This is a genomic window from Paenibacillus sp. NPDC057967, from assembly GCF_042887015.1.
Classification (GTDB): domain Bacteria; phylum Bacillota; class Bacilli; order Paenibacillales; family Paenibacillaceae; genus Pristimantibacillus.
The window spans coordinates 426,120-482,558 of record NZ_JBHVQB010000006.1; the positions used below are offsets into that span (position 1 = coordinate 426,120).

Here is a 56,439-nt window from a genome sequence, read left to right on the forward strand (position 1 = left end):
AGATATGATTAAGATTATCCCGCCTTCTGATGAGCAAAGCGGCTTGTATCAGGAGCAGGTGTGGTAAGGAAAGGGTATGGGTCAGGTTATGAGAAGGACGAAGGAGGATGCGAACGAAACGCTGCAGAGGCTGATCGGAGTTGCGAAAAGACACTTTGCTGAGCATGGTTATGCAGGTGCGGCATTGGAGGCCATCGCAGCTGAAGCGGAAGTGACCCGCGGTGCGCTGTACCATCATTTTCGCAATAAACACGGATTGTTCCACTCTGTGCTGGAGTCGGTTCAGCATGAGGTAGGGGAGCGGGTAGAGCAAGAAGCTTCCCGCAGCAACGATCTGAGGGAGCAGCTGCTGCTTGGCTGCCGTGCCTTCCTGACTGCGGCGGTAGAGCCGGCGAACAAGAGGATAATGTTGATTGACGGCCCTTCCGTATTGGGCTGGGATACATGGCGAATGCTGGATGAGCAAAATTCGATGAGCCATTTGCGCGAACAGCTTACGCTGATGCAGGTGCAAGGCATGTTTGCAGAGGCATCCATAGACGCGCTTGCTTCTTTCATCTCCGGCGGATTGAACGAATCTGCACTCCGAATGGCGGAGCTGCCGGACACATCTGCTGCTATGGAGCAAACAATGAAGCTATTGTCCTATTTGGTGGGTGCTTGGGATCAACGGCAGTAACATAAGTGAGATTCGCAATCTATAAGAAACAAAAACCGATTTTTCAGGTTATAATAACCATAGTTTATTGGAAATGCAACTTATAGACGGCGGAGGGATTGCAAATGGCATTAGTGTCCAAGCAAATATTCGTAAATTTACCGGTGAAAGACCTGGAAGCGTCGAAAACGTTTTTTGGCAAGATCGGTTTCGAATTTAATCTTAATTTTACGGATGATAAGGCAGCTTGCATGATCGTTGGGGAGAACATCTTCGTGATGCTGCTTCAAGAGGAGTTTTTCAAAGGGTTCACTACTAAAGACATTGCGAATACGTCTGCTACGACTGAGGTTCTGGTTGGATTGTCGGCTGATAGCAAGGAAGAGGTGCAGGCTATCGTCGATCGGGCTTTTGCTGCGGGGGCAAAGCCTAGCATCGATCCGGTGGACCACGGCTTTATGTACCAAGCGGGCTTCCAAGACATAGACGGGCATATGTGGGAAATCATTTATATGGATCCGACCGTTTTGGAGGAGCCAGCTGAATAACGGATTGCGTATAATGGTATAAGAGCCGCTGCAGGAGATCAGGAAACTGACTCTTACAGCGGTTCTTTTAGGGTTTGGCGCTTTTAATTGTAGCTTTCAGTACGGTCTCTACTTTCGTCAAATGTTCGCCGATTAGTTGATTCGCCAAATGTGCATCGCCGGATTTAATGGCTTCATAGATTGACCTGTGCTCGTCAAGTAGTCGTTCAGCCGTTGATTTCTCCTGGTAAAACCAAAGCTCTCGTGTTTTGCCGATCGTCTCGCTCAGCCGCTGCGTCAGCGATTCCATAAGCTGAATAAGCAGGGAGTTGCGGGAAGCGGCTGCTATTGCGGTATGAAACTCTACATCGGCTCTTTCGCCCTCAACGGTGTCGCCTTGCAGAAGAGCATGCTCCATCTTGTCCAGAATGGCTTGCAGCTTGGCCAAGTCCTCTTCGGTACGGCGTTCGGCCGCGTAGGAGGAAGTGCCGGCCTCCAGCAGCTTGCGCACCTCGAGAATTTCCAGAATGGAGCTTGCTTCCTGGAATAGGGTACTGCCCTGCGTATTGTCACTGGGCAAAACTTTCTTCACGAACGTTCCGCCACCATGGCGAATGTCTAGCCAGCCTGTTGCTTTGAGCGCACTTAACGCCTCGCGAAGCGTGGAGCGTCCTACACCGAACTGCTGCGACAGCTCCACGACTGAAGGCAGTTTCGCCCCCGGCTCCCACTCACCGCTCGAAATTCTCTCTAGAATTAGACGGCCGACAATTTCATGCCCTTTCTCCGTTTCAATCTTCATATTGCGCATTCCCGAGTCCTCCATGAAATATTACGAATTGACTATATTTCTATCTAAGCATAAGCTATAATGAAAGAAAAGTCATCAGATGACCTGATCTATTATTTTATTGACCATGAATCAGGAGGTTCATATGCTAAAATTCGAAATTACAGCTAAGCTTCGCGCCATCGTAGGGGAGAAGCATTATCGCGATGATCAGGAGGCGTTGGTGGCCCATTCCTATGACGGAACACCAATGCTGCAATCGCTGCCGGACGGCGTTATTTACCCGGCTTCTACTGAAGAAGTGTCTCAAATTATGAAAGTGCTGAGCGAATACCGAATTCCGCTTGTGAGCAGAGGATCGGGCTCGAACCTCTGTGGAGGGACGGTTCCTTCTGAAGGCGGAATAGTTATGGTCATGCATAGAATGAACAGCATCCTTGAGGTAGATTTGGAGAATCTGACAGCTACCGTCCAGCCGGGACTTATTACAGCGGAGATGATCGCCCATATTGAAAGCTTGGGTTTATTCTATCCGCCGGACCCTAGCAGCATGAAGATCAGCACCATCGGCGGCAATATCGCCGAATGCTCCGGCGGCTTGCGTGGCCTTAAGTACGGCACGACCAAAGACTATGTGATTGGTCTGGAAGCCGTACTGGCGAATGGCAGCATTATTCGGACGGGCGGTAAGCTGATGAAGGACGTAGCGGGTTATGATTTGACCAAGCTGCTGGTCGGCTCGGAGGGAACGCTGGCGATTATTACGGAAGCCATCTTGAAGCTGATTCCGCCGCCGAAGGCGAAGAAAACAATGCTGGCGATGTATAAGGATATATATGGAGCTGCGCGCACGGTATCCAAAATTATTGAGTCGAAGATTATACCGGCTACGCTTGAATTTATGGACAATCCGACCATCAGGGTGGTGGACGACTTTGCGAAGCTGGGGCTTCCGCTCGATATGGAAGCGGTATTGCTGATTGAGCAGGATGGCGATCCCGAGACAGTAGAGCGCGATATTGCCCGCATCCGGGAAATTTGCGAGCTGGAGAAGGCCGACCGTCTGGAAGTGGCGGAGAGCCGGGAGGAAGCGGATCGGCTGCTTACTGCGCGCCGCAGCGCATTCACGGCGCTTGCGCGTCTGCGTCCTACTACGATGCTGGAGGACGCGACGGTGCCGCGTTCGAAGATTGCCGATATGGTGCTTCGCATTAACGAAATCGCCAAGAAGTACAACGTCACGATCGCAACATTCGGACATGCCGGAGACGGGAACTTGCATCCGACCGCAACGACGGATGCCCGGGACAAGGAAGAAGTGCATCGTGTCGAAGAGGCGTTCGCAGAAATTTTCGAGGCGTCAATCGAGCTTGGCGGCACCATTACGGGCGAACATGGCGTAGGCATGGTCAAGGCGCCATATTTGGAATGGAAGGTGGGCGCTCCGGGAATTGAAGTAATGCGCGGCATTAAGGCAGCCTTCGATCCGCATAACTTGCTCAATCCAGGCAAAGTATTCGCCAAAGAATCAAGAAAAAGGGTGGTTCTGCAGCATGGGTGAGACTAACGTGATGAAGAAACCAGACATCAAGCATACGAATCCGCTTGCGCAGACACTATTGAACAAGCTGGATTATGACCAGCTTACCAATTGCATGCGCTGCGGCTTCTGCCTGCCTGCTTGCCCTACATTTCGTGAGACAGGTGTAGAGCCGGAGTCGCCGCGCGGCCGAATCGCTCTTATGAAGGCGGTCGCTGACGGACTTATGGATCCGGATCAGATGTTTCAGGATCAAATGAATCATTGTCTGGGCTGCAGAGCATGCGAGCCGGTCTGTCCGGCGGACGTGAAGTACGGTCAATTAATCGAGCAGGCGCGAGATGCGATCGAGGATCATGCCTCGCACAGCGTTCCGGTCAAAGGATTACGGAAGCTGATGTTCAAGGGCGTCTTCCCAAACAGGGGCAGCTTGAAGCTGCTGGGCGGATCGCTCGCTTTCTATCAGAAGTCGGGCCTTCGCAAGCTGGCTAGAGGAACGGGGATTATGCGCATGTTCCCGGACCATCTCCGCGAGATGGAATCTATCCTGCCGGATTCGACTTCAAAAGGCGTCATTGAGCAGATTGGCACATTCTATCCCGCCAAGGGCACTCCGATTGCCCGCGTCGCCTTATTCCGCGGCTGTATTATGGATGTGATGTTCGCCGGGACTAACGTGAACACGGTTGAGCTTTTGTCGGAAGCCGGCTTCGAGGTCGTTATTCCGAAGGAACAGGTTTGCTGCGGCGCGCTGCATGCCCATAGCGGCGAGATGGATCAGGCGAGATCGCTGGCGAAAGTCAATATTGCCGTTTTCAAGGAAGCGGGAATCGACTACATCGTGTCCAATGCCGGTGGCTGCGGAGCGCTGCTTGTCGAGTACGATCACCTCATGCACGAGGATAGCAACCCTCAAGTTCGCGAGGACGCAAGGTGGTTTGCGGAGCGCGTTATTGACATCAGCCAGCTTGTTGTTGAGAAGGGGAGAATTCCTAAGTTTGCAGAGCATTTGGATGAACAGAATCAAGTAACCGTTACGTACCAGGATTCCTGCCATCTTCGCAACGTCATGAAGAGCTCCGGAGCGCCTCGTCAGCTGATGCGCAGCGTGGAAGGCGCGTGTTTCGTCGAGATGAAGGAATCGGACCGCTGCTGCGGATCAGCGGGCATCTACAATGTGACGCAGCCAGAGATGGCTGGTCAACTGCTTGAACATAAGATGGAGCATGCGGCAACTACGAATGCGCGCTATATGCTGACGAGCAACCCGGGCTGCTTGCTGCAGATGAAGCTGGGCATTGAGAAGCATAAGCCTCCATTCAAGATGGAAGCGATGCATATTGTAGATTACTTGCATGAAAGATTAGTTCCAGCTCAGGCTGGAGTGCACAACAAGTCATAATCATAATGTTCTTTCCTGAAGTCGCCTAATTACGGCGGCTTCTTTTTTATTGCCTAAATACCAGCTCTACAAATAGGATAATGCTGGTATGGATGGAGCTGAAATGGCGAATAGTATGATCATCCCTGATGAAGGAGCGAGAAGATCATGAAGCGCAATGAATCTGATGAGCAGCAACAGGATCAATTGGAGCCTTCCTCGCTCCCAACCCTGCAGCATGTTTTGGACAATTTTTCGGATTGCTGCGATCTAACCCATCGAACCATTCCAGAGATCGGTGTAGATTTGGTGTATTTCGGGTATTTGCTGGGCAGCGAGGAGTTTACCAGGGATGTCATTATTCCACTGAACAAAGTTAATTCTGATGAAGTGAAGACGCTATTTGAACGCTCCCAGTTTCATTTAACCACCGATTCCAAAACCGTAATAAAAGGGATATTGGAGGGGAAGGTTTCTCTTTTTCATGAAGACGATGTATATCTGATTAATATGTACAGGCCTGAATCAAGGTCGATTTCCCAGTCAGAGACGGAAACGGTGATCAATGGCCCGCATGATTCCTTCGTGGAATCGGCGAGTCAAAATTTATCGCTCATCCGAAGAAGAGTAAGAAGCTCGCACCTGAAAGTCATCAAGCTTCAGGTCGGTGAAGTGACCAAGTCCGATGTGTATATCTTGTATATTGACGGCATAGCGAATATGGAAAACGTCAATGAGCTAGTCCAACGCATAAAAAACATCGAGATCGATGCTGTACACGACGGCAATATGCTTATTCAATATATCGACGATTTTCCCAATTCGATCTTTCCTCTATTCCCAACAACGGAACGTACGGATGCCGCTGTATCCAAGCTGGTCGGTGGCAGAATACTGGGTGTACTGGACGGAAGTCCGTCTGTCTTCTCGGCGCCGGCGTCCTTCTTCGAATTTTTTTCGTCTCCCGACGACTATTATCAGCGCTGGGCGCTGGGCTCTGCTATTCGTATATTAAGGCTCATTGCCTTTCTGATCACGGTTACGTTTACCGCTATGTATGTATCAGTAACGACTTTTCATTATGAGATGATCCCTGAGGATTTGTTAATTACGATTACGGAATCCAGGGCGCGGGTGCCCTTCCCGCCACTGTACGAAGCATTGCTCATGGAAGTCACGATCGAGCTGCTTAGGGAAGCGGGAGCCAGGCTGCCGACGAAGATCGGGCAAACCATTGGTATCGTAGGCGGTATCGTGATCGGGCAAGCAGCAGTCCAGGCAGGCCTGACCAGCAATATTTTAATTATTGCGGTCGCTTCCTCCGCGATTGCATCATTCGTTATCCCGAGTTATGTGATGAGCGCATCGATTCGTCTCATCCGCTTTGGATTAATTATTTTAGCAGGAATGATGGGGAATTTAGGGCTTATGATGGGATTTGCCCTGATCATCATTCATTTATCGGGACTGACAAGCCTCAATACGTCGTATGTTACCCCGGTTGCTCCGTTTAAGCCGAAGGATTGGCGTGACGTGTTTATTCGCGCTCCATTCTGGGCGCTGAAGGAACGACCTTCGCAATCGGCTTCTCCAAACAAGGTGAAAAATAGAATCAGAAAGTAAGTGAGGGAAAAAAGTGAAGGAGAAACTGTTTCCTTTTCATGTCGCGCTCTTAATCTACATGATTCAATCCGGAGTTGTCATATTTAGCATTCCGCGCTTGCTGGCTCAGAGCTTCGGCTACAATGGCTGGGCCTCTGTCATCATTTTTTTAGGTATTTCCTCATTTGCGATCTATCTCATTTCACGAGTATATCGTTTGGGCCAAGGAAGATCCATATTTGAAATTCTCGAGCAAGCGATCCCCAAGTTTATACTGTATCCAATCTATACCTTCCTGGTAGCATTATGGTCGCTTCTAGGCTGTATGGTCGCCAAGCAATATGTCATTATTTTTCAAATGATTGCTTTTCCTTCGACCCATCCCATGTTTTTCAAAGCTTTGATTGATATTTTATCTTTCATATTAGTAGTTGGCGGCGTATATACGATTGCCAAAGCTTCAACAAGCTTTTTTTGGATGATCATATGGATGACGCTCCTGTTGTTCTTTTACTTCGAGGATTTTGAGTGGGCAAGGCTTACCACCTTTTTCTTTCGGGGCGATACGGACATGGTCATGGGGAGTCTTGACATTTACAATGCCTTTTTGGGATTCGAGCTTGCCCTGCTGTTATTTCCGTACGTGGAGAAAAAGGGGAAGTTCATGAAGGCCGTTTATGCAGGAAACATCATCACATCATTGACCTACCTTTTTTTCTCCTTCATTTGTTTCGGTTTCTACAGCTTCGGACAATTAACGAAAATGAAGTATCCGCTTCTGGAATTGCTTTCATTTATTCGGTTGCCATTCGTTGAACGAATTGAAAACTTGTTATTTGGATTCTTTTTATTCCCTGCTTTAATCACCATTGTGATGTACATGTGGGCAGCTGTGGAGGTTGCGAAACGAATGGTTCCAAAGGTAAACGTAAAATGGCATGCGGTCGTCATATTCGGACTTCTCTACGCTGTGTCCTGGATACCGGATGTTATTGGAGAAGTGGAGCAATGGCTGCAATATCTCGGCTATGTGGAAACATCGGTTACATTCGGTTTGCCGCTTTTGTTGATTGTCATTTTATGGGCGAAAAAAGGAGCGATGAACCGTGAGTAAGGTGCGGATTGTTTTCACAGCCATATTAATGGCTGTTTTGATTAGCGGCTGCGGCGATCAACGCATCATTGAGAGGCTTGGCTTTCTCCATACAGCGAGCTTTGATTTGATTCCGGCGGAGCATGAGCATGCGGAGGATCAATTACTGTTTTCGGTTACTTATCCCATTATTGATGCCCAATTAAGGAAGGTGAGATATGAAAGTTTTAGCGCGGTAGCCCAGACAGGCAAGGAAGCCAAAATGAAGATCGCCAGGAAAAGTGAATTGAGATTGGTTAGCGGACAGATGCGCAGTACATTATACGGATTAAGCTTGTCGAGGAAAGGGCTGTGGAGTTATATCGATACGTTGGTAAGAGATCCTGCGATCTCTCAGCGTATTAAGATTACCGTAGTGAACGGCAACGCCAGCGACCTATTAAAGAAAAAATATCCTTCGCATCCCTCAACGGGACAATATATCGATCGGATGCTGGATAAGGAAGCGCGCTCCAATAACGTCCCGGAAATTACTCTGTACGAATTTGCAAGGGACTACTTTGACGATGGAATTGATGCAATTGCTCCCATCATTAAGGATGTGGGAGAGGATGTTGCGATTGATGGCATTGCATTATTCGACGGAGATCAGTACAAGACCAAACTGGATGCCGATCAAGCGATTTATTTCGCCTTTCTAAGGGATTCCTTTAAGCGTGGAGAAATAAGCATTGATTTGGGGGAAGTCGGATTAGGGGGAGAGTATGTCTTCAGCACATTGAGCAATAAAAGGAAGGTGAGTGTATCTCAGAGCAGTTCGGGCACTTATGAAGTAGATATAGCTGTTCAAATTAGAGGTTCGGTTCTGGAATACAACGGGGATTTTAAACTCAGCGATCAGAATGAAAGAGGGAAGCTGGAAAAGCTGGTATCACAGCACATTAGCCGTAAGCTTGATGCGATCATCAAAAAAATGCAAAAAAACAATGTGGACAGCATCGGAATCGGCAAGCATGTACGAAATAGTATGAGTTTTTCCAAATGGTCAAAGCTGGATTGGGATCTTGTATATCCCCAAGTTATAATCAGGCCGTCCGTCCAGGTTACGATAAAAGACTACGGCAAGTTCGAGAGATAATCGGTTCAAGGCACTTTGAAAATGTTCATGAATTTGTGTCGAATTATTTATTATTTTGTCGAAATTCTCCGATGAATGAAGTATGAATGGCATCATTGGGGGGACTTGAATGAAGATTTCTAATTGGAAATGGATGAAGAGTTTGAAGGGTTCGGTTCGTTTCAAATTTATTGTCTTGTTGTTGTGCTTGACTGTTATTCCGGTTTTGATCGTCGCCTGGATATTAACAAGCTTGTTTACCGACATCGTAGAGAAGGATCTCAAGCAGCAGCAAATTACTGTAGCTACATCAAATGCGACAGCGCTTAACGATTTTCTAGAGAGCAATGTATCTGCGGTGGAAGGTATGTTGGATGCCTATAAGAAGCAGTTTCTACAAGGTGATGAGACAAGTGTGGTTCCCTTGCTCCAGTCCATGAAGGCGATGCATCCTGACGTTAGTTCCTATTCGTATGCTTCGGCATCGGGAATGTCTATCAGTGATAAGAGGGAAGCATTGGATTTATCGAAGTTTGACAACTTTATTCGGATAAAGGAAGAGAAGAATGTAGGCATTTCGGACATTATTCATGACGGGATTACCGACGAAAACATCATTATTATCGACGTGCCGATCATTGACGATCAGCAGCAATTCCGCGGTCTTGTTCAAATGATCGTCAATCCGAGCCACATCCTGAACAACCTTAGCCGCAATAAAATGAGCGAATCCAGCTATGCGTATGTGCTGGCTAAGGACGGCACTTATTTGGCCCATCCTACCGAAGAGAAAATTGGCAGGGATTTCAGGGAATATGCTGACGAGGCCAAAATCAAAACTTACACAGAGCAAGTTCTCACTCGGGCTACCGGTACTGTCTCCTATACAGAGCTTGACGGATTGAATAAGCTGGCTTCATATGCTGCGATTGAGATGACGGGGTGGCGAGTCATCGTATCGGGAGATGAGGAGGAGCTTCTGACCAGCGTAAATGAGGCGATGAATATAGGGGTTATTGTCATTATTATTTGCTCGCTGGTTGTAGCGGTCATCTCTTATATCGTAGCTGGCTTCATTCTGCGTCCGATATTTGCGATGTCCAAGCTGATGACGAAAGTAGCAGCGGGTGATCTAACCGAAAGGCTGCAGGTTAATGGTGAAGACGAGCTCGCTCAGCTAAGGGCGAATATGAACGAAATGTTGAATTCCTTCAAGATGACGCTGGTGAAGCTGACGGAAGCTATAGAACATACTGCGGTTTCGACTGAGCAATTGACAGCCATATCGGTTGATTCGGCTACAGCAGCCGAGCAGATGGCAGTAGCAGTCGAACGGGTTGCCACAGGGGCCAAATCACAGCATCATGGGTCGGAGCAATCCGCCGTAGCGATGGAAGAGATGGCAATCGGCATTCAGAAGATTGCCGAGTCTTCCGGGGTCGTAAGCGAGCATGCCATGATGATGCATGACGATGTGATGAAAGGCGATCGCGTTGTACAGCTTGCTGTCGGCCAAATTAAGCAGGCGAGCGGCGCTGTTGGCCGATCGGCTGAGATGGTGCGGGAGCTGGAAGCGAAGACGGCGGAGATTAATGGAATTGTAGGCTACATTTCGGAGATTGCGAGTCAGACGAATTTGCTCGCGCTTAATGCTTCAATCGAAGCTGCGCGCGCAGGCGAGCATGGCAGAGGATTTGCTGTCGTTGCCGGGGAAGTGAAGAAGCTGGCTGTACAGACGACCGAGGCGACAGTATCCATCGGCTCAATCTTGCATGAGATTCAGAGGTCGACGGCATCCACGTCAACCGCCATTGCAGAAGGCATCGGCGAGGTTCATAAGAGCGTGGACCAGTTTGATCAGGTTGGGCAGGCCTTCGAAAGTATTATGACCACAGTGAATGGCGTTTCCGCTCAAATCCAGGAGGTATCCGCGGCGACGGAGGAGTTATCCGCCAGCACGGAGGAAGTGTCCGCATCCATGCAGGAGATTGTTGGCATTTCTGAACATGCTCTACAAGAGCTGGACGGGATCTCGGAGGATACGAACCGGCAGCGTGATTCTATGAAGGAAATATCCGCGTCATCGGAATCTCTTAGCCGAATGGCTACTGAGCTCCAAGAGCTTGTTGCTTTATTCAAATTGAAGTAATATCATCAGGCTGGTATAGTTTCGACAGATATCTCAGTTGTGCTTATGAAAAAAAGGACCTCAAGCCCGCCGACATGCGGGCTTTGAGGTTCTTTTGCACTTATACGAGGATGTTTCTGCTCGGAGCGTGCACGGAATGGTTATGGTCCCTAATAGGTTTAGGAGTGCAGCTTTACGGGCTGGCCTTCTTGAATCGATTGGTAGCCGGCAAGAGCAACAGCAGCGGAACGCATGCCGTCTACTCCTGTTATCGGAACCTGTTGACCGCTGCGGATGGCTTGAACGAAGGAACGAATCAGATATAGATCCATATTGTCCCCCCAATAATTCCATTGGCCAAGTCCGTCTTGCTGGCTGTATACTTCATTCACTTGAGCCAAGGAATCAACGGATAATACGCCTTTAGTACCGATAATCTCCATGGTGACGTCTCCCCATGTCGGGAATGGAGGCTTGCGGGACCAGCTTGTATCGACAACTCCGAATGCGCCGTTCTCGAATTTCACATGGATCATCCCGGCATCGTCTACCTCAAGCTGCTCATTGAACAAAGTGGCGGCATATGCGTACACTTCAGTTGGTTCGGAGCCGGTGAACCAGCGCATGAGATCCATTACATGGACCGTATGGTCGAGCAGGGCGCCGCCTCCGGACAAGCTGCGATCAACGAACCAGCCGGATGGAGCTGTGCCGCGATTCGTTCCTTTGATCGCTACGATCTCTCCGATCTCGCCACGTTCTACCGCCTGCTTGGCTTCCACGACCGCTGCAAGATAGCGACAAGGAAATGCTGTCATGAGCTGGACATGGTTGTCCTTGCAGGCTTCAAGCATTTGACTCATCTCATCGATTGATATGCCGAGCGGCTTCTCGCACAGCACATGGACGCCTTTGCCCGCGGCAGCGATTACAATCTCGGCATGCAGCGCGTTTTCAGAGCAGACGACAACGGCATCCAGCGGCTGCTCCAGCAGCGCAAGGTAGTCATTATAGTAAGTTATGTTATGCTTGGCTGTTGCCTCCGCCACTCTTTCGGCTACGGGATCCGCAATGCCAACGATATCAACTTCTTGGATGGACAGCAAAGCATCCAGATAAGAAAAGGCATGCTCATGGGCAAAACTGATCATACCAACCTTTAGGTTGCTCATTTCGCGTGGCCTCCTTTCAAATAAACGGCTTTGCCAGTAACCGCGCTCTCTCTGGCGTATAGGGCCAACTCAAGCGCTTTGTAGGCATCTGCTGCCGTAACGATCGACTCGCTCCCATCTTCAATACAGCGAATAAAGTGCTCTAATTGCAGCTCATACGGGCTTCTGTGTCCTGGGCTGCCCGGTATGACGACGGCTCCAGTCGTATCGCTGCTTGTCCCCTGCTTGACGATTTGGATGGAGCTGCTTTTCAGGCTATTGGCCCGAACGATACCGGTGCTGCCGGCGATTTCAGCTTTGGTATGGAACGGCCCTGGGTAACCCCAATTGGCTTCCACATTTGCAATCGTGCCGTTTTCGAAGCGCAAAGTGACCAGAGCATAATCGAGTCCCTCTTGTTTCGCGTTCAGGGCATATATGCTTTCGACCTCACCGAAGCAGGAGCGCAGGAAGTCCAGATCATGGATCATCAGATCAACGATGACGCCCCCGCTTAAGCCTTCATCCGCAAACCAGTTGCCCGGATGCCCGCCGATCCGGCTGGCATGAGCGACCGCAGGACGCCCCAGCTTTCCGCTGTCCAACGTTTGCTTGAGATGGTTGTAATCAGGGAAGAAGCGAACAACATGTCCAATAAACAGACGGACGCCGTTCTCTTCACTGACCGTCATCATCTCCCGTGCATCTTCCAGTGAAAGGGCGATAGGCTTTTCGCAAATAATATGCTTTCTTGCTTTCACAGCTTTAAGCGTATATTCTTTGTGTAAATAGGTAGGCAGCGCGATGCTTACCGCATCAAAATCCGCATTTGCCAGCATGTCGTCGAACGAGTAATATGCGGTTGCTCCTGTCTGCCCAGCCAATGTATCGGCCAATTGACGATTTGCATCGCAAACACCTGTTAATTGAACGTTTGCGAGACTGGCGTATATAACGGCATGAATAGCACCCATGCCTCCGCAACCTAGGACTGCCACTTTCATAGAGGGTCACCTTCCTTTATTTGTGGTTAGCTTTGTCTTAATCATACAAGGGAGTAGCTGCAGCCGTATATGCAATAATTTAATGGTTTTATATCCATTTTCAACATTTTAACATTCGGGAGAGAGATAGCCTTGGATATTATAAAAGAGCCTATACATTACCAGAATCAGCAGCTATGCCTGAAAGTATGGACATTTTTTCTTGAAGGCTTCGCTGGCGCAGAGCTGCCTAGCTGGCACTATCATAAGGAAGTAGAGTTTATTCTCGTATTAGACGGAATTCATGAGATGCATACCTTAGACCGAACCTATCGCCTGGAGCAGGGCGATGTGATGGTGATTGGCTCCAATCAGCTTCATCGAGCAGTAGGTCATGCAGGGCACGAAGTAGAATATATTGTACTTCACGTCGATCTGGAGCCGTACTTCGATCCGGCGACGATTAACTATTTAAGCTGTTTCATGGAGGTGCTTCAGCCGCTTGACGGACTGAATGATCTGTTCGCGTCCAACCCAAATGCAAGGGAGGAGGTGGGCCGTGCGATCTTCAGCATTCATGAGGAAGTCATGGCCAGACGTCATGGCTACGAGGTAGCGGTCAGCATGCATATCAAAGCGCTGATGCTTGCCATGCTAAGGCATGACGCAAACGACATATTATCACCGGGCGGAAAGCTGGACGCTCACGTACTGAAGCCTGTCATTGCCTTTATAGATGAGCGACTGGGCGAAAAGATACATATGTCTGAACTGAGCGCTTTAGCCGGAATGAGCTATGTCTATTTTTCTAAGTATTTCAAAACGCATATGGGACTGCCGTTTACCGAGTATGTCAATCGGCGACGTATTGCTAAGGCTACGCGCCTGCTTGCCCTTACCGATCGAAAAATAACGGACATCGCACATTCCGTAGGACTGGAGAATATGGCGCATTTTTATGAATTGTTCAAACGCTTCAACGGCTGTACGCCAAAGCAGTTTAAACTGAAAATGACGTTGTCAGCAGAACCGGAATAGATTCCTCCCCTTATTTCCAACTAGCGCAGGAGGAGATGGTCTAGTTGAGAAAAGCATCAATAAACGCATATAATTCGCGATCGGCTGATAGCGCAATGCATGTAAGCGCTTCTATCGGGATTTTTAAGCTTTTTCCGCCGAAACATGTCTGGAATGCGCTTTTACAAAACATTCGGAAAGGAGTAGCATTAGGCTCATAAATGAATATGCGTAACGCTCAATGGTCCGTTAAGACCAGCGGGGGAACCAAAGCGATCGTAATGGGTCGCAGGGGTGAATCCATGTTATGGTAGGGAGCTCTCGACTTCCGAATCCGTCAGCTAACCTCGTAAGCGTTGTTCGGGAGATAAGTGCGCGCGCTTGTGTTCGTCATGACCACAGAGAGCTTGTTTCTCTGTGGTCTTTGCTGTGTCCAATCAACAATGAATAGTAGAAGAGAGGCTCGTCAGATGGGAAAACAATTTGTAGTCATTGGGTTAGGGAGATTCGGGGGAAGTGTGACGCGAACATTGCTATCGCTTGGCTACGAAGTTATGGGAATCGACAAGGATGAGAAGAGAGTACAGGAATACGCGCCTATCTTGTCCCATGTCTATCAAGCCGATTCGACTGATGATCAGGTCATGCGGGAGCTCGGTGTGCGCAATCTGGATCATGCGATTGTAGCCATAGGCGAAAACCTTCAGTCCAGTATATTAACTACATTGATTCTGAAGGATATTGGCGTCAAATTCGTAACAGCCAAGGCAACAAGCGATTATCATCAGCGGGTGCTTGAAGGCGTCGGTGCGGACCATATCGTTCACCCGGAGCGCGATACAGGAGTACGGGTAGCCCATCAGGTCACCTCCAAAAACATGATTGAATACTTGGAGTTATCCCCCCAACATAGTCTCGTCGAAATGATTGCCCCGCCAATCTTCTGCGGCAAAACATTAAAAACATTGGACTTCAGAGCCAAATTCGGCTGCAGCGTCATGGCCATACGCAGAAAAGACAATGACTTGGTTGTATCTCCGCACGCGGACGATCGTATATTTGAAGGCGACATGTTAGTTATCATCGGCAAAAACAGCGATATTACAAGGTTCGAGCGGACATTCGCAGACTAAGTGTGAAGTCTGGATGCTTGCAGAAGGACAGTATACTTTTTGCCCGATAACATGTACGTATACAGAAATCATTCAGTACCCCCTTTCTGAGGGTGTTCTTTTTTGGAAAAGGGCTCACTCTCCCATCTGCTCAGGAACAGGTATATAAGATAAAACCATCTATCCAACTCTTGTAAAAGGTTGGGTATTTTGTTATACTAAAAACAGAACATATGTTCTCTTTTTTTGGGGGGGGTGAGGGATGTGGGAATATTATTAGCTTGGCAAGAGTTTAATGCACAATATCGGAGGGATGAGGATTTGCTTCCTCTTCTTGAACGTTTGAAGTGGCCATCAGGCTTTAAGTGCTATTGTTGTGGACATCGCTCTGCATATAAGATCGTTACGAGAAGTCTGCCTCTTTATGAATGCACGAAGTGCAAATATCAGCAGTCGCTAACCTCCCATACCATTTTACATAAAAGTCGCACTTCTATACGGAAGTGGTTGTTTGTTATGTATTTAGTTGGAAAGTTCGAGCATAGCGTTAATGCCGTGCAATTATCTGCGCTTCTGGACATTACCTATAAGACGGCTTGGCGCATGTTGAATAAAATTCGTTCCGTATTGTCCATGGAGTCGCAGCAAATATGGGGCGAATATATAGAAGTTAAACATGAGATTTTTAATCAGCAGGCTCTTTTATCCGATGACAGGTTACAGAAGGAGAGGTCTGTCGCAATCATTAAGTCGGTAAAACGAGACGAGAATAATTGCAGTAGCAGTTTTTTTGCATTTCAATTATTGAGCAGGCGCAAGCAGGCTAGGGAAGTCCTCGAGCATTCCGAACAAGCCGAAATATTGATACGATTGAACCTAGGCGGGCATAGCAGCGTGGATATGAATCCAAGGTTTCAGCAGTTTCAAAAACGAAATACTGCAGGAGATTTAGTCAACTCTGGCAAGCGCACGTGCCACCCGTTATCTGTGATCGCCAGTAATGCGTTTAGTTGGATGAAGGACAAGTTTCACGGAATCGGGGATAAGTATGCCCAGCAGTACATGGACGAATATTGCTTAAGGCTGAACGCCTCCACTGGTGCTATTACATGCGCATTTGAACACACTGCAAGCCTATCACTGCAAATGAAGCATTGATTGTACTGCAATGTAGACGCATTAGCTTTCAAACCTATGAGTTATTTGAGTATGTATCAAAATCTGCTTGACTTTGCCGTGTACCCCCATAATGCGTAACCCGTATCGTATTACTCATCACGCGAACCCTATAACACGTACCCATCACGTGTAACTCATAACGTGAACCCCATCTCACGAACCAAAAATGCGTAACCCATCATGCGAGCCCCTTAATGCGTAACCCGTAATGTATGTCTCATAACGCGTACCTCATCCCGTGAATCAATAACCCATAACACGTAGCCCATCAACGAATCCCATCATGCGAGCCCTATCGCGCATAACTTTTAACGCGAATCCCATCATACGAGCCCCTTAACGCTTAACACGTAGTGTATGACCCATCACGCATCACGTGAATCAATAACCCATAACACGTACGTAGCCTATAACGTATAACCTATCACGTGTAACCTATCACGCGAATCCCATCATACGAGCTCCTTAACGGTTAAGACGTAGTGCATGACTCATATTACGAATCCAATCCCGTGAATCGATAACCAAAAACACGTTACCCATAACGTGTAATCCATCGCGCGAATCAATAACCCATAACCGATAACCCATAACTGATAACCCATAACTGATAACCCATAACTGATAACCCATAACTGATAACCCATAACCGATAATCCATAACCGTTAACCCGTAGCCCTTATAAGTCTTACAATGTTACTCTCTAAATTATGTTTTTGCCCTGAGTTGATGGGATAGTGAGCAGGTTTGGGAAAGTGAAGGGTCTTGGAGAGATCTTTATTTTGTTGAGAGGTCGGTCTTTGGTTTGAATTTCGTTTAGATGGAACTTGAAATATAGTTTGTTGCGATTGATAGGAAAAGGAAATAAAAAAGCCCGGGCCATTATGGCCGGGCTTGTAGTGCGTTATTGATGACTTCGTTGACAGCGGAGACGTCTATATCAGGAGTTGACTCGTCGGAGAGCTTGTACTTTTGCTTCAGGCTAAGCACACGATAGACGCTTTCGTCCAGCCGTTCCTTACTTATCTCACCGGAGTGAACAGCTTGTCTAAGGGCATCCAAAGCTTCGATTCGCAGCTTCTCTTCATGGCTTACGAGCACGATGTCTGCACCCGCCTGGACGGCGGTTACGGATGCGTCCCCGATTTTGTTGCCGTTCAGCAAGCCGCCCATTGTCATATCATCCGTTATCACGACGCCCTCATATCCCAGCTTCTCACGCAGCAAGTCGTTGATTACAGCCTCGGATATCGAAGCAGGGTGTTTAGTGTCCAGATCCATCATGAGCAGATGCGCGACCATGATGGCGTCAACCTCCTGTTCAATGGCCTCTTTGAAAGGAATGAGCTCGAATTTCTCCAGCTCCTCGAGCGACTTATGAACGAGAGGCAAATCATAATGCGAGTCTACGGATGTATCGCCATGTCCCGGAAAATGCTTGACGACCGCAGCTACGCCTTCCGATGTGATGCCGTCCAGTGCTTCCAGGCCATGTGCTGTTACTTTGTCTGGTGTCGAGCCGTAGGAGCGGTCGCCGATGACTGGGTTTTTAGGGTTGCTGTTAATGTCCAGGACAGGAGCAAAATCTAGATTGAAGCCCAGCGCCTTTAGCTCGGTGCCCAGCGCCTTTCCGATTCCGTTCGTATACGGCAAGTTGTTGGCTGCCGCTACATGGCCCGCTGCCGGGATTTTTACGAATTCGGAGGACATACGGCTCACTCTGCCGCCTTCCTGATCTACGCTTAACCATAAAGGAATGTCGTTGCTGGTATTGGTTTGTTTCAGATCGTTCAAAAGCGCAAGCGTCTGCTGTGCGTTTTTGATGTTGTCTTTGAATAAGATGAATCCGCCGACTTTATAGTCCTGGATCATCTTTTGGGTGAAGCCGTTCATTTCGGTTCCATCTAAGCCGACGATGACGAGCTGTCCGATTTTTTCATCCAAGCTCATGTTCTTCATCTGCTCCTGAATCATATCCAGTTGCGGATCAGGAGTTGGTGTTGCTGACGTCTCGTTAGAAGGATCAGGTTTTGGGCTTTCTGTATGGATAGGCGGGCTTGAGTTTGTCTGCTCCGGAGCAGGATCTATGCTGTTCGAACCCTGGTTGGATGAACCGCAGCCAGCTAGCAGCAAGGCTGGAAGTAACATAAGAACAAACCATTTGTAAGCTGATTTTTGCATTTGTAACACACCTCATTTTGCAGGAATACCCCTTATTGTACGTGCTGGAGAGGGTGAAGGTCAAACGGCATACACTCTACGGCATGTTTGCTGTATAGAATATGTATATGGCTTTGCTTGCGTAGTATATACAATCGTATAGACCATTGAAGCTTCATTGAAACCGTATGTATGAATAGGGAATGCCTCATTCTGGATGAAGTTTTGTCATGGTAATGCTGTGTTTTTATGATCCCCGATGCAGCTTGTTTTAGCGTTGTATATATTCATTTATGGACATGGATGCAGCTTGTTCTTAAGCATGTTTCCAAAAGTTTTGTAAATCAGCCCTGTTAAACGCCGTTTCACTTGAACTCTCTGATGCACATGATACTGTACAGTTAAGGTTGCGAAGAGAGGATGCAGCTTCATGAACATTGGAATTATCGGCGCCGGTTATGTCGGGCTGACGACGGCAGCCGTGTTGGCGGAGCTTGGGCATGTGGTCTATTGCGTGGATCGCGACAAAGAGAAGGTTGAACGACTGAATAACGGCATCATTCCGATTTACGAGCCAGGGCTGGAGGAATTGGTGGATCGTCACCGAGCCGGCAATCGGTTGTTCTTCCGCGATGATGTGGAGGAAACGGTGAGGCGTAATGAAGTCATTATGATTGCAGTAGGGACGCCATCCGCGACGGATGGCTCAGCCGATCTCGTCTTCGTCAGAAGCGTGTTGAACGATATTGCAGGCGCGCTCAGCGATCCTAAAATTATTATTATGAAAAGCACAGTTCCACCTGGAACGGGAGAGTGGGCGGAGTCATTCCTGATCGAAAAAGGCGTATCTAGAGAGCAATTTGAAGTGGTCTCGAATCCGGAGTTTTTGCGCGAGGGGACGGCTATCTACGATACGTTCCATCCCGATCGGATTGTAATCGGAACGCAAAATGAAGCGGCAGCGGGAATTGTTCAGTCGCTATATAGCGGAATTGAAGCAAAGACGATCATTACAGGCAGAACGGAAGCCGAGTTGATTAAGTACGGCTCCAATGCATTTCTGGCCACAAAATTGTCCTTTATTAATGAGCTGGCACGAGTGTGCGACGCATTTGGCGCGGATATTATGGACGTTGCAAAGGGTATCGGCAAGGATAGCCGAATCGGGGAAAAGTTCCTGCAGGCAGGCATTGGCTACGGCGGCTCATGCCTGCCCAAGGATGTGCAAGCGCTGATGGCGGCAGCAGCTTCCCAAAACGAACCGCTTAAGCTGCTGCAGGCTGTCGCGGAAGTGAATGACACGCAGCTGGACGTGTATATACGCAAGCTTGAGAAGATTCTAGGCGGATTAGACGGGACAAAGCATATTGCAGTATGGGGCGCGACTTTTAAAGAAAACACAGATGATTTGCGTTACTCTCGGGCGGTAGCTTTGATGGAAGGTTTGGCGAAGAAGGACTGCGTGCTGACAGCCTATGATCCGCTTGCTGCACCGCCTATAACCGGCGTCGAGTGGAAGGAGAGCGCTTTGGCGGCGGTTGAAGGCGCTGATGCGGTTATTATTGCTACTGGCTGGGAGGAATTCATTCGAGCGGACTGGGAGCAAGTCGCGAAGCGAATGAGGGGATCTGTGGTGCTGGATGGGCGCAATGTACTAAACAGAAAAGCAGTTGAAGAAGCCGGACTTCGCTATGTGGGGGTTGGACGGCTATGAAAATTGTAGTTACGGGTGCGGCGGGCTTCGTCGGGTCTCATTTATGCGAGAAGCTGCTGGAGCGGGAAGAGCATGAGGTTATCGGCATTGATGCATTGCTGCGCGATGAGCTGAAGGTGATTGGGAGCCGGAATTTGGATGAGATTATAGATCATTCGAGGTTTACCTTCCGAGGGGAAAATCTTCTTGATATCGATTGGGATGAAGTATTGAAAGATGTGGACATTGTCTACCATCTGGCAGGGATACCTGGCGTGCGCAATAGCTGGGGAGCGGATTTCGGTCATTATGTGACGAACAATATTAATGTGACGCAGCGGCTGCTGGAAGCTTGCAAAGGAAAGCCGCTGAAAAAGTTTGTCTATATCTCTACCTCTTCGGTCTATGGGGAGGTAACGGGCAAGGTATCCGAAGATGCCATGCCTTCGCCGCTATCTCCTTACGGTGTATCCAAGCTGACAGGCGAGCACCTATGCCGGGTTTACTGGCGAAATGAAGGCGTTCCGGTTGTAATTTTGCGTTATTTTACGGTATATGGGCCTCGCCAGCGGTCTGATATGGCCTTTCATCGCTTTATCCGTCAGATCTTGAACAACCAGCCGATCACTTTATACGGAGACGGGACGCAAACGCGTGATTTCACGTATGTGGGTGATTGTGCAGAAGCGACTGCCGCCGTTGCGGAAGCAGGCGGTGTGATCGGCGAGACGATTAATATCGGGGGCAAAGAGCGGGCATCTATCAATGAAATTATCGAGATGCTGGAGTGGATGACAGGCAAGCCGACGCAGATCATTCATGCGGGCGGGCTTGTCGGGGAGCCACTGCATACATGGGCGGATATATCGAAAGCAGAGCGGCTGCTTGGCTATTCACCGAAGATCGGGCTAGCGGAAGGACTGCGCCGGGAAGTCGCATTTGCGAAAAAGCATCTTCAGTCAAATTAGGAGGGAAGTTGGGCGCAGCTCATAAAAAGAACCTTCGTACCGCCACTTTCGTTCGGCGCGAAGGTTCTTTGGGTTATTCGGACTTGAACAGTGTGGCGATGGAGCCGCCCTCTGTAATGATTCGAATGGCGGTGCCGAGCAATGGAGCCATCGGCAGGATGATAAAGTTGTCCGGACGCTCTCGCTCCAGCGCGATCGTATCGGTAATGACGACTTCCTGAATGTTCGGGTGACTGAGCTTATCGACCGCATTTTCGGAGAACAGGCCATGCGTTGCGCAGATGAACGCGTCTTCGGCGCCGCGTTTTTTGAGCGCCTCGACAACGTTGACGATCGTGCTGCCGGTATCGATCAAATCCTCGATAATGATCGGCGTCATGCCTTCAACTTCACCGATAATATGGGTAATTTCGGATTGGTTGTGCGCAGGTCGGTTTTTGATCATGATCGCAAATGGGCAATCGAGCAAGCCCGCCAGCTTCTCAGCTGTTGTCGCGCGTCCGGCATCCGGGGAGACGACAACGGGATTTTTGATCGATTTCTCACGCAAGTAATCGATGATCATATCCAGAGCGGTCAGATGGTCGACCGTAATCTTGAAGAAGCCTTGGATCGGATCGGCATGCAAATCTACGGTAATGATGCGGTCAGCGCCAACGGTTGTCAGTACATCGGCAACCATTTTGGCCGAGATTGGTTCACGCGGAGCGGATTTCCGTTCCTGACGCGCATAGCCGTAGTACGGCATCACGATATTGATTGATTTCGCCGACGCGCGTTTGGCTGCGTCAATCATAACAAGCAGTTCAACGAGATTCTCGTTGACCGGATGCGAAAGCGATTGAATCAGGAATACATGATGGTTGCGCAGCGACTCTTCATAGGATACATGAATCTCTCCGCTTTGCAGCCGGGAGATGGCGGATTTGCCAAGTGGCAGGTCTAGTTGTTCGCATACTTTGCGTGCAAGCTCAGGGTTCGATGAACCTGAGAAAATTTTGATGTTTTTCAACGTTCTGTCCTCCAATTAATCAGTCATATCAAAGCGCTGAGCGCGGACCACAAGGTTCCGCTCTCAGCGCCTTCGCTGTCTATGTGTCTTATTTCAAGTTCTTAATGGCTACATCAGGATTGGCGTCCGCTTCGTAGTTGATGCCGTCCGTCTCGAAGCCGAACAACTGGAAGAATTCGCGGCGGTAACCTTTAAGATCAGACAGATCATATACATTCTCAGTAGTCAGATCGGTCCATAGTCTAGCCACTTCCTGTTGAATTTCCGGGCGCATCTCCCAGTCGTCAACACGGATTAGCCCTTTATCGTCGACAAGCGTCTTGCCTTCGCCGTACAACCGCTCGGAGAATAGACGGTACATTTGCTCGATACAGCCTTCATGCAGTCCCTTTTCTTTCATGACTTTGTACAATGCGGAGATGTACAACGGCACGACAGGGATCGCGGAGCTGGACTGCGTGACAAGCGCTTTGTTCACGGATACGAATGCGCGTCCGCCGGATTCGCCAAGCTGCTTGTTCAGGTTGTGTGCTGTTGCTTCCAGGTCGTTTTTCGCTGCGCCAATGGTTCCTTCGCGATAGACGGCATGCGTTATTTCAGGTCCGATATAGGAATATGCGACCGTTGTAGCGTCTTCTGCCAGCACGCCAGCAGCCTGAAGCTCGTCGATCCACATCTGCCAGTCCTCGCCGCCCATAACGGCAATCGTCTGGCGAAGCTCATCTTCTGTAGCCGGCTCAATCGTCGCCTGTGACACTTCGCCGCTGTGGAAGTTGACGGTTTTGTTCGTATACGTCTCGCCTAGCGGCTTGATGACGGAGGAGAATACTTCTCCTGTCTTGGGATGCGTGCGGCGCGGAGATGCAACGCTGTACACAACCAGATCGATCTGGCCTAGCTCTGTGCGGATCAGGTCGATGGTTTTGGCTTTAATCTCGTCGGAGAATGCGTCGCCTACGATGCTGTATGATTTCGTTCCTTGCTCGCTTGCGGCTTCCTCGAAAGCTGCGGAATTGTACCAACCTGCGCTAGCGGTGCGCGCGCCTTCCGCCGCTTTGTCAAAGTATACGCCAACGGTGTTCGCGCCGGAGCCGAATGCTGCAACGATACGGGAAGCCAGTCCATAGCCAGTGGATGCGCCCACGACTAGAACGTTGCGTGGGCCTTGAATAGTTGGTTTACCCTTTACGTAATCGATTTGACGCTGAACTTGGGCAGCACAGCCTTGCGGATGCGCTGTTGTGCAAATAAAGCCGCGCGTTTTCGGTTGAATGATCATATTGGGATATTCCTTTCTCTTATAAAATAACAAGGTTCGTATGTAGCAAGGACAACTCTATCCCATTTTACCGATTTTTGCACACAAAGGAAAGGAGAAATGAAAAAAGAGAGCGCAGCGGCGCTCTCTGATCCAGGCAACTATAAGCAAGTATACGGTTGATCGGATACTGGTCTTATATGTAGACGCTCTGCCGGATATGTCCGCCAGTGAGCGGTTCGTGCCGATTGCATCGAGCTGCCGGTCTAGCGGCGGCCTGCGAGCTGTTGCTCGGCAATTTGCACGAGACGTCGTGTGATGTAACCGCCGATGGAGCCCATGTCGCGGGTCGTCATATTGCCATAGTAGCCGTCTTGCGGAAGCTGGATACCCAGCTCTTGCGCTACTTCATATTTCATTTGCTCCAGCGCGGCACGCGCTTGGGGAACGACCAGGTTGTTGCTGCTGCTTTGGTTTGCCATCTTAATTCAGCCTCCTTCAATCGTGTGGCGAAGACTAAGCTTCTTTGCTAGCATTCGCTCTGAAGCTATTATGCGCATCCAAAAAAGGATTATTCGCTAATCCCACCTGTATTTACCGACGAATTCACGTATAGATTCATGATAAGATGGGGAATACGGGAGGAAGAGGCTATGTTCATACAACCGATGTTGATGACGGAGAAAATGGAGCCGTTTGAGGATCGCCATTACTGGTTCGAGCCAATCGTTGACGGCCAGCGGCTGCAGCTTCATATGACGGCAGGAAAAGTAACGCTGTTGACCCGGCACGGCAACGATACAACAGCTCAATATCCGGAGCTACATAATGTGCCGCTCAACAGGCCTGCGGACGTCGTGCTGGACGGAGAAGTCGCCTGTCTGGACCCGGAGACAGGGCGCACAGATTTTGCCCGGCTGCAAGAGAGATTTCGCATGAAGGGCATTCCCCGGATCAGGGAAGCCCGTAAGACGCTGCCGGTTATTTATTTCGTATTTGATATCCTCATGTACAATGGCGTCGATCTGCGCAACTTGCCGCTTATAAGCCGCAGGAATCTGCTGGAATCGCTGCTTGAGGACAATCATTATTATGTCAAAATGAGGCATTGGGAGCGGGACGGCTTTGCCGTATACGAAGCTGCCGGGAAGCTGGGACTGGAAGGGATCGCGGGCAAGCATAAGTACAGCCGCTACGTCGAGGGAAGAAGCGACAGCTGGCTGCGCATCAGCCTGTAATCGACAGTGATAATTCGTCATTAGTGTAATTATAGAAAGAGCCTTCATCCCGCTGGCGCTAGCGGGATGAAGGCTTTTTTAGGTGATGGGTCTATTAAAGCACGCGTCTTGCTGTTACATATTTGCCTTTCCAGTAGCTGGAGTTCATGCTGGTGATCGTCACACCTTGGCTGCTGGAGCTATGAATGATTTTGTTGTTGCCCGCATAGATGGCGACATGGCTGATGGATTTGCCGTTTGTCTTGTAGAAGATAAGGTCGCCCATGCTCAGGGAGGCTTTGTCTACTTTGGTGCCCATGCTTGCTTGTGCGGCGGATGTGCGCGGCAGCCACACTTTAAAGGACTTGAATATGTATTGCGTAAAGGAGGAGCAGTCGAAGGAAGCGGTGCTTCCGGCTTTTGCCCCGAATTTGTAAGGGGTACCTATGAATTCCTTGCTCGATGCGATGAGTTCGGTCGAAGTCGGTGTAGCTGCATGAGCTTTGTCGCCAGCTGTTCCAAAGGTGAGAGCAGACCAGGCGATGGCTCCGCATGTTCCGATTTTTACGATGGTTTTAAGCAGATTGCTGTTTCTCATGTTGTTCAGTTAATCCCTTCTTGTTTCGTGATGTATCCACACTATAGCATAGTGAAACAGGGCCTATTTTCCTGTATGAGAATGATAATCCAGCGTCATTCTGCGATTATGAGCGTTTATGAGAAAAACATGAAAATTTATTAATCTTATGCTACATTACGATTAGCTCCATTGATAACACTTTCGAGGGGGATACAAATGGCTCTTCTTACTTGTCGATTTTATTCGGAAACGCTAGGCATGAGCACGTCTATGACTGTTATTCTGCCCCAGGCTACAAGGTCGCAGATCGGAATGGACAATACCGCTGCTGCCGGGAAGCACAAGACATTGTTTCTGTTGCATGGCTTATCAGATGATGATTCCATCTGGGTCAGACGGACTTCGATCGAACGGTATGTGGCTGAGCATGGACTAGCGGTTGTGATGCCTAATGTGCATCGCAGCTTTTATACGGATATGGAATATGGGGAGGCTTACTGGACATTCTTGACGGAAGAACTGCCGGCTGTGGCGCGCTCCTTCTTTCCGCTCTCTGAAGCAAGGGAAGATAACTTTGTGGCGGGTCTGTCGATGGGCGGCTACGGCGCATTCAAGTGGGCGCTGCGCCATCCTGACCGGTTTGCTGCGGCGGGAAGCTTCTCCGGAGCGCTTGATATTGCGGCGCATGTGAGGGAAGTTGGGGACTTTGACCGCATCTTCAAGCTGATCTTCGGTGACAAGGAGGTTCAGGGGACGGATGATGACTTGCTTGCGCTGCTGGGGCGGTCTGCTTCTGGACAGAATGGGCCAAATCCGCTTCTATACCAATGCTGCGGCACCGAGGATTTCTTATACAACGGCAACAAGGCCTTCCGCGATGCATGCGAGAAGACCGATTACCAGCTGACTTACAAGGATGGGCCGGGCGGACATAGTTGGGCCTATTGGGACGAGCATATTCAGCAGTTTCTGAAATGGCTTCCGCTAGGCATGTAGCCTCTTGGAAGCGGCTACATGCCTAGCGGTTGGCTTTGCTGATCATCTCGCGATGGTCCCATAGCAAGGACCGCAGATTGGACTTGGAGCCCTGTATGACAAAGTGGGGAATGCCATACATCTTCGCAATGTCGATACCGTCCCACGTCGCCCGATGCGATGTGGAGGTGATGAGCAGGAATAGCGCTTGCGAGCGGCGCAATTCTGCCGCGACACGCTCCGGATGGTCGCCGGTATCATGCGCCAGCTCGGCGCCGCTTTCGTGAACGACATGCTCGAACCACTTGCGGACGCCTCCGACGATGGTAATGAGGCAGTCTTGCAGGAAAGGCGTCGGCTGCTCCTTGGACATAAGCAATTTTCTTTTTTCTTTGTTTTTCTTCGATGCGGATTGCTCAGCCTGTGCCGGGTGCACAGGCTTTGTTTTGCCTGCGTCGGCTGTCAGGACTTCGCCCTGCAGGCGGTAAAGCTTGGTCAAACGCGCGATATGGCTGCCCTCTGCAACGTTGAAGGAGCAGGGATCGCCATGCGCAGGCTTCTGAATTTCGATATCTTTGTAATGAATTTGATAGCGGTTGGACGGATCGTTCATATCGACGCAGAACCAGAGATGGCCTTCGCCCGTCTCGATATAGCCGTCAAATTGATGGATGGGGGAGAACGCATCGTCTCCTTGAAAAAGCAGCTGCAAATCGTAATACAGCGACTTGCCATCCTGCTTGACCGGCGTACACAGCATCTCGGCCTCGTGCTGGAGCTCATGCTGCTGGACAAGCGATTCCGTAATGTTGAACGATTCGCCGCTTTCCAGTCGAATAAACCCGCCATGATCGCGGCGGAAGAAGGTGCCGTACAACGAGTTCGGCGAAGGCTGCACATGCAACAGCGGATGGGAATCCTCCGCTTGCACCTCTGGTTCCAGCTCCTCGCAGACGATTGGCTCGACAGTCTGTTTATTCCGAAGGGGCTGAACTTCTTCAATCGGAAGTGTATTCAGCATGAGATACTGGTCTAGCGCATCCAGCAAATCCAGCGCCTTGCGCATGCGGTTGCGGGAGGCGAGGGCGGTATGGCGCGAATCGTCATTGCGCGACGCCGGTACGGACTGTGCGACCGAGGCAAGCTCCATCTCGATGCTGTGAGACAGCAGCTTTGCGATGGATTCCGGGCTGGTCAGCTGGTTCCGCACATCGGATATGGCCTGCTTCAAATTCGCCTTGTCCTTCTCCTGATAATCGAGATCCTTCTTTTGATCCTCGATGGTGCGCTCCAGACGCTTATTCTGCTGGTTCAGCGCGCGAATCTGCTCCATGAAATGGTGGCGTTCCTCCAGCCAATCCGTCTGCTCTCGCTTCCAGTGGCGATCTCGCTCCGTCTGGGTGCTCTGCTGCTGGCTAATCATGTCGGCAGCTTGCTCCGCTTCATCTCTCAAGCGCTCGATTTCCTCCTCCAACAGCTCCATTTCCTTCGACTTCATCCTGATCAGCTTGTTCTTCTGGACGAGGTCATGCTCCAGTCTCTGCCGCGTCGAGCTTTCTTTTTTATATAAATCACCGAGTATTTTGATTTTCTTATCCAGCTTTGCATGGTCCGTATGCTCCTCTTCGGGAGCTTCCGCTTCCGTCGGCAGCTCCCCCAACAGATCGGCATCACCCGTCTGCAGCCAGCGCTCCTCCAGCTTTTTCATTTCCAAAAGCCAGAGATCATGCTCCTCCGATTTGCCGGGGTGGAAATAGAGTGTCCAGTAGTGGGACCAAAATCCCTCGGTCTCCAGCCGCTTCTCTTGCTCGTCGAGCAGGGCGGTAAGCGGGGGCCAATCTTCATCCTGTTTGTAAGGCAGCTTCTGAAGCACAGTCAACATCAGCCGGCGCTTCAGGGCGATATTGCCGGGAGCTTGCTGCACATAGGTCCGAAGCAGCTTCACGAACAGCATATCCGGCCACTTGCGAAGTTCGCGCCTGGCAAAGGGGAATTCCAATGTTAGCGCCATCGCCAGCTTCTCCTTATCGGAGAGCTGCTTGGCATAATCGAGGAACATTTCGTTCGGCAGGGGCTGATGGGTCTCCCGCTCCAATATCGTACGATAGGCCTCCATTTCTTTTGTCCATTCGGGGGATTCCAACAGGCCCGAGATACGGGCTTTTGACTTTATATCCACCAGCGCTCCTCCTTCGCGAATTGCTCTAGCAAACATTCGACAAACGTTTGCACTTTTCCTTTGAACAACAAGGACGTTCTGTGAATTATTTACAGGATAATCGTTTCATTGATGATGAAAAGGCATGACTTGCGGAATGGGTGGGGACTTTAGCACTATTTGGTACATAAGCAGGCGTGATTCCTTCTGATTTCTGCTTCTTCCCTGAACGGCTCATCCGGCAATAGAATAAGAGGATAAAATCTTCTTCTATATGATATCTATTCCTACTAGGTTACTATATTCATCTATGCTTGCGCAAAGCCGGAAATTTGGACCCGGAATCAGACGGTAGTCCTTCCGGCATTCCTGTGGGAATACAGCAACAGCGCCGAAGCATCATGCTTCGGCGCCGCTTGGTAACGAAGATTATTAGAAATTGAAATTGTCAGGGTCCGGACCAAAGCGCTGGTTGTTGTTCAGCGCCGAGATTTGCGCGACTTCCTCTTTGGTCAATGCGAAGTCGAAGATGTCTGCGTTCTCGACCAGGCGGGAAGGCGTTGTCGTTTTCGGAATCGTCACGACACCTTGCTGGAGATCCCAGCGCAATACAACCTGTGCAGGGGACTTGCCGTATTTTGCCCCGATTTCGGCGAGCAGCGGCAGATCCAGGTTGCCTTGCATGAGCGGGCTCCACGCCGTAAGACGGATGTTATGCTCCTGGCAGAACGCATGGAGGTCGACTTGCGTCAGCAGCGGGTGGTATTCCACTTGGTTGACCATTGGAACGACTTCGCTCGATTCAATAAGGTCCTTCAGATGATGGATCTGGAAGTTGCTCACGCCGATAGCACGAGCTTTGCCTTCACTGTATATTTTCTCAAGCGCTCTCCAAGTATCCTTGTATTTGCCCTTCACCGGCCAGTGAATAAGAATGAGATCGACATAGTCCATCTCCAGCTTGTCCAGGCTGGCTTGGAACGCTGCGAGCGTCGTATCATAGCCCTGCTCGGCATTCCAGATCTTGGTCGTGACGAACAATTGATCGCGCGCTACGCCGCTGGCGCGAACGCCGGCGCCTGTGCCGACTTCGTTCTGGTAGGCTGCCGCGGTATCGATGCTGCGGTAACCCGCTTCAATTGCCGCTTGTACGGTAGATGCGGCTACGTCATCCGCTACTTTCCATACGCCGAGGCCGAACTTCGGCATGTCAACGCCATTGCTTAAGGTATAGCTTTCTGTCAACGCTTTTGTCATGATGGAGTGCTCCTCTCGTTAATAGGGATTCATTATAGGGACATACGCAAAATTTCACGTACATCGTTCCTGCCGAGACGCTTGAACGAGCCGATATCGCCGTAACGAACCGCTTCCTCAGCCATTCGATCGAGCTGATCCTCACCGATGCCGAAGTCCGTGAGCTTGGATTCCGCGCCGATGCGTGTGAAGAAATCACGAGTAGCTTGGATGCCTGCTAGGGCGATCTCGTCGTCCGATTTGCCGGCAGGGTCAACGCCCCATACGCGGACCGCATACTGAACGAATCGGTCGATCCGCTCCTGGTACACATAACGCATCCAGTTCGGGAAGATGATGGCAAGGCCGGCGCCATGGGGAATATCGTAGATGGCGCTCACTTCATGCTCGATGCCGTGTGAGGCCCAGTCATTGGCCATGCCAAGGCTGATCTGTCCGCCGTTCAGCGCCATAGTCCCGCACCACATGAGGTTGGCTCTTGCGGCAGCGTCCGCCGGATTGGCGGTGGCCTGCTCTACATTCTCGATCACCGTCTGCAGGATGGATTCGCAGAATCTTTCTTGCAGCGGCGTATTGGTTGTTTTGCTGAAGTACTGCTCGAATACATGCGACATAATATCAACCGAGCCGTACACGGTATGATTGCGAGGCACAGTGTAGGTCAGCGTCGGATCAAGGATCGAAAACTTCGGATACAGATGAGGGCTGCCGCTTCCGCGCTTCAGCTTCTCTTCCCAGTTGGAAATGACGGTATTGCCATTCATCTCCGAGCCGGTAGCCGCAAGGGTCAGGACCGTGCCAATGGGAAGCGCTTGCTGGATCGAAGCTTTGTGCGTGAAGAAATCCCATACATCGCCGTCATACAGCGCCCCCGCCGCAATGGCCTTGGATGCGTCGATGACGCTGCCGCCGCCAATCGCCAGAATGATATCGATCCCGTGCTCCCGGCAAATATGTATGCCTTTCTTCACCGTAGTCAGCCGCGGGTTCGGCTCCACGCCCGCAAGCTCGAAGATCGCAACGCCGGCATCCTTTAATTGCTTGACTGCGCGCTCGTACAAGCCAGTGCTCTTGATGCTGCCTCCGCCGTATACGAGAAGGGCTTTCTGTCCATAGGATGAGGTCAGCTCTCCGATTTGATCGGCTGCCCCTTCACCGAATACGATGCGGGTAGGGTTGTAAAATTGAAATGGATTCATAGCGCGCCTCCTTTTAAATATTAACTTTTAGGTTAACTAAACTGAAAAATACGGCCTTTCGGGATTCATTTTATTGAATAGAGTGTGGGCTGTCAAGTTGTACGGCTTCTATTGTTAGATTAACTTTTAAGTTATATAATGAAGCTGCAAATGGAGTAATGACAGGGAAAGGGTTTTGCAGGATGGATATTGAAGTGAGCAGCCGCAACATGGGATTTTTGGAATGCTTCTCCTCTCCTACACGCGTCCGAATGATCGAGCTGCTGGGCGAGAGGCCCATGAACATCAAGAGCTTGTCGGAAGCGCTAGACATAAAGTCTCCGATCGTGACCAGGCATATACATATGCTGGAGGAGGCGGGCATCGTCCGAAGCGAAAGCATAGCTGGCAAGCGGGGAATGCAGAAGCTATGTTATTTGCAGCTTAGCCAGGCAACCTTGTTGTTCAAGGGCGCGCCCAAGCCGGAGGACAAAAACCGATACTTCGTCTCCTTGCCGGTCGGCACCTATGCTTCCTACGAGGTCAAGCCGACTTGCGGACTTGCCGCCGCCGACAGGATGATCGGCATGTGCGACGATCCCCGGTATTTCGCTGACCCGGAGCATGTGCATGCACGGGTTATCTGGTTCGGATCGGGGTACGTGGAGTATCGCATTCCTAATTATATGGTCAGCAATGAACAGCCGGATTCGCTGGAAATTTCGCTGGAGATTTGCTCGGAGACGCCTTGCACGGTCAACCATCTGCCCTCTGACATCGTATTTTCAGTGAACGGGACGGAAGTGGGTACTTGGACATATCCTGGGGACTTTGGAGGTGCGAGAGGGGTCTATACGCCGGCTTGGTGGTACAAAAACATCCATTACGGCCTAATGAAGACGATCCGCGTGACACGCCAAGGCTCGTTCATCGATGGCGTGAAGGTGTCTGATGTGACGATCGACGGGCTGTCCCTGTCCTATGACAAGGAGATTTTGTTCCGGATCGCCTGCAGCGCTTCGGCGAAAAATTGCGGAGGCGTAACGCTGTTCGGCAAAGACTTCGGCAATTACAATCAGGATATTGAAGTCACGCTGAGATGCCTGTAGTCCTTTGGATGGAATGGACTGACGAATAGAAGAAGGGCAAGTCCACATTGCAGCACAGCTGCTGTCATGGACTTGCCCTTTGTTGTATCCCTTACGGCGAGGGAATGGTCTTCGCATAATGTTCAATAAACTTCACGGCGTTGTCAGGACGCTCCGCGTTGGCGCGAACGCCGGCGATCAGCTCGATCTTCATCATTGGCAAATCCTTGAACAAGTCCGACTTGCTCAAATCCAGGCCATAGACAGAGCCTTCCGGGTCATCCTCCGTCTTCAGTTCAAGGGCAGCCGCCCCGTCCGCGTAAGCGGCCAGCTCAGGACGGTCGTCAAGCGGCAAGAGCGCCCCCTGCGGCCCAAGCCACTCGAACATATATTTGTCCATCAAATATAGATCGGGAATCTCGGACATAAGCGTTACGAGCGCCTTCTGCAAATACGCATACCGATTCATTTCGTCCTGCGGTACAAAGATCGTGGAGTATTCCAATCTCTTCCACTCTGGAAACGGCTTCATTAATGCGTTCATGACAAGATCCTTTTCTTGTCCGCTTTCTTCCATGAAGGTGCCCATAAATGTCACTTGCAGGTCCATTGGCGGCAGGCTGGCCAAATATCTTTCATGCTCCTTATGATCGATATAGCTCATAATGCCATAGATAATAACCCCGATCAGTGCGATGGCGCCTAGCGTATGAATCTTATAATACCGCCAGAAGTGATCCAGCTTTTGCGCTTTGCCCGCCATGTTTTTGTATTTGCCGTATTCTTTTTCATTGAACTCTTGCGTGTACTTCTCGTCCTCACGGGCCAGGATGAGCCGGTATGCGGCCGTCACCTGCCGAAACTCCTCGTCTCCGGCCGGGTCTCCCGACTTGGACCGCGTCTTCTCCCGCCTGACTAGCGTCGAATAGCGTTTTTCCACTTCTTCTTTGGATGCATGCTCCTTAAGTCCCATTGCCTTGTAAGCTTGCTTCAAATCGTCCACTCTGTCACCTCTATTGAATTAGGAGATCTAGCAATCTGCTATATACAAGTATACGGAAAAAGGGAAGCCCAACGCAAACTTGGAACGCCTGTAATTTTGCGAGGCATGGTACAATAGAAGGAAGTCCCTGATTAAGGGACCCTATTTTCTTAAATCAGGATGAAATAAAGAGGTGAATACAGCATGTTTGACCCGACCATATTCGATAATTTGAAGGTCGCTTTCGAGAATGAATTGTACGATCTGGATAACCTGGATCGGATCATTGATATTACAGGCCGCAAGGATGTACTCGACATGGCGGTCATGTCTCGTGAGTTCTCGGTGTCCTTCCGGCTTGCGGGGAGCGGAGACGGCGTGACGGCCGAGCTGGTGCTGGATACGTCGCTGCGCGACCTGTCGGCAGAGATACTGGGGCTGCAGGGGGAAAAGGCGGCTTGCAGCCTCGTTATCCTGTTTCATACCGAGGTGGAGGCGGATGGCCTCGAGACGCGCTGCCGGGAGATTGAACGGTGTATCGCCGATATTTGGATGCCGGAGAAGGTCCCCGTCCAGACGCTCAGCCGGGTATTCGGCGAGAATAGCGAACGTTACCGCAACCGGGTAGAGCTCCGCTTCAGCCGACGGATCGGCGAGGAGCAGATGGAGGATATTCCGGAGCTGATCGAGCATGCCGTCCGCACGCTTGCGGCGCTGGCGTGAAATAATTGCTATTTGCATCCCCCCGCGACTATGCTATAGTACGAGTGAACAATTGAAGAGAAAATCCGGCTCAGCAGCGAGGCCAGCAGGCTTGGGTGGCGCCGGGAGAGGTTCGCGAACTCCCTCTATAAAAAACTAAAACGAAAAGCGGTAGCCCTGTTTGGGCATCGTCGTTTTTGTGTTCGGCGCATTCGCGTTCCTGCTTAGGGACCCGAGGCGCCGTTTCTTATTTCTATGCGCCGGTTCCGGTCGGGGCCGGTGAGGAGTTCCGCCTTCTCTAATTTGGGAGGAGACAATATGTTGAAGAATGAAAAGGCCGTTGTGGTATTCAGCGGCGGGCAAGACAGTACGACCTGCCTGTTCTGGGCATTGGAGAGGTTCGCCGAAGTAGAGGCGGTCACCTTTAACTACGGGCAGCGCCATAAGCTGGAGCTCGATTGTGCGGCAGAGATCGCGGGGGAGCTTGGGATCAAGCATCATGTGCTGGATATGTCCTTGCTGAACCAGCTTGCGCCCAATGCGCTGACCCGGGATGAAATCGATATTGAGCAGAAGGACGGGGAGCTGCCGACGACCTTCGTCGACGGACGGAATTTGCTGTTCCTGTCGTTCGCGGCGGTGCTGGCCAAGGGCATTGGCGCGAGGCATATCGTCACCGGCGTATGCGAGACAGACTTCAGCGGCTATCCCGATTGCCGTGACGTATTCATCAAGTCGCTTAACGTGACGCTTAACTTGTCCATGGATTATAACTTTGTTATCGATACGCCGCTGATGTGGCTGAATAAAGCGGAGACGTGGGCGCTCGCCGACGAGCTGGGGGCGTTCGACTTTGTTAGGGAGCGCACGCTCACCTGCTACAACGGCATCAAAGCCGACGGGTGCGGTGAGTGTCCGGCTTGCCAGCTCCGCCGAAGGGGATTAGAGGAATATGTGGCATCGCGCGGTCCTGGGGGTGCGGGAATATGATGCTCCAGCAAATGTACCCGTCTGTGCCTCATGATTATAACTATGAACTGAATAAGGATTTTCAATTTGACGCTGCCCACTTTGTGCCGTCCGAAGCGGCGGGCAAGTGCCAGCGGATTCATGGCCATACGTATTACGCCAATGTGACCGTTGCCGGAGACGAGCTGGATGAATCCGGCTTTCTCGTGAATTTCGCCACAATCAAGGGGCTGATTCACGGACGATTCGATCATACGCTGCTGAATGACGATGCGGAAAGCTTCGACGCCGCGAATCCGGACCGCTTCCCGACGACGGAGGTGGTCGCCCGGACGATCTGGGAGCTGGTGCAGTGCTATCTCGACGACATGCCGAACAAGCCGGCGTGCCTCCAGGTTTATTTGAGAGAGACGCCTACGAGCTATTGCATCTACCGTCCGAAGCGAAAGGCGGCTTCCCATGAGTAGTCCAAGACGCATTCCGGTCATGGAAGTGTTCGGGCCAACGGTACAGGGAGAGGGCATGGTCATCGGCCGCAAAACGATGTTCGTCCGCACAGCAGGCTGCGACTACCAGTGCGCCTGGTGCGACTCCGCGTTCACATGGGACGGCACCGGCAAAGATGGGATTCGGCTGCTGTCCGCGAGCGAGGTGATCGAGGAGCTGGAGCGGGTCGGGGGTTCTTCCTTCGACCATGTGACGATATCCGGCGGCAATCCCGCGCTGCTTCCGCAGCTTGGAGAATTGATCGGAGACTTGCATGAGCGGGGCATCCAAGCCGCGCTGGAGACGCAGGGCAGCCGGTGGCAGCCTTGGTTCGCCGATATTGACGATCTGACGCTGTCGCCCAAGCCGCCAAGCTCCGGCATGTCGACGGATTGGGCGGTTCTGGACGACATCGTGGCGAGGCTGCTGGAGGAGGAGAGAGACTTTTGCCTAAAGGTCGTTGTATTCGATGAAATGGATCTGGTGTACGCGAAGTCAGTGCACAAGCGGTATGCGGATGTGCCGTTCTATCTCCAGGCCGGCAACGGCAATTTGACGGAGACAGAACCTCGCTTGATGCTGCCGTATCTCGTAGAGCGGTATGAATGGCTGATCGGGCTTGCGATGGCGGACGATGAATGGCGGAGCGTGCATGTTCTGCCGCAGCTTCATACCTGGGTATGGGGCAACAAAAAAGGCGTATAGCGGCGGCGAATGAGTCATGTTGAGCGGATCATCGTCAGCAACGTTTATTATAGAAAAGGAAGTGAGCTTCACATGGAAGGCAGAAACCAAGAAGAGCTGATGCAGGGAGGCATTACGCATCTGGGCAATCAGGGAACGAAGTACCCGTTCAACTACGCGCCGGAGGTGCTGGAATCCTTCGATAACAAACATCCGGGCCGCGATTATTTCGTCAAATTCAACTGTCCCGAATTTACGAGCCTGTGTCCGATTACAGGCCAGCCGGACTTTGCGACGATCTATATCTCCTATATTCCCGATGTGAAAATGGTGGAGAGCAAATCGCTGAAGCTGTATCTGTTCAGCTTCCGCAATCACGGTGATTTCCATGAAGACTGCATGAACATTATTATGAATGATTTGATCGCGCTGATGAATCCGCGCTATATCGAGGTGTGGGGCAAGTTCACGCCGCGCGGCGGCATCTCGATCGACCCGTATTGCAACTGGGGCCGCCCTGGCACGAAGTATGAGGCGATCGCCGAGCATCGTCTAATGAACCATGATATGTATCCTGAAAAGGTGGACAACCGGTAACAGGCCGGTTGTATCCAAGCAGACGTCCCGTCCGTCTGGAGGCTGCTCAGCTCTCCGAACGGACGGGGCGTTTTTTGTTTTGGCTTGGAATAGCGACGTGCTAAAGCTCTGAGCTTCTCTGGAAAGAAGTGCCGCGTGACGGGACAGTTTGTGCTACGATGTAAGAGTTGTCTGCGTGAGGTTTATACGCTGAGCTGTGCGCTGCAACTCTATTAATTCGCAAAGGCGTTGTTATCGATGAAAAATGTGCTCATCACCGGCTACCGCGCGCATGAGCTGAATATATTCAGTCAGAAGCATAAAGGCATTAAGTACATCCAGCAGGCGATTGTCGGCAAGCTGCGCCCGCTGGCGGAGGAAGGACTGGAATGGGTCATCACGCCGGGGCAATACGGCGTAGATCTATGGGCTTGCGAAGCGGTCATCGCACTAAAGCGCCAATACCCGAAGCTCAAGCTGTCCATTATTACAGCCTATGCCAATCCGGAGGAAGGCTGGAAGGAGGACAAAAAAACGTATTACCAGAGCCTCCTGCCCGGCGTCGATTATTGTGCCTCGATCTCGAAGGGGCCTTATGAGGGCGTCTGGCAGTTTACGGCGAGGGACGAGCTGCTGCTGCGCAAGACGGACGGGGTCATCCTGGTCTATGATGAGGAAGCGGGAGAAGGCAGTCCGCGGTTTATGAAGGAAAAGGCGATGAAAAAAGTGCATGCCGACGGCTACCAATACATCTCCATTACCTCCGACGATATCCAGAGTATCGCGGACGAGGACAGCTATCGCGAGATGGAGGAGCCATTTCACGAAGAAGAGGGTTGACAGTGTCCTTAAGAGGTTGCTATAATTCACCAATGACATTAATTCCGATAGGTTATATAGGGATTATAAACAACTTTTATAAGGAGGCAATACCCATGACCACAACTAGAGTAAGATTCGGCCAATGGACAGTCGCGCTGCTGGCAGCGTTCGCCATTCTGTTCACGGCAACCGCTTCGCATGCCGCGCCATCGACGGCATCCCAGCATGCCTTGGACGGGGCTGCCGAATACAAGCTGTTCCTGGAGGACAAATTCGATGTCCGCCTGGAAGCCAAGCTAAGCAAAGGAAACTTTATCGAGGCTGTAGCCGATGTGTTGAACATCGACGCGCCAAAAGACAAAGCCGTGTTCGCTGATGTGTCCCCTTCGGATGATCTGTATGACGCTGCTGCTGCACTGTACGGCAAAGGAATTCTGCAAGGGCCTGCTATCGGCGGCGAGCTGCCGCTGACGAATGCCGTAGCCGTCTCCATTGCGGTTAGAGCCGCGGATTTGAAGGAGCTTGCTTATACATATCCGTCTGCGAAAGTAGACAAAGCGCTTGACCAGCTTGGCATCTCCGCTGCGGGCCTTGGCAAGCATGTGGCCCAAGAACTGGCGGCTGCGGTCGATACGGGCTTCATTCCTGCGGAGTACCGCCAAGGCTTCTCCCCTAAAGCGACAGCGGACCAGGCGTTTGCGAACGTGCTGTTGGGCAAGGTGCTGGAGACGAAAGGCCTGTACAAAAATTACATCGGTTATATTAGCGATGCCGACATTATCGCCAAGCTTAATCAGGCGTATGCGACTTCGGACATCATCCAGGCGCCGAAGCTGCAGAAGCTGGTTAATACTGCGCTGGAGCAAGAGCTTATTACCGGCTACAACGTGAAGGATTCACGTTTTGAATCCAATTTTGTAGACGAATTGGCGCTTACGTACGGACATTCCGATCTGAAGCATGCGATCCAACTAATCGGCCTGCTGCGTAGCGAAGGACTGGACGCGAAAGTGCAATTCGAGCCGAAGACATCGGCCTTCGTCCATCTGCTGGAGTGGGGCGATCCTGGCCCGAACGTTGTGAAGATTGCGAATGGCAATTATATTGCCTATGCCAAGGAATATGACCTGGAGTTCGAATTCGCAACGAAGAAGGATAAAGAAGCGTTCCAGGCAATCATTCTCGCTTATGCCAAGAAAAATGAAGCTGACCAGACTGGACTTATCGCCGCTTCATGGTGGCAGCCGCTGTATTATTCCGCAACTGAGATCGCTGACTATGAAGTCATTACGAACAACCTCATCACCGATCCGGAGGGCCCGTACACGGTGCATCCGTTCTCTCTGAATGAGAACTCCGAAGCGGTAGTGAAGGGCTTAAAGGCCATTGATCCGGATGCTGTTATTACACCTTACCGGTTCTGGGTCGACGTCCCTTTCTTCAACTATCTGCACGGTGAATCCACTTAGCGTTAAGGCAGCAATAAGCAATGGATCAAGAGCTATGAAGTCGCACAGACATTCATAGCTCTTTTTTTACATTTGTAAGGGGAATTTGCAACCAGACAGGTTATAAGCGGCATGTTTCTTCTATATAGAGTTTCGCGGGGATGAACGGTTGTCCGATTTGGACAGCCGTTTTTTTGCGCATTAGCCCAAAGTGTTTTGTTCCTCATGCGCTCATGCTTCTCCACATGCGCCTGATTTTTGGCAACAGGGACAAGTCAACGGACAGGGGAAAGACATGCCGCATATAGTATCTCATCATGGATAGGAAAAGAGGTGCAGGACATGCCGTTGATCTGGACTTGTTCCGTAACTGGCATAGTGGGGTCTATTATTACGTTTGCGTTTGGAGGCTGGGTGGAGTCGCTTACCGTTCTTGTTGTTGCGATGGGGATGGATTACGTAAGCGGCGTCGCCGCTTCGATCAAGGAAGGCAAAGGATTGAACAGCGCGTTCGGAGCTTGGGGGCTCGCCCGCAAAGGATTGATGCTGCTTGTCATTCTGCTTGCCCACCGTGTGGATATATTGCTGGAAACGAGCAACGTGACGATGGGAGCCGCGATCTATTTTTATATTGCGAACGAATTAATATCGATTACGGAAAATTACGGAAGAATGGGATTGCCGCTGCCGGAGAAAATTCGCAAGCTAATTGCGGTGTTGAAGGAAAAGTAAGAGAAGAGCTGGCAATCGGAAGCTTCCAAAAACCTCCAGGGGAAAGCGGCGGAGGTTATTTCCGCTTGCATGTAATTGCGTGGTTCGCATATAATAAGAACAGGTGTTCTGGTATATTGAAAGCAATGTGATGGAGGGGTGGCTATGGCCGCTAACGGAATAGAGGTACGCGGGGGAGCCGCACCTGCGGCAACGCCGCCGATTCAGACCGAAGACGAGCTTGCGCTTGTGAAGCGCTGCGTGTTGCTTGGTATTGTAACGCGCGTATTGGATCATGATATACGGGTTGTCGATTCGTCAGGCATGAAGCTGCCGCGCTTCTACGAATCGTTCCTTCGCGGCATTCAGGATCGGGTGCTGCTGGATTTGGCGGACTTGCGCAGGCAGTTCCGCAGCCGTGGCATCAAGATTTATGAAGAGAAGCAGGAGAAGGATGGGCTTCTTGCGAAATACGTTTGCCGCGGCTATCACCATGAGTTTTATATGCTTTGGGGTTTCGTCAAGGCGGAGTCGGAGCGTACATTGAAGCAATATTTGTCTAAATGATGTCCAAATGATGTCCAAATTGTTCAATGTTTTGTCAAAAAGAAAAAAAACTTTTCCACTTTGCGCAGTTTAAGGTTGAGAACTTCGGACGATCTTATGTAATATAAGAGGTAGACATTATGATCGCAAAGGGGAGCACGTAGCAATGCACAAATGGATTATGTTCGTCGTCTTCACAGCGGCAGCCGTGCTGGGCATTTATCTTCTTACATTCAACATGCCTGAGAAGCCGGTTGAAGAAGAATTGCCAGAAGGCGTATCGCGTATGACAATTGAGGCATACAGCGATTTTACGTTCAACAAGGAAGTATTCACGGCGAAAGTTGGAGACAAGGTTATTATGAAGCTGACGAACAAGAGCGGCGTTCACGGCATTCATATTGACGAATTGAAAGTAGCACTGGATAACGATACGCCGGAGACGGAGCTGGAATTCACTGAACCGGGCGAGTACGAGATATATTGTTCGGTTCCTTGCGGCGCCGGACATACAACGATGAAAGCGAAGCTTATCGTCGAAGCAGCGTAAGAGAAAGCATGAAGAAAAGGAGCCGAGAGGCTCCTTTTCCATTACGCTCTTGTTCCGGGGACTCTAAGCGGTCGAGCGTCTTTTTCTGCGATCGCGTGCGATGAAGACGTCTGCGATGTAGCCGATGACGGCCCAACTGATAATCGTAAGCACATACATCAGCAGGACGCTTACTTCATGAATATCGACGAAAAAGTCGGCGAACCATGCCGGAATGCTAAGCATGAAGAAAACCATGTTATGCGGGTCATAACCCGTGTAATTGAAAGCGCAGATCGCAACAGCGATCAGGGTAGCGATAATCGTAACCGTATAGCGCATAGGGATTGATCTCCTTTAACTAAAGATTGCCGTAATACGATTCCATAGGTTATTATGTGACAAAAGGACGAAACTCATGCCGAAGGCGCAGGGTAACCCAATAGACGATGATTCCAGGAGGCTATGATCATGATTACACATATCGTTTTCTTCAAACTAAAGGATAACAGCGCAGAGAGCGTGGAGCGCACGGCACAGGTGCTTCGCGATATGGAAGGCAAGATCGACGAGCTGAAGCATTTAGAAGTTGGTATTGACGTGCTGCACTCGGAGCGTTCGTACGACATCGCCCTTATTACAAAATTCGAATCCATGGCTGCCCTGGAGGTTTATCAGGTGCATCCCGTACACAAAAAAGTAATCGAGCATATGACGCAAGTACGCGAAGCTTCCGTAAGCGTTGACTTTGAGAGCTAAGGGGTATCCAAGATATGCAGGAGATGAGAGACGTATATGAAATGCTGACTTATTTGCTGGTCATCATTTTTAGCAGTATTATTATGGTCGCTTGGCTGAAACGGAGAGCAAAACGCAAGAAATAGAAGTTAACCGAAAGCAGGGAATGCGATGTATTACGTAAATCAGGAGCAGATCGCCGTTCGTCTGGATGCGATACCGGAGCTGGCGGAAGCGCTGAGCGCGCTGGCATCCGACTGGAGAGGCGACTTGCTGCAAGGAATGGCACAGGAGCGCGCGCTTCATCTTGCCATCGAGACCGTAACGGACGTAGGCAGTTATCTGATCGACGGTTTCTTGATGAGGGATGCGAGCAGCTACGAGGATATTATTGAAATTACGGGCGGAGAAGGTGTATTCTCTGCCGAGCTTCAAGCCGTGCTGACGGAGCTCGTGAAGCTTCGCAAGCCGCTTGTACAGGATTATTATGCTTGGCCGCGCAGCGAGCTGCATCCTTTTACCACGCAGCTGTCGGCACAGTTAACGGCGTTCCGGGATTCCGTAGAGCGTTATTTGAAGCAAGAGCTGAGCGTATAGCTTCAAGAACCAGAAGGCTTGGAGAGCAAACCGGCAGCGATGTCCGGAAACGGGCAGATCGAATGGGCGGAGGTGGAGTCGTGAAACGAATGGATAGCGACAGGCAAGGCGGGCGCGAACCGAAGTCCGCTTCTTCGACCCGGGAGCGCATTCTTCTGCTGATGAAGACACGAGGCAGGATGAGCGCAAGTGAGCTTGCTTCAGAATTGAAGCTGACCGAGATGGCGATCAGGCGGCATATGTACGAGTTGGAGGGCGCGGGCAGCGTTCAAACGGTAGCGATTCGCCAGCAGGTGGGCAGGCCGCTGCATAAGTTCGAGCTGACGGCTGTCGCGGATGAATTGTTCCCCAAGAACTACCATGCGCTAGCGCTGGATTTGCTAACGGAGCTGGATGAAGATCCTGAGACGGCCCTGTTGATCGACCGCATGTTCGAGGGAAGAATGCGCAAGCTGCGCGACCGCTTCTTGCCCCGGATGCAAGGATTGGGCTTGGAGGAGCGCGTGCAAGCACTGGCTGTCATTCAGAATGAAGGCGGTTATATGGCGCAGGTAGAAAGAGACAGCGAGCATCGCTTCACGCTGCACGAATACAATTGTCCGATTACGGGCGTTGCGGGCAAATATGAGCAGGCTTGCAATTGTGAGCTCGCTTTGTTCCGCAGCTTGCTGGAGGTGCCGGTGGAGCGTACGGAATGTCTGGCGAAAGGCGGAAGCCGGTGCAGCTACGCGATTGACGGCAAGGTGAGCCCGTGATTCGCGATTAGACCATAGAATGACAACAGAGACAAAGCTTGGCTGAGCAGCCAGGCTTTTTTTGTTGTACGGAGTATTCAAGGGGCTTTAAAGGAAGTGGTGTCTGGCAGTCGGCAACCCTTCACTCAGAATTAAGCATGGCGTTGTGTCAAGACGAGCCCATGCTGCTTATACTGTCATTACGAAGTAGGCATTCGTCTAGCCCGCAAGGCTCCGGGGCAAGAGGTCGGGGCTGCAATGGCGGCTGGAGAGGAGGCGTTCGACATGGCGGAATGGAGCGCGGCGGTAGCTGCGGCAGCATTCGTAGCTTTGGTAGCGGGATTGTTAGTTGGGCTTCGCATGTTGCTGCGCAGGCTTGGGCAAGCGCAAGCGTCAGTGGAAGCAATGCAGGCCGATCTGCACAGGCTTTCGACGGAAATTGGGGCGGTGCTTCAGCCTGTGGAGCAGACAGCCAAAGGCGTGCAGCGAAGCTTGGAAGCAGCAGGGGGATTGGTGCAGGCGGTTCGTCAAGTAAGCGGTACGGTCGAGAGAACGTCATCGGCTGTCGAGCGCGTCGCGACGACTCTGTCCGCGTCAGCTGTCAAGCATGCGGAGCGCATTGCGGCTAGCCGCCATCTGGATGAGGCGGCGCAGTGGGCGGAGCTTGGGCTGACGGCCTGGCAGCTGTGGCAATCGAGAAGCAAAGCGGAAGGCAATCATGATTCCCGCCCGAATGGCTGAATCAACAAGCCGAGACGAAGGGTACTCTAATGACGAAGGGAGCGATTATCGATGTCAACACGTAAAGACACTAAAGGATTTTTGCTGGGTGCGATAGCCGGAGGGGTTATCGGGTCCATTACGGCTTTGCTGTTCGCGCCGAAAGCAGGCAAGGAGCTGCGCCAGGATATTTCCGCGGGAGCTCAGAAGGTAGGCGACTCGACGATCAAGGCAGCGAATAAAGTCGGCGAGACGACAGGCCGCATTGTGCGGGAAATTGGCGATCAGGCTTCCACGATTGCGGGCAATGTCGTAAGCAGTGTAAAAGGTATACGCAAGCCTGCGGATTCAGCCACAATTGCGACGGTATCGGGCATCTTGACCGAGGAGTTCGCAGAAGAAACGATTGAGGCTGCCGCAGAAGCTGTAGTGGCAGAGGAAGCATCTTCCAAGCAGCTGTAACACCATGGATAGCACATAACGAAGAGCCGGCGCAGGCGGCAAGCGCTTGGCTCTTTGCCGTATCCAGAGCTTCTTGAACCTTGTCCCTATTTGCGTTAAGATGTAGGTACGTTTTCGATGTCGAATTCATATGCTATTCTGTCTCGAAATCGGATTCCATCATCTTGTTTAAGAAAGCGGTGTGTTTGTGCAGCAACCGATAGCGATACTAGATTCCGGCGTGGGCGGCCTTACGGTTGTTAAGGAAGTGATGCGCCAATTGCCGCGCGAGAAGATCATTTATTTCGGAGATACGGCGCGTACCCCGTATGGACCGAGAACCCCTGAAGAAGTAATGCGCTTTACTAGAGAAATCGTGGATTATTTGATACAGTTTCATCCGAAAATGATTGTCATTGCCTGCAATACCGCTACAGCGGTGGCGCTGGCGGACATTCGCGCCAGAGTCGCCATTCCGGTCGTAGGTGTTATTAATCCCGGCGCCCGTGCTGCTATCGGCAGAACCAAGACCGGCTGCGTAGGCGTCATCGGCACGGAAGGCACGATCAAGAGCGGTGCGTACGAGCAAGCGCTGCGCGAGCTGTCGCCTCATGTGCAAGTCGTCAGCGAGGCATGTCCGAAGTTCGTGCCGCTGGTAGAGCAGGGCAACTTCCGCTCGATCGAGACGTATGACGTCGTAAGGGATTCAATTTCCCATATGCGCACGTATCCGATTGATACGCTTATCCTGGGATGCACGCATTACCCGTTCCTGACGGAGACGATCTCCGAGGTGATGGGGAGCGAAGTGAATCTGATCAGCTCCGCCGATGAGACGGCAAGAGAGATCAGTACGATTCTGCAAGACAAGCGCAAGCTGGCCCGGAACGATCAGGTGCCCGTGCACCAATTTTTCTGCAGCGGGGATCCCGGCATGTTCAAGCTGATTGCGCAGCAATGGCTCGGCGAGCAGATTGAGCTGACGCCGGTTGTCTGGCAAATTCCGAATATCGTATAGAGCAGGGCGCATCACGCGCCAATAAAGAAACGAACAGCCGTCTCCGGAAGGAGCCGGCTTTTTCATTGGCGCCGTTCAATGATAGGACGGGCTTCTTCGCGCATAGGATGAATAAAACCATCCTGGCGAGAGCGGAGGGGAAAGCGTTCGTGAATGCAGATTATGGCTTCGATGATATGATGCGAGAGATTCAGAGCTTGAAGGCCATTAACCCGTGTGTAGGTGTATATCAATATGGACAAAGCGTGTTCGGTCGCCCTCTTGTAGCGCTATGCTGCGGCCGCGGCTCGCGGCTGATACATGTGAATGCCTCCTGCCATGCGAATGAGTGGATCACGTCGGCATTATTGATGCGATTCATGACGGAGCTCTCCGGCGCTTATTCTAAGGAAGAGCGTCTGGGCGGAGAGGATGTAGGGGCGTTGCTGGATACCGTGACGCTATGGGCGGCGCCGATGGTGAACCCGGACGGGGTAGAGCTCGTCCAGGGGCGATTCCACCATTCCCATCCGCATTATCGGACACTGATGGCGTGGAACGGAGGGCTTGAGGACTTCAGCGGCTGGAAAGCGAATATTCGCGGGGTGGATTTGAACGATCAATTCCCTGCCTACTGGGAGGAGGAATGCAAGCGCAGGGCTGTGGTGTCCCCGGCCCCCCGGGATTACCCTGGGGCTCATCCGCTCTGCGAGCCGGAGGCGGCGGCGCTGGCGGAGCTGACGGAACGCCTCGGGTTTCACACCGTTATAGCGCTTCATACCCAAGGAAGAGAGATCTACTGGAACTACCGGGACTTCGAGCCGCCTCATGCTGAGGCCTTGGCGGGCCGTCTCGGAGCCGCGAGCGGCTATGCGCCCATCAAGCTGAGCGGCAGTGATGCGGGCTACAAGGACTGGTTCATTCACCGCTACCGCCGTCCCGGCTTTACAGTGGAGGCCGGCTACGGGGAGAACCCGCTCCCGGCCAGCGCGTTCGACACGATCTACGCGGAGCTTAGGCCGCTGCTGCTGGAGTCGCTAAGACTGTAGCGAGACGGAGGGCGCAAGCGAGAGGCCGTTCCATGAGTTGGCAGATGGACATGGAACGGCCCATAGGAGAAAAGGGGAAAGCTATGATATAATGCTGTAAAATCGGGATTCACAGGGGTGGAAGAGATTATGCGCAAGCTACTGTCGCTTAAGCATTGGCAAAGAACTTTTGCCCTTATTTTCCGATTGCTGAAATCAAAGGATGTGCTTATTCGGGACAAGCTGCTGTTCCTTGTGCCCGTAATTGTCTATTGGATCGTTCCGGATGTGATGCCGTTCATTCCGATTGACGATATTGCTTTTACGATGATTGTTGCAGAATGGTTTGCCCGGAGAATGGGGACGAAGTATAATATAGAGTAATGAAGGAAGAACTTGTTGCCGCATGGGCAACGCAGAGGAGCTGGATAGGCATGAAATGCAAAATTTCCCGCAATGCGGCGAAGATGATAAAGCTTGAGCTGGAGAAGGAAGAGAATACAGACAAGCTGCTGCGCGTCTATGTGACGCATTCGCATGGCGACCACGCGCATTACGGCATGGGAGTCGACACGCCCACGGATAAGGACGTAGTTGTATCGACGGACAAGGATATCGATGTGATTTTGGAGAAGGACAATGATTTTCTCGACGGTATCCGCATAGACTACTTCTACGTGCCGGAAGAGGGCTTCGCGATTACGAATCCGTCCAAGGGCAACCACGGAGATCATTAAGCATCATGAAGCACCGCTTTGCAGGCGATGAGGAATGGGACGATAAATCATAATGGCTACCAATGATATTAAAGTATGTGAAAAGTGCAAGCATATGAAGATGAAGACCACGCTTGCCAAGCTGCAGAAGCTTGCTCCCGAGGCGGAGATCAGCCAAGTGACTTGCAAATCCTACTGCGGGCCTTGCGCCCGCTATGCCTTCGTATTTATTAACGGACGGTATGTGAAGGGTGCAACAGAGGATGAAGCGATCGAGAAGGCGCTGTCGTATTTGAAGTCATAATGTTTATTCCATACAACAAACCAACGATGAACCCAACAACTTAGATGCTGTTGGGTTTTTATATGGATCGCAATGAACAGGGAAGGAGCATAGGATGGATATTAAGACACCACAGCTGCTATATCATGGAACGACAGGCTCTACCGTAGAGTCATTCCGCAGCAAGCTGCTTCAATCGGCCTATTGGCGGCCGGGCAAAGACTTCGGGGAAGGCTTCTATACGACGATTTCCATCGCTCAGGCAAGAAGATGGGCGCATAAGACGGCAAAGGAAGCCTGGGATGGCGGCAAGCCTTGTGTACTGGTCGTTGAGCTGTCCAGTATTCCTGCCGAGATTGAGCCGCTCCTGTTCCTGTCGGATTCTCCTGCTTGGGCTTCATTCGTCTACAGTCACAGGAAACAGAATGCGAAAGGCGAAGATCCGTGCGCCGTACATCCAGATATCATTATTGGTCCGATGGCGGACAATGACACTGGAAAAATCGTACATAAAGGCGTACAATTAAAGAAAGACGATCAATGGTTTTACGATCAGATTACCCGATCTCAGAAGGGGCGCAAGCTGGACGCTTTGAAGCTGGGCAACCAGGTCGTATTCGGTTCCGAGCGATGGGAGTCACATGTTGTCTTATTGGGTTATTATATATATACGAGAGGAAGGTGGTTGTATGGCGACGCCAGGGACGAGAGTGAGATTAAGCGCGTATGAGCGGGGCATAGCCGAGGCACTGGTGCAAGGGTGGAGCTACGAACCGTTAGCCGCCCGCGAGCTGGTTGTCGAATACATCAAGGTGATTCGCAGATTAGGCGGATATGAGCCGTGCACCCATTATGCGGCGCTAATCGATCGGGCCAAGCGCGCCGGACATACGCCTTCCATGTGGATACAACGCATCGTGGACATCGAGCAAGGCGAGGCAATGGACCGCGGCATCGGAGAAGAGCAAAGCCGCCACTACTTGCAGAGCAAGTAGAAGCAGCTTCGCTGCTCCCGTACGCGGGTGCGGACATAAGGGAAGACAAGGGGACGTGCGGCAGCTATCTACGCGTCCGCTTGTCTTTTTTTGTGAAGGGACAAGCAAAGGAAACCATTGTGACTGGGAGGCTTTAGGGTGAAGAAGGGTTATCATGCAGGCAGACGGCTTTATTATGCTGGATTTATAATCGCAATCTGCAGCTTGATTGCGGCAGAACTGATATGGATACCAGCTCCGCTCCGAACAGGAGGGGGCGTATTGTGGATTGAAATGATTAATTGGCTCTATTATGTACTGGCTGTTATTCCGCTGATGTGGACGCTGGGAGCGGGCCTGATGCTCCGATTATCTCCGAGGCTAACGATTCGGAGCTTAAGGGTTGCTATTATAGCCGTTAATCTGGCGCTGGCGGGCTTGCTATTCGCCAGGGCATCGATGACAGCGCTGCTGGCGGCTCTGACGGCTGCGGCTGTTCTTGTCATCATCGATATGCTGGCTAGCGGTCGTATGGAGCGAGGGCGTACGCCTTGGCGAACAGTCGTTTCGATAGCGGCAATGGCTTTGATTCTTGGCATCCTGCTTGTGCCGACAGGCTACAGCGTGACCTATCCAGGCATGACGCTGGATATGAACCGTTACGCGCATGTTCAAGGAGGGGCCGAGGGCGGAGAGATTGAGGGCGTGCTCGTATTCGACCGGCCAGCGGTATTGGCGGATAGGCTGTATGGCTGGTTATTCCCGCAATATGACTTCTTGCCGATTCCGAAGGACGAGCCGCCGCTGTCAGAGACGTATGCGCAGGTAATCGCCATGAAAACCGATGCTAACCGCGTTGCTGCGGCAATTGCCATGCAGAAGGCCGGCATCGGCAAAGGGGTTGTTCCGGATGGTGTTCGCATTGTTGCCATTGTGAAGGACAGCCCGGCAGACGGCATTCTGCATGCAGGAGATATCGTAGACGCCGTGAACGGGCATGAGATTCGTAAGGTCGAGGAAATGATCTCGTATATGACAGAAATCGTTAAGCCCGGCGATAAAGTGAACTTAACAGTCAGAAGAGCGGGCGCGCCCGTCTCCGTCACAGTCCGTACCGTTCCATCGGAGCAAGACGCGTCGCGGGCAGTATTCGGCGTATCCGTACAGACGGAGCCCAAGCTCGACACGCCTAGATCCATTAACTTCCATGAGTATATCGCTCATCTCGGCGGACCTTCGCATGGCGCGATGCTTACGCTTGCTTTTATCGATCAGCTGATTGAGGGCGGCGTGACGGGCGGTCTGCAGGTGGCTGGAACGGGTACAATTGAGACGGATGGATCGATAGGCATGGTCGGAGGCATCCCCCAGAAGGCTTATGCGGTAAGCCGGACGGATGCCGATGTGTTTTTTGTGCCTATAGAGGGAGAGCAAGCAGCCAGAAGCGCGGCGCCTGATCTGAGAATTGTTGCGGTAAGCAGCATCGATGAAGTGCTGGAATGGCTAAAGGAGCATAAAAATGAAGCCCCAGGGAAATGATCGCCTAATGAGGGGTTGTTCACGAATGCCCGGGCGAGCAGTTCGCCGTCTGGCGAACGACCAGCCTCGGTGCTGAATACCCGACTTTTTGAACACGTACGATAAGGGGGATATTCGTCTGATAGAGTTGACATCCCATGTAAAATAGTTAACAATGAATCTGATGTCTATGTTTGAACCAATAGGAGAAATATACATGAGTCATAAATTAGAACGATCATCCTTTCAGGAGCGGCTGGATCATTTCGTTAATGTCATTCGCACGGAAATTGTGAACGGAATTAGGGAAGAAGGCACGTACCTGCCTGCCGAGAGCGCGCTTGCGAAGCAATTCGAGCTGAGCAACAAGTCGATACGGAAGGGGCTGGAGCAGCTCGTCGAGGAAGGGCTGATCGTCAAGATTGACCGGGTCGGCAGCATGGTGACGCCGAGGGCGAAGGAGACCATTACGATCAACTTCGGCTGCCCCATCAGCCTGACGACGGACTTCATGATGGACGACCTTATTGCAGCGTTCTCGAAGCGCAATCCGGGTATTCATGTGCGCCGCATATCGCTTAACCATATCAGTTATTCACAATCCGCCGAAGAGATGATGGCGAACGGCCTGCTTGATGTTGTGGCCTTCAACAGTCCGCAGTTCCAGGAGTGGACGGAGGAAGGGCTAACGTCGCTGCTGGAGCCGCAGGCGTCCGACGAGCGGCTGTACCGCATCGCGGAGGAAGCCTTCCTGCATGATGGAATGCTGTTTGCGAAGCCGGTTTCCTTCTCGCCGGTTGTCTTGTGCTACAACAAGGAGCACTTCGCGGGGGCCGGCATCGACGCTCCGGACAGCTATTGGACCTGGCAGGATCTGATGGATGCGGCGGCGAAGCTGTCGGAATCGCGCGGGAAGCCGGGCATCTACTTCCTGCCGACCTCCGAGAACCGCTATTCGGTCTTCCTGCTGCAAGGCGCAGGGAGAAACAGAGGGAGCGAGAGTGTTGAAGGGCTGCTTGACGGCTTGTCAACACTGAACCGCCTCATTGAGAACCGTTCCATCTTCCCGAATTATTGGGCGCACGGCAATGACGAGACGATTCAGCTGTTCGTTGAGGGGCAGGTGTCCATTATCCTGTGCACGTATTTCAATCTCAATGAATTCGCCCATTCGACGATGGACTACGACATCTGTCCGCTGCCTGTCCTGCGCAGAGGGGACCCTCAGCGCACGCTGCTGCTGTCGATCGGCATGTCGGTCGTGAAGCAGTCCAAGGTGAAGGAGGCTGCCCGCCGCTTTGTCGACTTCCTCTCTTCGGAGGAAGCGCAGGGCATGATCCGCGACAAGACGATGAGTATACCGGCACGCAAGGAGTCTGCGAGCCGCTTGGCAGGCGGCGCGCTTCGGCTGCCGTCCAGGTATGCCATGTTCAGGGAGCTGCAGCCTTCCTTCGCGTATCACAGCGATCTGGGCATACGGATGAAGGACCTCAGGAAGATTACCAAATGGCTGAAGGAATACTGGTCGAATATGATCGACGCCACCGAGCTTAGCGGCAAGCTGCTGGAGCTGGGATCGGAGAATCGCAAGAGCGGACAGCCTGCTGGCATGCCCGAACGATAATGCAATCCTGGAACCGTCCAAGCATACAAGCTTGGGCGGTTCTTTTTGTTGTCTCGATTGAACGCGCTTTCAACTTCTAGAGTATTCAGAAAAATAGTTGTTGACGGTTTCATAAAACCGGGATTATAATCAATACATCAGAAGTACATCAGTGATGTATTTTAGAATGAAATTATTGGTAAATATCAATCACTAGTAAATCAGAATGGAGCGGAATGCATCTATGCGAGCGATTAAGAGCCGAAATGGCACTGCGGTCGTAGTCGATCTTCCTGAACCGGAGATCAAGCCGCAGTATGTCAAAGTGAAAATTCAATATTCCTCCGTCAGCATCGGCACAGAGCTCCTGATGATCCGGACGAATCCGGAAGCGGCGCTGGGCTACAGCGCGGCCGGGGTCGTCCTTCAAGTAGGAGAAGGCGTCACGCATGTGGGTCCGGGAGACCGGGTAGCCTGCTACGGCACGCCTGCACACCGGGAAGTGATGCTATCGCCCAAACATTTGGCCGTGAAAATTCCTGACGGCGTGTCCATGCAGGAAGCGGCATTTTCGGGAATCGGAGCGATTGCGATCCATGCCCTTCGGCAAGCGGATTTGACCTTCGGCGAATCCGTCGTTGTGCAAGGCGTAGGCATTCTGGGGCAAATTATCGCGGGGATCGCCCATGCATCGAACTTCCGTGTCATCGGCCTTGATCCGATAGCCGAGCGCAGAGAAAAGCTGCTGGAAGCGGGAATCAGATATGCATATGGTAGCACGGACGAGATTGGCGCAGCGCTTAAGACGGCTACCATCGGCGGGAAAGGCGCGGATGCCGTGCTCGTATGCGCAAGCAACCGCAGCCATAGCCATATCGATACGGCTATCGGCTGGCTCCGGGACCGGGGCAAGATCGTTGTTGTCGGCGATACCGGCTGTGACTTCAACCGTGATCTGCTGTTCGCGAAGGAAGCAAGCGTACACATCTCGCGGGCGGGCGGCCCAGGGCGCTACGAAGCCGATTATGAGCAGCTTGGATTCGATTATCCAATCGGTTATATCAGATGGACAGAGGGACGCAACATCGGGGACTTCTTGCGGATGATCGACGAGCAAAGAATTGATATCGCTTCCTTAATTACGGATGAAGTTTCCTTCGAAGCTCTTCCTGAGCTTTATGAACGATACGAGCGCGAGCCGAACAAGATGCTGGGAATCGTCGTTCGATTCCATGACTAACGGGAGGAGTGAAAGCGCTTATGCGAGAGATGGCGAGTACCGCCAAGGCGGCTAAGCGGCCGGAAGGATCGCGCCCGAAGTGGATCAAGACGTTCCTTCGCTACCGGTGGCTCTATCTGTTCATGGTGCCGGGTCTGCTGTACTACCTCATCTTCCATTACGTGCCGATGTTTGGGCTGGTCGTCGCATTCCAGGACTACAACCTGATGAAGGGCGTATGGGGAAGCCCCTGGGTAGGCTTTGACAATTTCAGAACGGTCTTCTCATCACCGGACTTTCTTGTCCTGATGAAGAACACGATTATCCTGAGCGTCTACCGGATCGTGTTCAATATGTTTCCTGATTTGATTCTGGCGCTGATGCTGAACGAGATTCGGGTGCGCTGGTTCAAAAAATGGATTCAGACGCTCACATACGGTCCTCACTTCTTGTCGTGGATTATCGTATACGGCATTGTATTTTCTTTCTTTGCACCAGGCTCAGGCTTGATTACGAACTTCATCCGCGATCTGGGCTGGACGCCAATCGATGTCCTCACAAGTTCGGAATGGTTCCGGACGCTGCTGCTGAGCACGGATATATGGAAGAGCACGGGCTACGGGGCCATCATTTATTTGGCCGCGCTGGCGGGCATTAACAACGAGTTGTATGAATCCGCTGCCATTGACGGGGCGGGGCGCTGGCGACAGATGTGGCATATTACGCTGCCGGGCGTGCGGGATGTCTTCATCCTGCTGATTATTCTACGGCTGGGGAATATTCTCGATGCAGGCTTTGAGCAAGTTTACATTTTCTTGAATGTACGCGTTTACGATGTCGGAGATATATTGGATACCTGGATTTTCCGAAGGGGTATCGAGCAGCTTGATTTCAGCGTTCCTGCAGCGGTTGGCGTCTTCAAATCCATCATTGGGTTTGTGCTCGTCATCCTGGCGAACAAGCTGGCCAAGCGCTTCGGAGGATCGGGAATATGGTAATGAAATGGCTGGAGGTGGTGGAGCATGCCGTTCCTGTTCAAAAAATCGCTGTCTGACCGTGTGGCGGACGGAATTATCTACCTGGTGCTTGCACTATTCGGTATTGCGACCTTGTTCCCGATTTACTACGTATTTGTCGTCTCGATTACACCTTATACGGAAGTGCTCAAAAACGGCGGATTCCTGCTAATACCGAAAACAATTACATTTGACGCTTTCCAAGCGATATTCAGCAGCGGAGTAGTGCCGCGCGCCTTGCAAATTACCGTATTCATTACCGTGTGCGGTACGGTGCTGAACCTGCTTGTTACGACGCTGCTTGCGTATCCGCTTTCAAAGAAATTTTTGCCGGGAAGGAATCCCGTCCTGCTTGCGCTGATCTTCACAATGCTGTTCTCGGGCGGCTTGATTCCGACCTTCCTGACCGTCAAGGCGGTTGGCCTGATGAATACGCTATGGGCGCTTATTATTCCGGGTTTGGTCTCGACCTTTAACCTGCTGATTATGAAAACCTACTTTGAATCGTTGCCGCCGGAGATAGAAGAGGCGGCCAAGGTAGACGGCTGCGGCGACGCGCGGACCTTGATGTCCATCGTGCTTCCGCTGTCGATGCCGATCATGGCGACGCTGGGCTTGTTCTATGGCGTCAATCATTGGAACGCTTATTTTGGCGGCATTATGTACCTGAATGACCGGGATCTCTACCCGCTTCAGGTTGTGCTGCGGAACATGATTATTACGCCGAGCGTCAGCCAGGAGCTGGCCGTGCCGCAGACGCAATTGAGCGCGCTGCCTCCCGAATCGATCAAGATGGCGACGGTTGTCGTCGCGATTGTTCCGGTCCTTATCGTGTATCCTTTTCTACAAAAATATTTCATTAAAGGGATGCTGCTTGGAGCTGTCAAGGGGTAATCACAACAGGGAAGCAGATGAAGGGGGAATGTCCGGGCGCCTACGCGCTAGCTTCTATTAGAGAGAGAAGAGCAATGCCGCAGTAAGGAAAGAGCAGAAACCTTGAAACCTAACTCATACTTTAGGAGGTCATGCAACATGAAAGGAACCAAATCGCTATTATTGGTGCTTATGGCAATCATCCTTACACTGACAGCATGCAGCGGCAACAACAAGTCGAATCAGGAGCCGTCCTCGCAGCCATCCTCGAATGCCGGGGGCGAGACATCGGAGCCGACACGGGAGAAGATCAAGCTGAACTGGTTCGTAACCGCTTCGGCCGATGCGATTCTTCCGAAGGGCGACCAAGACTTTGTGAAAGCCGCAATCGATGAGAAGTTCAACGTCGACCTGAAAATCAACTATATGCCGTTCGGCCAGGACTATCAGAACAAGCTGAATTCCATGGTGGCGTCGAGCGACATCCCGGATGTGTTTTTCATCGACGGCATTTCCTCCAACCAGTACATCAAGGACGGCATTGCGCGCGATATGACAGGCATTGTCACGCCTGAGAATATGCCGAACTACTTCAAGTATTGGGTAAGCGAAGACGCGCTTCCGAAGTATCAGGTACAAGGCCAGTTTGCTAGAGCGCCGATTCCATTTGAAAAATATTTCTACCGTTCCTACTATATCCGTCAAGACTGGCTGGATAAGCTCGGACTGCCAATGCCAAAATCGTATGACGATATGCTGAACGTGATGCAGGCATTCACAAACGACGATCCGGACGGCAACGGCAAAAGGGATACTTACGGCTTTACCGCATTTGGCAACGGCACGAACATGTCGCTTGAATTCCCGACCTACGTCAAAAACGGCCTGTTCGGCGACTTCAACATTGTAGGCGATGAATTTGTCGATACCCGTACCGATCTGAAAATGCAGCAGGTGCTGGAAGATACGAAGGCGCTGATCGGCTCCGGCGTCGTAGATCCAGACTGGCTACTGAACAAAAACGGCCAGCAAATCGAAAAAGCCGTTCAAGGCAAAGTGGGCATCATTCTTGGCTTCGGCAAAAACCTGGCCTTCGATCAAAACCCTGAAGGCTTGCAGATGAAAACAAAAGAAGTAACAGGCAACGCTGACGCTAACTGGATGCCGTTTGATCCGTTCGCGGACACAGGCACATATATCGATCCGGTGCCAGGCAATCCGTTCCTGCTAAGCTCCAAATCATCGGAAGAGGCGATCAGTCGTTCTGTGGAAATTCTGGATTGGCTTGCAGGAGAGGAAGGATTCCTGCTTACGCACTACGGCCGCGATGGTTCAGAATATACGCGTGACGGCTCGACCATTACGTTGAATCAAGACGCGATCAAATCCAATATTACAGACAATGGGAACTTCCTGTCCGTCTACAACTGGTTCACGCCAATCTCTGGTCCGGAGGAATTTGGTGTTGTTGTAGCCGATCCGAACGTAACCGACCGCGACCGCGCGATTGTAGACACAATTACTTCCTATAAGATCGTTCCATCCGTAGGCACTAGCATGGTCGTCAAGGAAGGCATGGATCTCGGCGCATTGCGCGCCAGAATGAACGAGCTTCAAGTGAAGATTATCTATGACGAGAAGGATGCGTCCAACTGGCCGAAGTACCGCGAAGAGCTGATGACCAAATACGGCGGCAAAGAAATCTTTGAATTCTACGCTGAGCAAGTAACAGAGGCAAGAGGTCAATCCGTTACGTTCAAGGCGGATAATAACTAATCGAATAGATGAGGGTGGAGAGTCGCGATATGCCGGCTCTCCTCTCTCTATCCACACAAGATAGAAGGAGGTTTCATCATGGACTACAATGCCGGAGCGTCCATGATCCGGGTGCCGACCGTCAAGGAGCTGAAGGCGCTGCCGAAGGAGAGCCGGATAGCGGGAGGTTCTGTCTGGATTGAAGGGTATGAAGAGGCGGGAGATGCGGGGGCTAAGCTAGTGTACTGGTCGCCGGCATGTAGTGCCCCGGATAACGGAGGAACCGTCCATGCGCCTGAGGACGGAGGAGAAGGACGGTGGCAGGTCAGACATGACGGAGTAGGGCGCTTCAGCTGGTTCGGACATTTCGATGCCGATCGGGCTGCGGACGACGCTCTGGACGCCATGGTGAACGATCCTTCCATCCGCCGGATCGAGGCAGGCTCGGATTTGCGCTTTATCAGGCGCCATGAGTTCAGCCGAAGCGGCATTGAACTGAATTTTTGGGGCTTCTCGGCCTATACGGATGGCATGGAGGATGCGCCTGACAATGATCCTTTTGCCGCGCTGCTATTGTTTAGAGGCAAGCTTACCGATGTGGAGCAGACGATTCGGCTGACGGAGCCGCTTGCGGAGATGGATGAGAGATTCCCGGTTGCCGATTCGGAAGCATTCACGACTGGAGATTGGTGGATCGTTCGCTGCGATCGTCTCAGCGGCGGGGCGGAGCGCGAGCTGGAGAAGATGCTGCGGGTAACCGAGGTCATGGATGATGGCCGCGTGCGCTTCGATTATAAAAACGGTTGGAGGCTGGAGCCTGGACGGGAGATCAGCTACCGCAAGGTGGAGCCAGTTGTCGGGGCATCCGTCCGCAGCATGAAATTCCACGGGGCGGGTACGACGATGGCTACGGGCTCTCATCCGGTGGCCTACGAGTATGCGGCGGAAT

The 56,439-nt window shown here is 51.4% G+C and carries 59 protein-coding genes, 1 pseudogene and 2 riboswitches (2 of these 62 running past the window's edge); of the genes and pseudogenes, 47 read left to right on the forward strand and 13 right to left on the reverse strand.

Annotated features, from left to right (window positions below; translation table 11 throughout):
- The 3 genes from ACFVSO_RS18045 to ACFVSO_RS18055 all read left to right on the forward strand — a co-directional run.
- Positions 1-67 carry the 3' portion of a VOC family protein gene (locus ACFVSO_RS18045; RefSeq protein ID WP_387476046.1) on the forward strand. Its footprint begins 359 nt before the window's first position, so the window shows 67 of its 426 coding nt (coding positions 360-426); its start codon lies off the left edge, out of view; it ends in the stop codon at positions 65-67.
- 21 nt (positions 68-88) lie between these two features.
- Positions 89-679: a TetR family transcriptional regulator gene (locus tag ACFVSO_RS18050; protein ID WP_387476048.1), complete on the forward strand. Its 591-nt coding sequence runs from the start codon at positions 89-91 to the stop codon at positions 677-679.
- Positions 680-783: 104 nt separating this feature from the next.
- Positions 784-1,206 carry a VOC family protein gene (locus ACFVSO_RS18055; protein ID WP_387476050.1) on the forward strand — a complete coding sequence of 141 codons (423 nt, stop codon included), beginning with the start codon at positions 784-786 and terminating at the stop codon, positions 1,204-1,206.
- Positions 1,207-1,273: 67 nt separating this feature from the next.
- On the opposite strand, the gene ACFVSO_RS18060 is transcribed toward ACFVSO_RS18055, so the two are convergent.
- Complete coding sequence (locus ACFVSO_RS18060) at positions 1,274-1,996, reverse strand: FadR/GntR family transcriptional regulator (RefSeq protein ID WP_387476052.1); 723 nt, start codon at positions 1,994-1,996, stop codon at positions 1,274-1,276.
- 124 nt (positions 1,997-2,120) lie between these two features.
- Here ACFVSO_RS18060 and ACFVSO_RS18065 point away from each other — a divergent pair, with 124 nt between their 5' ends.
- The 6 genes from ACFVSO_RS18065 (at position 2,121) to ACFVSO_RS18090 (ending at position 10,857) form a co-directional block, all read left to right on the forward strand.
- Positions 2,121-3,536 carry an FAD-binding oxidoreductase gene (locus ACFVSO_RS18065; protein WP_387476054.1) on the forward strand — a complete coding sequence of 472 codons (1,416 nt, stop codon included), beginning with the start codon at positions 2,121-2,123 and terminating at the stop codon, positions 3,534-3,536.
- The gene (locus tag ACFVSO_RS18070) at positions 3,529-4,917 is read left to right on the forward strand and encodes a (Fe-S)-binding protein (protein ID WP_387476056.1); all 1,389 of its coding nucleotides are present in this window, start codon (positions 3,529-3,531) and stop codon (positions 4,915-4,917) included. Before ACFVSO_RS18065 ends, ACFVSO_RS18070 begins: the two co-directional genes overlap by 8 nt.
- A 147-nt stretch (positions 4,918-5,064) precedes the next feature.
- Positions 5,065-6,519, forward strand: a complete 1,455-nt coding sequence (locus ACFVSO_RS18075; protein WP_387476058.1) for a spore germination protein — start codon at positions 5,065-5,067, stop codon at positions 6,517-6,519.
- A 13-nt stretch (positions 6,520-6,532) separates the two neighbouring features.
- Positions 6,533-7,612: a GerAB/ArcD/ProY family transporter gene (locus ACFVSO_RS18080; protein ID WP_387476060.1), complete on the forward strand. Its 1,080-nt coding sequence runs from the start codon at positions 6,533-6,535 to the stop codon at positions 7,610-7,612.
- Complete coding sequence (locus tag ACFVSO_RS18085) at positions 7,605-8,729, forward strand: Ger(x)C family spore germination protein (protein WP_387476062.1); 1,125 nt, start codon at positions 7,605-7,607, stop codon at positions 8,727-8,729. Before ACFVSO_RS18080 ends, ACFVSO_RS18085 begins: the two co-directional genes overlap by 8 nt.
- Before the next feature lie 109 nt (positions 8,730-8,838).
- A complete protein-coding gene (locus ACFVSO_RS18090; RefSeq protein ID WP_387476064.1) occupies positions 8,839-10,857 on the forward strand; it encodes a methyl-accepting chemotaxis protein in 2,019 nt (672 codons plus the stop codon).
- Between the two features lie 158 nt (positions 10,858-11,015).
- On the opposite strand, the gene ACFVSO_RS18095 is transcribed toward ACFVSO_RS18090, so the two are convergent.
- Positions 11,016-12,008 (reverse strand): Gfo/Idh/MocA family protein, encoded by a 993-nt coding sequence (locus ACFVSO_RS18095; RefSeq protein WP_387476066.1) that lies wholly within the window; start codon positions 12,006-12,008, stop codon positions 11,016-11,018.
- Positions 12,005-12,991 (reverse strand): Gfo/Idh/MocA family protein, encoded by a 987-nt coding sequence (locus tag ACFVSO_RS18100; protein WP_387476068.1) that lies wholly within the window; start codon positions 12,989-12,991, stop codon positions 12,005-12,007. Before ACFVSO_RS18100 ends, ACFVSO_RS18095 begins: the two co-directional genes overlap by 4 nt.
- 132 nt (positions 12,992-13,123) lie before the next feature.
- On the opposite strand from ACFVSO_RS18100, the gene ACFVSO_RS18105 reads away from it, so the two are divergent.
- From ACFVSO_RS18105 to ACFVSO_RS18120, 4 genes and pseudogenes are all read left to right on the forward strand, one after another.
- On the forward strand, positions 13,124-14,008 hold the full coding sequence (locus ACFVSO_RS18105; RefSeq protein WP_387476070.1) for a helix-turn-helix transcriptional regulator: 885 nt from the start codon (positions 13,124-13,126) through the stop codon (positions 14,006-14,008).
- 204 nt (positions 14,009-14,212) lie between these two features.
- A riboswitch (cyclic di-AMP (ydaO/yuaA leader) is annotated at positions 14,213-14,358 on the forward strand.
- 99 nt (positions 14,359-14,457) lie between these two features.
- Positions 14,458-15,120 carry a potassium channel family protein gene (locus ACFVSO_RS18110; RefSeq protein ID WP_387476072.1) on the forward strand — a complete coding sequence of 221 codons (663 nt, stop codon included), beginning with the start codon at positions 14,458-14,460 and terminating at the stop codon, positions 15,118-15,120.
- Positions 15,121-15,363: 243 nt separating this feature from the next.
- Positions 15,364-15,537, forward strand: a pseudogene (locus ACFVSO_RS18115) (transposase); the annotation flags it as partial.
- A 78-nt stretch (positions 15,538-15,615) separates the two neighbouring features.
- Complete coding sequence (locus ACFVSO_RS18120) at positions 15,616-16,257, forward strand: hypothetical protein (protein ID WP_387476248.1); 642 nt, start codon at positions 15,616-15,618, stop codon at positions 16,255-16,257.
- A 904-nt stretch (positions 16,258-17,161) separates the two neighbouring features.
- On the opposite strand, the gene nagZ is transcribed toward ACFVSO_RS18120, so the two are convergent.
- Positions 17,162-18,460 carry a beta-N-acetylhexosaminidase gene (gene nagZ / locus ACFVSO_RS18125; protein WP_387476074.1) on the reverse strand — a complete coding sequence of 433 codons (1,299 nt, stop codon included), beginning with the start codon at positions 18,458-18,460 and terminating at the stop codon, positions 17,162-17,164.
- Positions 18,461-18,869: 409 nt separating this feature from the next.
- On the opposite strand from nagZ, the gene ACFVSO_RS18130 reads away from it, so the two are divergent.
- Positions 18,870-20,153: a UDP-glucose dehydrogenase family protein gene (locus ACFVSO_RS18130; protein WP_387476076.1), complete on the forward strand. Its 1,284-nt coding sequence runs from the start codon at positions 18,870-18,872 to the stop codon at positions 20,151-20,153.
- Positions 20,150-21,100, forward strand: coding sequence for an NAD-dependent epimerase/dehydratase family protein (locus ACFVSO_RS18135; RefSeq protein WP_387476078.1), 951 nt, complete (start codon positions 20,150-20,152; stop codon positions 21,098-21,100). Before ACFVSO_RS18130 ends, ACFVSO_RS18135 begins: the two co-directional genes overlap by 4 nt.
- 73 nt (positions 21,101-21,173) lie before the next feature.
- On the opposite strand, the gene ACFVSO_RS18140 is transcribed toward ACFVSO_RS18135, so the two are convergent.
- From ACFVSO_RS18140 to ACFVSO_RS18150, 3 genes are all read right to left on the reverse strand, one after another.
- Positions 21,174-22,112, reverse strand: coding sequence for a ribose-phosphate diphosphokinase (locus ACFVSO_RS18140; RefSeq protein ID WP_387476080.1), 939 nt, complete (start codon positions 22,110-22,112; stop codon positions 21,174-21,176).
- Positions 22,113-22,200: 88 nt separating this feature from the next.
- A complete protein-coding gene (gene fabV / locus ACFVSO_RS18145; protein ID WP_387476082.1) occupies positions 22,201-23,391 on the reverse strand; it encodes an enoyl-ACP reductase FabV in 1,191 nt (396 codons plus the stop codon).
- Between the two features lie 245 nt (positions 23,392-23,636).
- A complete protein-coding gene (locus ACFVSO_RS18150; protein ID WP_387476084.1) occupies positions 23,637-23,852 on the reverse strand; it encodes an alpha/beta-type small acid-soluble spore protein in 216 nt (71 codons plus the stop codon).
- Between the two features lie 171 nt (positions 23,853-24,023).
- Here ACFVSO_RS18150 and ACFVSO_RS18155 point away from each other — a divergent pair, with 171 nt between their 5' ends.
- A complete protein-coding gene (locus ACFVSO_RS18155; protein ID WP_387476086.1) occupies positions 24,024-24,608 on the forward strand; it encodes an ATP-dependent DNA ligase in 585 nt (194 codons plus the stop codon).
- A gap of 94 nt (positions 24,609-24,702) precedes the next feature.
- On the opposite strand, the gene ACFVSO_RS18160 is transcribed toward ACFVSO_RS18155, so the two are convergent.
- Complete coding sequence (locus tag ACFVSO_RS18160; RefSeq protein WP_387476088.1) at positions 24,703-25,185, reverse strand: C40 family peptidase; 483 nt, start codon at positions 25,183-25,185, stop codon at positions 24,703-24,705.
- A 198-nt stretch (positions 25,186-25,383) separates the two neighbouring features.
- On the opposite strand from ACFVSO_RS18160, the gene ACFVSO_RS18165 reads away from it, so the two are divergent.
- Positions 25,384-26,163: an alpha/beta hydrolase gene (locus ACFVSO_RS18165; protein ID WP_387476090.1), complete on the forward strand. Its 780-nt coding sequence runs from the start codon at positions 25,384-25,386 to the stop codon at positions 26,161-26,163.
- Positions 26,164-26,185: 22 nt separating this feature from the next.
- Here the strand turns inward: ACFVSO_RS18165 and ACFVSO_RS18170 are convergent, their stop codons facing one another.
- The 3 genes from ACFVSO_RS18170 to ACFVSO_RS18180 all read right to left on the reverse strand — a co-directional run bounded on the left by ACFVSO_RS18170 (position 26,186) and on the right by ACFVSO_RS18180 (position 30,756).
- Positions 26,186-28,321, reverse strand: coding sequence for a hypothetical protein (locus tag ACFVSO_RS18170; protein WP_387476092.1), 2,136 nt, complete (start codon positions 28,319-28,321; stop codon positions 26,186-26,188).
- A 411-nt stretch (positions 28,322-28,732) separates the two neighbouring features.
- Positions 28,733-29,557 (reverse strand): aldo/keto reductase, encoded by an 825-nt coding sequence (locus tag ACFVSO_RS18175; protein WP_387476094.1) that lies wholly within the window; start codon positions 29,555-29,557, stop codon positions 28,733-28,735.
- Between the two features lie 32 nt (positions 29,558-29,589).
- A complete protein-coding gene (locus ACFVSO_RS18180; RefSeq protein WP_387476096.1) occupies positions 29,590-30,756 on the reverse strand; it encodes an iron-containing alcohol dehydrogenase in 1,167 nt (388 codons plus the stop codon).
- Positions 30,757-30,938: 182 nt separating this feature from the next.
- Here ACFVSO_RS18180 and ACFVSO_RS18185 point away from each other — a divergent pair, with 182 nt between their 5' ends.
- Positions 30,939-31,844, forward strand: a complete 906-nt coding sequence (locus ACFVSO_RS18185) for an ArsR/SmtB family transcription factor (RefSeq protein ID WP_387476098.1) — start codon at positions 30,939-30,941, stop codon at positions 31,842-31,844.
- Between the two features lie 91 nt (positions 31,845-31,935).
- On the opposite strand, the gene ACFVSO_RS18190 is transcribed toward ACFVSO_RS18185, so the two are convergent.
- Complete coding sequence (locus ACFVSO_RS18190; protein ID WP_387476100.1) at positions 31,936-32,826, reverse strand: J domain-containing protein; 891 nt, start codon at positions 32,824-32,826, stop codon at positions 31,936-31,938.
- A gap of 183 nt (positions 32,827-33,009) precedes the next feature.
- Between ACFVSO_RS18190 and ACFVSO_RS18195 the strand changes: the two genes are divergently transcribed.
- The 10 genes from ACFVSO_RS18195 to ACFVSO_RS18240 all read left to right on the forward strand — a co-directional run bounded on the left by ACFVSO_RS18195 (position 33,010) and on the right by ACFVSO_RS18240 (position 40,299).
- On the forward strand, positions 33,010-33,528 hold the full coding sequence (locus tag ACFVSO_RS18195; protein ID WP_387476102.1) for a hypothetical protein: 519 nt from the start codon (positions 33,010-33,012) through the stop codon (positions 33,526-33,528).
- Positions 33,529-33,629: 101 nt separating this feature from the next.
- Positions 33,630-33,673, forward strand: a riboswitch (PreQ1 riboswitch).
- Between the two features lie 155 nt (positions 33,674-33,828).
- Positions 33,829-34,497, forward strand: a complete 669-nt coding sequence (gene queC, locus ACFVSO_RS18200) for a 7-cyano-7-deazaguanine synthase QueC (RefSeq protein ID WP_387476240.1) — start codon at positions 33,829-33,831, stop codon at positions 34,495-34,497.
- On the forward strand, positions 34,497-34,943 hold the full coding sequence (gene queD, locus ACFVSO_RS18205; protein ID WP_387476242.1) for a 6-carboxytetrahydropterin synthase QueD: 447 nt from the start codon (positions 34,497-34,499) through the stop codon (positions 34,941-34,943). The genes queC and queD overlap by 1 nt, the downstream gene beginning before the upstream one ends.
- Complete coding sequence (queE, locus tag ACFVSO_RS18210; protein WP_387476104.1) at positions 34,936-35,667, forward strand: 7-carboxy-7-deazaguanine synthase QueE; 732 nt, start codon at positions 34,936-34,938, stop codon at positions 35,665-35,667. Before queD ends, queE begins: the two co-directional genes overlap by 8 nt.
- Positions 35,668-35,739: 72 nt before the next feature.
- On the forward strand, positions 35,740-36,243 hold the full coding sequence (gene queF / locus ACFVSO_RS18215; RefSeq protein ID WP_387476106.1) for a preQ(1) synthase: 504 nt from the start codon (positions 35,740-35,742) through the stop codon (positions 36,241-36,243).
- 237 nt (positions 36,244-36,480) lie between these two features.
- Positions 36,481-37,062, forward strand: a complete 582-nt coding sequence (locus ACFVSO_RS18220) for an SLOG family protein (protein WP_387476108.1) — start codon at positions 36,481-36,483, stop codon at positions 37,060-37,062.
- Positions 37,063-37,157: 95 nt separating this feature from the next.
- Positions 37,158-38,513 carry a hypothetical protein gene (locus tag ACFVSO_RS18225; protein WP_387476110.1) on the forward strand — a complete coding sequence of 452 codons (1,356 nt, stop codon included), beginning with the start codon at positions 37,158-37,160 and terminating at the stop codon, positions 38,511-38,513.
- Between the two features lie 321 nt (positions 38,514-38,834).
- A complete protein-coding gene (locus ACFVSO_RS18230; RefSeq protein WP_387476112.1) occupies positions 38,835-39,224 on the forward strand; it encodes a phage holin family protein in 390 nt (129 codons plus the stop codon).
- 144 nt (positions 39,225-39,368) lie between these two features.
- Positions 39,369-39,770: a YhjD family protein gene (locus ACFVSO_RS18235; protein WP_387476114.1), complete on the forward strand. Its 402-nt coding sequence runs from the start codon at positions 39,369-39,371 to the stop codon at positions 39,768-39,770.
- Between the two features lie 145 nt (positions 39,771-39,915).
- Complete coding sequence (locus tag ACFVSO_RS18240; protein ID WP_387476116.1) at positions 39,916-40,299, forward strand: cupredoxin domain-containing protein; 384 nt, start codon at positions 39,916-39,918, stop codon at positions 40,297-40,299.
- A 63-nt stretch (positions 40,300-40,362) separates the two neighbouring features.
- On the opposite strand, the gene ACFVSO_RS18245 is transcribed toward ACFVSO_RS18240, so the two are convergent.
- Positions 40,363-40,620, reverse strand: coding sequence for a hypothetical protein (locus ACFVSO_RS18245; protein ID WP_387476118.1), 258 nt, complete (start codon positions 40,618-40,620; stop codon positions 40,363-40,365).
- A 129-nt stretch (positions 40,621-40,749) separates the two neighbouring features.
- Between ACFVSO_RS18245 and ACFVSO_RS18250 the strand changes: the two genes are divergently transcribed.
- From ACFVSO_RS18250 to ACFVSO_RS18340, 19 genes are all read left to right on the forward strand, one after another.
- Positions 40,750-41,037: a Dabb family protein gene (locus tag ACFVSO_RS18250; protein WP_387476120.1), complete on the forward strand. Its 288-nt coding sequence runs from the start codon at positions 40,750-40,752 to the stop codon at positions 41,035-41,037.
- 150 nt (positions 41,038-41,187) lie between these two features.
- On the forward strand, positions 41,188-41,613 hold the full coding sequence (locus ACFVSO_RS18255; protein ID WP_387476122.1) for a DUF86 domain-containing protein: 426 nt from the start codon (positions 41,188-41,190) through the stop codon (positions 41,611-41,613).
- A gap of 89 nt (positions 41,614-41,702) precedes the next feature.
- Positions 41,703-42,368: a helix-turn-helix transcriptional regulator gene (locus ACFVSO_RS18260; protein ID WP_387476244.1), complete on the forward strand. Its 666-nt coding sequence runs from the start codon at positions 41,703-41,705 to the stop codon at positions 42,366-42,368.
- A 264-nt stretch (positions 42,369-42,632) separates the two neighbouring features.
- Positions 42,633-43,088, forward strand: a complete 456-nt coding sequence (locus ACFVSO_RS18265; protein ID WP_387476124.1) for a DUF948 domain-containing protein — start codon at positions 42,633-42,635, stop codon at positions 43,086-43,088.
- Between the two features lie 51 nt (positions 43,089-43,139).
- A complete protein-coding gene (locus tag ACFVSO_RS18270; protein WP_387476126.1) occupies positions 43,140-43,529 on the forward strand; it encodes a YtxH domain-containing protein in 390 nt (129 codons plus the stop codon).
- 187 nt (positions 43,530-43,716) lie between these two features.
- Positions 43,717-44,526 carry a glutamate racemase gene (racE, locus tag ACFVSO_RS18275; protein WP_387476128.1) on the forward strand — a complete coding sequence of 270 codons (810 nt, stop codon included), beginning with the start codon at positions 43,717-43,719 and terminating at the stop codon, positions 44,524-44,526.
- A 149-nt stretch (positions 44,527-44,675) separates the two neighbouring features.
- Positions 44,676-45,554: a M14 family metallopeptidase gene (locus ACFVSO_RS18280; RefSeq protein ID WP_387476132.1), complete on the forward strand. Its 879-nt coding sequence runs from the start codon at positions 44,676-44,678 to the stop codon at positions 45,552-45,554.
- A 129-nt stretch (positions 45,555-45,683) separates the two neighbouring features.
- Positions 45,684-45,917: a hypothetical protein gene (locus ACFVSO_RS18285; protein ID WP_387476134.1), complete on the forward strand. Its 234-nt coding sequence runs from the start codon at positions 45,684-45,686 to the stop codon at positions 45,915-45,917.
- 50 nt (positions 45,918-45,967) lie between these two features.
- Complete coding sequence (locus ACFVSO_RS18290; RefSeq protein WP_387476136.1) at positions 45,968-46,270, forward strand: iron-sulfur cluster assembly accessory protein; 303 nt, start codon at positions 45,968-45,970, stop codon at positions 46,268-46,270.
- A gap of 52 nt (positions 46,271-46,322) precedes the next feature.
- Positions 46,323-46,553, forward strand: a complete 231-nt coding sequence (locus ACFVSO_RS18295) for a YuzB family protein (protein ID WP_387476138.1) — start codon at positions 46,323-46,325, stop codon at positions 46,551-46,553.
- Positions 46,554-46,647: 94 nt separating this feature from the next.
- Positions 46,648-47,262, forward strand: coding sequence for a DUF3990 domain-containing protein (locus ACFVSO_RS18300; protein WP_387476140.1), 615 nt, complete (start codon positions 46,648-46,650; stop codon positions 47,260-47,262).
- Complete coding sequence (locus ACFVSO_RS18305) at positions 47,222-47,527, forward strand: hypothetical protein (protein ID WP_387476142.1); 306 nt, start codon at positions 47,222-47,224, stop codon at positions 47,525-47,527. Before ACFVSO_RS18300 ends, ACFVSO_RS18305 begins: the two co-directional genes overlap by 41 nt.
- A gap of 138 nt (positions 47,528-47,665) precedes the next feature.
- Positions 47,666-49,045, forward strand: a complete 1,380-nt coding sequence (locus ACFVSO_RS18310; RefSeq protein ID WP_387476144.1) for a PDZ domain-containing protein — start codon at positions 47,666-47,668, stop codon at positions 49,043-49,045.
- A 196-nt stretch (positions 49,046-49,241) separates the two neighbouring features.
- On the forward strand, positions 49,242-50,648 hold the full coding sequence (locus ACFVSO_RS18315) for an extracellular solute-binding protein (RefSeq protein WP_387476146.1): 1,407 nt from the start codon (positions 49,242-49,244) through the stop codon (positions 50,646-50,648).
- 223 nt (positions 50,649-50,871) lie between these two features.
- Complete coding sequence (locus tag ACFVSO_RS18320) at positions 50,872-51,867, forward strand: zinc-dependent alcohol dehydrogenase (RefSeq protein ID WP_387476148.1); 996 nt, start codon at positions 50,872-50,874, stop codon at positions 51,865-51,867.
- 20 nt (positions 51,868-51,887) lie between these two features.
- On the forward strand, positions 51,888-52,844 hold the full coding sequence (locus ACFVSO_RS18325) for an ABC transporter permease (protein ID WP_387476150.1): 957 nt from the start codon (positions 51,888-51,890) through the stop codon (positions 52,842-52,844).
- A gap of 24 nt (positions 52,845-52,868) precedes the next feature.
- Positions 52,869-53,756, forward strand: coding sequence for a carbohydrate ABC transporter permease (locus ACFVSO_RS18330; protein ID WP_387476152.1), 888 nt, complete (start codon positions 52,869-52,871; stop codon positions 53,754-53,756).
- A 138-nt stretch (positions 53,757-53,894) separates the two neighbouring features.
- On the forward strand, positions 53,895-55,511 hold the full coding sequence (locus ACFVSO_RS18335) for an extracellular solute-binding protein (RefSeq protein WP_387476154.1): 1,617 nt from the start codon (positions 53,895-53,897) through the stop codon (positions 55,509-55,511).
- 78 nt (positions 55,512-55,589) lie between these two features.
- Positions 55,590-56,439, forward strand: partial view of a hypothetical protein gene (locus tag ACFVSO_RS18340; protein ID WP_387476156.1) — the 5' end (the start) only. Its footprint extends 1,226 nt past the window's final position; only the first 850 of its 2,076 coding nucleotides appear in the window; its start codon is at positions 55,590-55,592; its stop codon lies off the right edge, out of view.

Bases quoted from the DNA above. Each gene is read 5' to 3' on its own strand.
- ACFVSO_RS18095 (WP_387476066.1), bottom strand. From the start codon at position 12,008: ATGAGCAACCTAAAGGTTGGTATGATCAGTTTTGCCCATGAGCATGCC.
- ACFVSO_RS18165 (WP_387476090.1), top strand. From the start codon at position 25,384: ATGGCTCTTCTTACTTGTCGATTTTATTCGGAAACGCTAGGCATGAGC.
- ACFVSO_RS18225 (WP_387476110.1), top strand. From the start codon at position 37,158: ATGACCACAACTAGAGTAAGATTCGGCCAATGGACAGTCGCGCTGCTG.
- ACFVSO_RS18185 (WP_387476098.1), top strand. From the start codon at position 30,939: ATGGATATTGAAGTGAGCAGCCGCAACATGGGATTTTTGGAATGCTTC.
- ACFVSO_RS18325 (WP_387476150.1), top strand. From the start codon at position 51,888: ATGCGAGAGATGGCGAGTACCGCCAAGGCGGCTAAGCGGCCGGAAGGA.
- ACFVSO_RS18090 (WP_387476064.1), top strand. From the start codon at position 8,839: ATGAAGATTTCTAATTGGAAATGGATGAAGAGTTTGAAGGGTTCGGTT.
- ACFVSO_RS18315 (WP_387476146.1), top strand. From the start codon at position 49,242: ATGAGTCATAAATTAGAACGATCATCCTTTCAGGAGCGGCTGGATCAT.
- ACFVSO_RS18135 (WP_387476078.1), top strand. From the start codon at position 20,150: ATGAAAATTGTAGTTACGGGTGCGGCGGGCTTCGTCGGGTCTCATTTA.
- ACFVSO_RS18100 (WP_387476068.1), bottom strand. From the start codon at position 12,991: ATGAAAGTGGCAGTCCTAGGTTGCGGAGGCATGGGTGCTATTCATGCC.
- ACFVSO_RS18220 (WP_387476108.1), top strand. From the start codon at position 36,481: ATGAAAAATGTGCTCATCACCGGCTACCGCGCGCATGAGCTGAATATA.
- ACFVSO_RS18285 (WP_387476134.1), top strand. From the start codon at position 45,684: ATGCGCAAGCTACTGTCGCTTAAGCATTGGCAAAGAACTTTTGCCCTT.
- ACFVSO_RS18270 (WP_387476126.1), top strand. From the start codon at position 43,140: ATGTCAACACGTAAAGACACTAAAGGATTTTTGCTGGGTGCGATAGCC.
- ACFVSO_RS18130 (WP_387476076.1), top strand. From the start codon at position 18,870: ATGAACATTGGAATTATCGGCGCCGGTTATGTCGGGCTGACGACGGCA.
- ACFVSO_RS18175 (WP_387476094.1), bottom strand. From the start codon at position 29,557: ATGACAAAAGCGTTGACAGAAAGCTATACCTTAAGCAATGGCGTTGAC.
- fabV (WP_387476082.1), bottom strand. From the start codon at position 23,391: ATGATCATTCAACCGAAAACGCGCGGCTTTATTTGCACAACAGCGCAT.
- ACFVSO_RS18255 (WP_387476122.1), top strand. From the start codon at position 41,188: ATGTATTACGTAAATCAGGAGCAGATCGCCGTTCGTCTGGATGCGATA.
- ACFVSO_RS18265 (WP_387476124.1), top strand. From the start codon at position 42,633: ATGGCGGAATGGAGCGCGGCGGTAGCTGCGGCAGCATTCGTAGCTTTG.
- ACFVSO_RS18305 (WP_387476142.1), top strand. From the start codon at position 47,222: ATGGCGACGCCAGGGACGAGAGTGAGATTAAGCGCGTATGAGCGGGGC.
- ACFVSO_RS18160 (WP_387476088.1), bottom strand. From the start codon at position 25,185: ATGAGAAACAGCAATCTGCTTAAAACCATCGTAAAAATCGGAACATGC.
- ACFVSO_RS18180 (WP_387476096.1), bottom strand. From the start codon at position 30,756: ATGAATCCATTTCAATTTTACAACCCTACCCGCATCGTATTCGGTGAA.
- ACFVSO_RS18230 (WP_387476112.1), top strand. From the start codon at position 38,835: ATGCCGTTGATCTGGACTTGTTCCGTAACTGGCATAGTGGGGTCTATT.
- ACFVSO_RS18065 (WP_387476054.1), top strand. From the start codon at position 2,121: ATGCTAAAATTCGAAATTACAGCTAAGCTTCGCGCCATCGTAGGGGAG.
- queF (WP_387476106.1), top strand. From the start codon at position 35,740: ATGGAAGGCAGAAACCAAGAAGAGCTGATGCAGGGAGGCATTACGCAT.
- ACFVSO_RS18245 (WP_387476118.1), bottom strand. From the start codon at position 40,620: ATGCGCTATACGGTTACGATTATCGCTACCCTGATCGCTGTTGCGATC.
- ACFVSO_RS18250 (WP_387476120.1), top strand. From the start codon at position 40,750: ATGATTACACATATCGTTTTCTTCAAACTAAAGGATAACAGCGCAGAG.
- ACFVSO_RS18120 (WP_387476248.1), top strand. From the start codon at position 15,616: ATGTATTTAGTTGGAAAGTTCGAGCATAGCGTTAATGCCGTGCAATTA.
- queE (WP_387476104.1), top strand. From the start codon at position 34,936: ATGAGTAGTCCAAGACGCATTCCGGTCATGGAAGTGTTCGGGCCAACG.
- queD (WP_387476242.1), top strand. From the start codon at position 34,497: ATGCTCCAGCAAATGTACCCGTCTGTGCCTCATGATTATAACTATGAA.
- ACFVSO_RS18240 (WP_387476116.1), top strand. From the start codon at position 39,916: ATGCACAAATGGATTATGTTCGTCGTCTTCACAGCGGCAGCCGTGCTG.
- ACFVSO_RS18055 (WP_387476050.1), top strand. From the start codon at position 784: ATGGCATTAGTGTCCAAGCAAATATTCGTAAATTTACCGGTGAAAGAC.
- ACFVSO_RS18330 (WP_387476152.1), top strand. From the start codon at position 52,869: ATGCCGTTCCTGTTCAAAAAATCGCTGTCTGACCGTGTGGCGGACGGA.
- ACFVSO_RS18075 (WP_387476058.1), top strand. From the start codon at position 5,065: ATGAAGCGCAATGAATCTGATGAGCAGCAACAGGATCAATTGGAGCCT.
- ACFVSO_RS18150 (WP_387476084.1), bottom strand. From the start codon at position 23,852: ATGGCAAACCAAAGCAGCAGCAACAACCTGGTCGTTCCCCAAGCGCGT.
- ACFVSO_RS18070 (WP_387476056.1), top strand. From the start codon at position 3,529: ATGGGTGAGACTAACGTGATGAAGAAACCAGACATCAAGCATACGAAT.
- ACFVSO_RS18155 (WP_387476086.1), top strand. From the start codon at position 24,024: ATGTTCATACAACCGATGTTGATGACGGAGAAAATGGAGCCGTTTGAG.
- ACFVSO_RS18050 (WP_387476048.1), top strand. From the start codon at position 89: ATGAGAAGGACGAAGGAGGATGCGAACGAAACGCTGCAGAGGCTGATC.
- ACFVSO_RS18335 (WP_387476154.1), top strand. From the start codon at position 53,895: ATGAAAGGAACCAAATCGCTATTATTGGTGCTTATGGCAATCATCCTT.
- ACFVSO_RS18320 (WP_387476148.1), top strand. From the start codon at position 50,872: ATGCGAGCGATTAAGAGCCGAAATGGCACTGCGGTCGTAGTCGATCTT.
- ACFVSO_RS18260 (WP_387476244.1), top strand. From the start codon at position 41,703: ATGGATAGCGACAGGCAAGGCGGGCGCGAACCGAAGTCCGCTTCTTCG.
- ACFVSO_RS18195 (WP_387476102.1), top strand. From the start codon at position 33,010: ATGTTTGACCCGACCATATTCGATAATTTGAAGGTCGCTTTCGAGAAT.
- ACFVSO_RS18295 (WP_387476138.1), top strand. From the start codon at position 46,323: ATGGCTACCAATGATATTAAAGTATGTGAAAAGTGCAAGCATATGAAG.
- ACFVSO_RS18060 (WP_387476052.1), bottom strand. From the start codon at position 1,996: ATGCGCAATATGAAGATTGAAACGGAGAAAGGGCATGAAATTGTCGGC.
- ACFVSO_RS18300 (WP_387476140.1), top strand. From the start codon at position 46,648: ATGGATATTAAGACACCACAGCTGCTATATCATGGAACGACAGGCTCT.
- ACFVSO_RS18235 (WP_387476114.1), top strand. From the start codon at position 39,369: ATGGCCGCTAACGGAATAGAGGTACGCGGGGGAGCCGCACCTGCGGCA.
- ACFVSO_RS18290 (WP_387476136.1), top strand. From the start codon at position 45,968: ATGAAATGCAAAATTTCCCGCAATGCGGCGAAGATGATAAAGCTTGAG.
- nagZ (WP_387476074.1), bottom strand. From the start codon at position 18,460: ATGCAAAAATCAGCTTACAAATGGTTTGTTCTTATGTTACTTCCAGCC.
- ACFVSO_RS18110 (WP_387476072.1), top strand. From the start codon at position 14,458: ATGGGAAAACAATTTGTAGTCATTGGGTTAGGGAGATTCGGGGGAAGT.